Origin of the sequence: Streptomyces sp. NPDC005393 (assembly GCF_040606675.1) — a bacterium.
Lineage (GTDB): Bacteria > Actinomycetota > Actinomycetes > Streptomycetales > Streptomycetaceae > Streptomyces.
The window spans coordinates 55,914-113,584 of the sequence record NZ_JBEXFG010000020.1; the positions used below are offsets into that span (position 1 = coordinate 55,914).

Genomic DNA, 57,671 nt, shown 5'->3' on the forward strand with positions numbered 1-57,671 from the left:
ACGCTCGCCGATATCGCCGACCGGGCCGGGGCCGCCCGGGGGCTGGTTTCGTATTACTTTCCGGGCAAGCGGCAGCTGCTGCAGACGGCGGTGCACCGGCTCATGCATATGGAGCTGGCGCACGGGCTGGAGCGGGAGCCGCGGCCGGAGGGGGAGGGAGCGGGGCAGGAGCTGTTGGCGCGGGCGATCGACACGGTCCTGGGGCTCGCCCGGGACCGGCCGCGGCTGATGCGTACGCATATGGCGGGGATCCTTACGGCCGAAGGGTTCATCCAGTGCCCCGAACAGCAGCGGCTGGCAGGGCTGTTGCGGGACACGGTGGAGCGGTACGGCTCCGAGGACCCGGAGACCGACTACCGGCTGCTGCGCGCGATGCTGATGGGCGCGGTGGTCGCGGTGCTGCTGCCGGGGGCGCCGATGCCGCCCGAGCGGCTGCGGGCGGAGCTGTTCCACCGCTACGGGCTGGACTGGGAGCTCGGTGTCCCGCCGGGCGAGGAGCCGCCCGGCGGGATTCCGTAGAGCGATCAGGGGTGAGCGATCAGCGGTAGTCGGGCTGCGTCTGCACATTGAGCTCGTGCAGCCGGACCGAACGGGCGCTGTCGGTACGCCGGTCGTCGATCCTCAGGACGTCGAAGCCCTTGGCGATGTCGTTCGAGTAGATGTAGCCGTTGTAGTAGTACGCGGACCACGCGCCGCCACCGACCATCGAGTCGGTGGAGATCGGGCCGCGCTCGAAGTAGCCGATCTCCTGCGGGTGGGCGGAGTCGGTGAAGTCCCAGACGGACACGCCGCCCTGGTACCACGCCTGGACCATGATGTCGCGGCCCTTGGCCGGGATCAGCGAGCCGTTGTGGGCGACGCAGTTCTCGGTGTCGGCCTGATAGCGCGGGATCTTGTAGTAGCTCTTGAAGACCAGCTTGCGCTTGTCGCCCTTGCCGACGATGTCGTAGATGCCGTCGGCGCCGCGGTCCGGGCCGACCTGGGCGTTGCAGGTCGCGGCGCCGCCGCCGCCCAGCTCATCGGTGAACACGACCTTGGTGCCGCGCTCGTTGAAGGTCGCCGAGTGCCAGAAGGCGAAGTTGACGTTGTCCTCGACCCGGTCGATGACCCGAGGCTTCGCGGGGTCGGCGATGTCGAGGAGGACGCCGTCCCCCATGCACGCGCCCGCCGCCAGCTTGAGCTTGGGGAAGGTGGTGAGGTCATGGCAGCCGGTGGTCTGGGAGACGCCCGGGTTGGTGGGGGCGCCGGGGTTGCCGCCGTCCGGGAAGAGGACGGGGAAGTCGATGACCGCGGCCTTCTCGGGGGCGTAGCGCGGGACCTTGATCACGGAGATGCCGTCATGCGGGGGCTGGCAGTCCGGGAAGGTCGCGCTGGGCGCGTACGAGGAGACGTAGATGTAGACGTTCCCTCGCTCGGGCACCAGCGTGTGGGTGTGCGAACCGCACGAGGTCTCGACGGCGGCGACGTACGTCGGGTTCCGCTTGTCGCTGATGTCGAAGACCTTCATGCCCTCCCATGAGGACTTCTCGGTCGCGGGCTGGGTGGTGCTGTTGCAGGAGTTGTCGCTGCGCGAGGAGTCGGTGGAGAGGAAGAGCAGGTCCCCGGAGACCGAGACATCGTTCTGCGCGCCGGGGCAGAGCACCTGGCTGACGATCTTCGGGGTCTTCGGCCGGCTGATGTCGTAGATGACAAAGCCGTCGTAGTTGCCCGCGAAGGCGTACTTGCCCTGGAAGGCCAGGTCGGAGTTGGTGCCCTTGAGGTCCTGCTTGGGGATGTTCGTCACGTGGCTGACATTGTCGCTGTGGACGATCTCGTCCACCCCGGGAATGTCGCCGTTCTCGATGGCGGCCTTGGCGTCGGCTGTCTGATCCTTCGTCACGCGCTCGCTGTGCGGGGCGTCACCGGGGTCTGGTGTCGCCGCCGCCGGGCCTGCCGCCAGCAAAGAGGCCACGAGGCCCAAGCCGGCTATGGCCGCACCGAGGTATCTGCGCCGCTGCGGGGATCTGTCCCACGGCTTCACTGCGTCCTCCCTGTGTCCCTTGTCCTCGTTCGGAGTTGAACGTTTGACGGACGTGGGCAGTATGGCGCTATCCATGTACACAACAACAGCGCGGCAACATCATCGTAAAGAGATTTCTGCCGCCCCAGGAGGCATCGGTGTCCAACCGCCGTACCACACGCCACTCCAGACCCCTCACGATCGTGGCGGTCGCCGCCTCCCTGGCATTCGCCCTCGCCGGATGTGACGGGGAGAGCGACGGCCGGGCCGACAGCGGGAAGGGGAAGGACGGGAAGCCCGCGGTGATCGCGCCGGGCAAGCCGGGCGAGGCGGCGAAGCACCTGTCGGCCGACGAGGCGGCGAAGGCGGGGGACGACGACTCCCCCAACTCGGCGGACATCTCCTACGTCCGCATGATGATCGAGCACCATCGGCAGGCCCTGGTGATGACCGATCTCGCCCCCGACCACGCGAAGTCGGGCAAGGTCGAACGGCTCGCGGAGCGCATCGCGTCCGGGCAGAGACCGGAGATCGACGCGATGCGGGGCTGGCTGAAGACGAACGGCGGCTCCACGGCGGGCGGCGGCGCGGGCGGCGGCGCGAAGGGCGGGCACGAGGCCCATGAGGCGATGCCCGGGATGGCCTCCCCGGAGCAGTTGGACGCGCTGCGCGCCGCCAGGGGCGCCGCCTTCGACAAGCTCTTCCTCAAGCTGATGATCGCGCATCACCAGGGCGCGGTCTCCATGGCCACGGATGTGCTCGCCCAGGGCAACAACGTCCGGGTCGAGGAGATGGCGGACGACGTGATCGCGCAGCAGAGCGGCGAGATCCGGCGGATGCGACAGCTGCCGTAGAGCGGGGGTCGCGGGGCGGTCGCGAGCGCGTGGAGCGACGGACGCGTGCCTCGCCCGTGCCGGTCGTCCCGCGCGTATTGCCGGACACGGCGCCCCGCCGGGTGGGATGCTGGAGACATCCTGCGAAAGGAGCTCCTCCGTGCTTCGTGTCGCGGTCGTCGGGTCCGGGCCGAGCGGGGTCTATGCCGCCCAAGCGCTCGTCCAGCAGCAGGCTGTCCCCGAGGTGTCGGTGCATGTGCTGGACCGGCTGCCGTGTCCGTACGGGCTGGTGCGGTACGGCGTCGCACCCGACCACGAGAAGATCAAGTCGCTGCAGAACACCCTGCGCACGGTCCTGGAGCACCCCCAGGTCAGCTTTCTCGGCAATGTGCACGTGGGACCCCCGCCGCTGGTGCCCGAGCGGCTGCTGGGGCTCTATCACGCGGTGGTCTACTGCGTGGGGGCGGCGACCGACCGTCGGCTCGGCGTCCCCGGCGAGGACCTGCCGGGCAGCTTCTCGGCCACCGAGTTCGTCTCCTGGTACAGCGCCCACCCGGACGCGCCCGGCGATGCCTTCGCGCTCGGCGCGCGCTCGGCCGTTGTCATCGGGGTCGGCAATGTGGCGGTGGACGTCGCGCGCATCCTGGCCCGCGGGGCGGAGGAGCTACGGCCCACCGATGTGCCGCACGCGGCCCTCGGGGCGCTCGCCGACAGCCGGGTCTCGGACGTCCATATGGTCGGCAGGCGCGGTCCGTCCCAGGCGAAGTTCACCACCAAGGAGCTGCGCGAGCTCGGCGCGCTGACGGGCGCCGATGTCCTCGTGGACCCCGAGGAGCTGGCGCTGGACCCGGGATTCGCCGATCCGTCCGGGCTGCCGGCGGTCAACCGGCGCAATGTCGAGGTGCTGCGCGACTGGGCGAGCCGGGAGCCCGTTGGCCGGCCGCGCCGGATCCATCTGCGCTTCTTCCTGCGGCCGACGGCGCTGCTGGGCGAGCACGCGGTGCGCGCCGTGCGCTTCGAGCGGACCGCGCCGGACGGGAGCGGCGGGGTCGCGGGCACGGGTGTCTTCCAGGACATCGAGACCGAGTTGGTCCTGCGGTCGGTGGGCTACCGGGGCGTACCGCTGCCCGGACTGCCGTTCGACGCGGAGCGCGGCACGGTGCCCAATGCGGCGGGGCGGGTGCTGCGCGGCGGAGCGCCCTCACCCGGGGAGTACGTGGCGGGGTGGATCAAGCGCGGGCCCACCGGGGTGATCGGCACCAACCGGCCCTGCGCGAAGGAGACCATCGCCTCGCTGCTGTCCGACGCGGACGCCCTCGCCGCCCGCCCGGTGGCGAAGGATCCGCTGCGGGCGCTGCGCGAGGCGGGTCTGGAGCCGGTGGAGTGGACCGGCTGGCTGCGGATCGAGGAGGCGGAAGCGGCGCTCGGGGCGGCGCTGGGACGGACGAAGGTGAAGATCCCGGACTGGACGGAGCTGCTGGCGGCGGCACGCGACCAGGACTGAACGGGGCAGGGCCGGCAGGCTCGCGGTCCTGACAGCCGGGCAACCCACGCCGACGCGGCGAGGACCGGCGCGCATCCGAGGGGACCGGATCGGTCCAAGGGGCTTGACACACGGCGGCAACAGCCCTGCAATCAACAGATTGTTTAAGCCTTCTACGGTCGCGTCACCCCGTGTCCGTCGCCATGCGAGGAGCCGCCATGACGTCCGTACGCCATCCCGTGGACGAAATACCGCCGCCCGGCAGGCTCGCCGCCTTCGGCCTTCAGCATGTGCTCGCCATGTACGCGGGCGCGGTGGCCGTGCCGCTGATCGTCGGCGGGGCGATGAAGCTGCCGCCCGCCGATCTGGCGTATCTGATCAACGCCGATCTGCTGCTGTGCGGGATCGCGACCGTCCTTCAGTGCGTGGGGCTGTGGCGGTTCGGCGTACGGCTGCCGATCATGCAGGGCTGCACCTTCGCGGCGGTCACCCCGATGGTGCTGATCGGCACGGAGGGCGGCGGACTGCCCGCGATCTACGGTTCGGTGATCGTCGCCGGGGTGGCGATGATTCTGCTGGCGCCGGTCTTCGGGCGGCTGCTGCGGTTCTTCCCGCCGCTGGTGACCGGCACGGTGATCCTCGTCATCGGCCTGTCGCTGCTGCCCGTCGCGGGCAACTGGGCGGCGGGCGGGCTGGGCGCGGCGGACTTCGGGGCGCCGAAGAACCTGGGTCTGGCCGCCGGGGTGCTGATCACCGTGCTGGCCGTGCAGCGTTTCGCCCCCGGCTTCCTCGGCCGGGTCGCGGTCCTGGTCGGCATCGTGGCCGGGACGGTGGCGGCCGTACCCTTGGGCTTCACCGACTTCTCGGGGGTGGGCGACGCCGACTGGGCCGGCATCTCCACGCCGTTCCACTTCGGCGCCCCGACGTTCCACGCGGCGGCCGTGGCTTCGATGTTGATCGTCGCCTTGGTCACCATGACCGAGACCACTGGCGACTTCATCGCGGTGGGCGAACTGACGGACCGTAAGGTCGATGGCCGGCGGCTGGCGGACGGCCTGCGCGCGGACGGCGTCGCGACCGTGCTCGGCGGCGTCTTCAACACCTTCCCGTACACCGCCTTCGCCCAGAACGTGGGCCTGGTGGGGATGACCCGGGTGCGCAGCCGGTGGGTGGTGGCGACCGCGGGCGGCATGCTGATGCTGCTCGGTCTCGCGCCGAAGCTGGGCGCGCTGGTCGCGGCGGTCCCGGCGCCGGTGCTGGGCGGGGCCGGTCTGGTGATGTTCGGGACGGTCGCGGCGAGCGGACTGCGGACGCTGGCGGGCGTGGACTTCCGGGACAACCACAACCTCACGGTGGTCGCGGTGTCGGTCGCCGTCGGGCTGCTGCCGGTGGGCGTGCCGGGCGTCTACAAGGAGTTCCCGCACTGGTTCCAGACGGTGATGGACAGCGGGATCAGCGCCGGGTGTGTCACCGCGATCGCGCTCAATCTGCTCTTCAACCACCTTCCGGTCGGCCGGACATCAGCCCCGGTCGCCGCCGAGGCGCCCCTCCTGGAGGGCAGCGGCGCCCAGGACGCTGTCGAGCAGACCGGGGAACAGCGCGCCTAGGTCCTCACGGCGCAGCGCGCTCATCTTGGCGGTGCCCCGGTAGACCTGGTGGATCACGCCGCATTCGCGCAGCACCCGGAAGTGGTGGGTGGTGGTGGACTTGCTGACGGGCAGGTCGAAGACCGAACAGGAGAGCTCCCCCGACTCCTCCGCCAGCGTCCGCACCACCCGCATCCGCATGGGGTCGGACAGCGCGTGCAGCACATCCTCCAGGCGGATCGCCTCGCGCCGCGGATGCTCCAGCGAGCGGCCGGTCGCCTGAGCCGGGGCCTGGCCCTGGGGCGCGGTCGGCGTGGTCTGCGTCTGCACGGCTGCTCCTCGTCGCCTTGTTCCGAGACCCCTATCGTACGAAAATCATCGTAGTTTGACACTCTCCGTACTACGGACGCCATGAGCGCCCGGAAGGAGCGGGGGCCGCGCGGCGCGCGCGACCACACCGCCCCCGCCGGCCGCTCAGATCGCGCGGTGGTACTGGTCCGGCGCGGCCACCTGGCCGCCCAGTTCCCGGGCGGCGTGGCGGGCGAAGTACGGGTTGCGCAGCAGCTCGCGGCCCAGCAGCACGGCATCCGCCTCGCCATTGGAGACGATCTTCTCTGCCTGCTCCGGCTCGGTGATCAGCCCCACCGCGGCGACCGGCAACCCGGTCTCCCGGCGCACCCGCGCGGCGAACGGCACCTGGTAGCCCGGCTGGACCGGGATGCGCACCTTGGCCGCGTTGCCGCCGCTGGAGACGTCGAGAAGGTCCACGCCATGGTCCTTCAGCAGCGCGGCGAGGCGGACGGTGTCGTCCGGCGTCCAGCCGTTCTCCTCCAGCCAGTCGGTGGCGGAAATGCGGAAGAACAGCGGCAGTTCGTCCGGCCAGACCGCGCGGACCGCGTCGACGACCTCCAGTGCGAAGCGCGCGCGGTTCTCGAAGGAGCCGCCGTAGCCGTCGGTGCGGTGGTTGCTGTGCGGCGAGAGGAACTGGCCGATCAGATAGCCGTGGGCGCCGTGGATCTCGGCGACCTCGAAGCCGGCCGCCAGCGCGCGCCGCGCGGCATCCGCGAACTGGCCGACGATCTCTTCGATCTGCTCCTTCGACAGTTCGTCCGGCAGCGGGTGGCCCTCGTCGAAGGGGACCGGGCTCGGCCCCAGCGGCTGCCAGCCCCGCTGCTCCGTGCCGAGCGGCGCGCCGCCCCGCCACGGGGCGTCGGTGGACGCCTTACGGCCCGCATGGGCGATCTGGATGCCCGGTACGGTGCCCTGCCGCTTGAGGAAGCCGACGATCCGACGGAACGCCTCGACCTGCGCGTCGTTCCATATGCCGAGGTCTCCGGGGCTGATCCGGCCCTCGGGCGAGATGGCGGTCGCCTCGACCAGGATCAGGCCCGTGCCACCGGTGGCGCGGGCGGCGTAGTGGGCGAAGTGCCAGTCGTTCGGGACCCCGGCGCGCTCGCCCGGCTCCGCGCTGTACTGGCACATGGGGGCCATCCAGAGGCGGTTGGGAATGGTCAGCGACCGCAGTGTGCAGGGTTCGAAGAGGGCACTCATGAACGTCTCCATTTCACCTCGGGCAGCCCGGCTCGACTGCGCGTAGTACGGTACCCATCGTAGTACGACGATCGTCAAATTACGATGGCCCCTCGTACAACACGGTGGCCAACACAGCGGAGCGTCGATCGCTTCCCCGGGCCGTTGTCAGTGGCAGGGTGCAGACTCTGTGACGACGGACACATCCCGTTCCGCTGTCCTCCGTTCTCGCCCAAGGAGTGAGCCGTCATGGACGATGTCCTGCTCGCCGTCGGCACCCGCAAGGGTCTTTTCCTCGGCCGCCGGAGCGGCGGCGGGGGCTGGGACTTCACCGGCCCGCACTTCCCCATGCAGGCGGTGTACTCCATCGGCATCGACACCCGCCGCGCCCGCCCCAGACTGCTGGTCGGCGCCGACAGCTCGCACTGGGGCCCGTCCGTCTTCCGCTCCGACGACCTCGGGCACAGCTGGCTCGAGCCCGCCCGGCCCGCGGTGAGGTTCCCCGAGGGCACCGACACCTCGCTGGAGCGGGTGTGGCAGCTGCAACCGGCCGGTCCCGCCGAGCCCGAGGTGGTCTATGCGGGCACCCAGCCGGGCGCGCTGTTCCGCTCCGAGGACGGCGGGGAGACCTTCGCGTTCGTACGGAGCCTGTGGGAGCATCCGCAACGGCCGCAGTGGGGCGCGGGGTTCGGCGGCCAGGCGGTGCACACGGTCCTCACCGATCCGCGGGACCCGCGGGCGGTCATGGTGGCCGTGTCGTCCGGCGGGGTGTACCGGTCCGGGGACGGCGGGGCGAGCTGGGCGCCGTCCAACAGCGGGCTCAAGGCGGACTTCCTGCCCGATCCGTATCCGGAGTTCGGGCAGTGCGTCCACAAGGTCGCCCGGGACCCGGCCGCCCCCGAGCGGCTGTATCTGCAGAACCACGGCGGCGTCTACCGCAGCGACGACGGCGGGGCGCACTGGTCGGAGATCGGCAAGGGGCTCCCCGCCGACTTCGGCTTCGCGGTCGCCACCCATCCGCGGCGCGGCGGCGTGGCGTATGTCTTCCCGGTCATCGACGGCTCGGACCGCTATCCGCCGGACTACCGCTGCCGGGTGTTCCGGACCGAGGACGCGGGTTCCTCGTGGGACGAGCAGTCCGCCGGGCTGCCGGACGAGCACCACTACGGGGTGGTGCTGCGGGACGCGCTGCGCACGGACGACGCGGACCCGGCGGGGGTGTACTTCGGCAATCGCAACGGGGAGGTGTACGCGAGCGCGGACGAGGGCGAGAGCTGGCGGCAGATCGCCCGCCACCTCCCCGATGTGCTGTGCGTCCGGGCCGCCGTGATCGGCTGAGCGTGATCGGCTGAGACGGCACGCGGCCACGCGCTGAGCCACTAGAGTGACGCGGTGTGGCAGCACGACCGTTGAAAGACATTGTGGAACCGGGCTGGGCCAAGGCGCTGGAGCCCGTCGAAGAACGCATCGCGGCGATGGGCGACTTCCTGCGGGCCGAGATCGCGGCCGGCCGCACCTATCTGCCCGCCGGACCGCATGTGCTGCGCGCCTTCCAGCAGCCCTTCGACGAGGTCAAGGTGCTGATCGTCGGTCAGGACCCCTATCCGACGCCCGGACACGCCGTGGGGCTCAGCTTCTCCGTGGCCCCGGAGGTCCGGCCGCTGCCCGGCAGCCTGGAGAACATCTACCGGGAGCTGCACACCGACCTCGGGCTGCCGCGCCCGTCCAACGGCGATCTGACGCCCTGGACCCAGCAGGGCGTCCTGCTGCTCAACAAGGCGCTCACCACGGCGCCGCGCCGCCCCGCCGCCCACCGCGGCAAGGGCTGGGAGGAGGTCACCGAACAGGCCATCCGGGCGCTGGCCGGGCGCGGCCGTCCCCTGGTGTCCATCCTGTGGGGCCGCGACGCCCGTGACGTACGGCCGCTGCTGGGCGCCCTTCCGGCGGTCGAGTCCGCGCACCCCTCCCCCATGTCGGCCGACCGGGGGTTCTTCGGTTCGCGTCCGTTCAGCCGCGCCAACGACCTCCTTGTACAGCAGGGAGCGCAACCCGTGGACTGGCGTCTTCCCTGACCGCTTCGTTCCAGGTGGGCGAAGGGTAGTCTGCCCGCCATGACGACACAGCCGAACACCCCTGCGGGCTGGTACGCCGACCCGCAGGGCACGCCGAACCAGCTGCGCTGGTGGGACGGTGCCCAGTGGACCGAGCACACGCACCCCGGCCAGCCGGGGCAGGCCCCACCGCCGCAGGCCGCGCCGTCCAACCCCAATCCGGCCAAGGTCCAGCGCCAGGTGCAGCAGCAGGCGCGTGTGGCCCCGGCGGCGGGCGGTGGCGGCACGCTGTTCAGCGAGCCGGTGCTGGTGGTGAACCAGAAGGCCAAGCTGATCGAGCTGACCAATGAGTACAGCGTCTTCGACCAGCACGGCCGCACCATCGGTTCGGTGGTCCAGGTCGGCCAGAGCACGCTCAAGAAGGTCGCGCGGTTCGTCTCCAGCCTCGACCAGTTCATGACGCACAAGCTCGAGATCCGCGACGCCCACGGACAGCCGCATCTGGTGCTCACCCGCCCGGCGAAGTTCATCAAGTCCAAGGTGCTCGTGACGCGCCCGGACGGCCAGCCGGTCGGCGAGATCATCCAGCGGAACGCCATCGGCAAGATCAACTTCGGAATACACGTCAACGGCCAGCAGATCGGCGCCATCAAGGCGGAGAACTGGCGCGCCTGGAACTTCGCCATCGTCGACCACACGGACACCGAGATCGCCCGGATCACCAAGACCTGGGAGGGCCTCGCGAAGACCATGTTCACGACGGCGGACAACTACGTCCTGCAGATCCACCGCCAGCTGCCCGATCCGCTGCTGAGCCTGGTGGTGGCCACCGCCCTGACCGTGGACACGGCGCTCAAGCAGGACGCGCGCGGATTCGGCTGAGCCGGTGGGCGATGCGATGACCGGCGCGACGCATGTGCTCGGGATCGACTCGGGCGGGTCCGGCGTACGGGTGGCTGTGGCGCGCGCGCAGACGTGTCGCGGCTCCGCGGAGAAGCCGCTGACCTGGTCCTCACCCACCCCCGCGGTCGTCGGCGACCGGGGCATCGACGCGCACGGCCTGCTGGCCCGCGTGGAGCCCGCCGCCCGCGAGCTGCTGCGCGAGGCCGGAGTACGGCGGCTGGGCGCCGTGTGCGTCGGCGCGGCGGGCATGGCCACACTCGGCGACGATCTGCGCGCCACACTGCCGGGCGCGCTCGCGGACGCCTTCGGCGTACGGCGACTCGCCCTGGCGGCCGACGGAGTGACCGCCTACGCCGGGGCCCTCGGACAGCGGCCCGGTGCGGTCGTGGCCGCGGGCACGGGCCTGATCGCACTGGGCGCGGTGCCGGACGGTGCGGACGGCTCCGGCGGCGGTTCCGGCCTCGGCGGCGGTTCCGGCTCCGGCGGCGGTTCCGGCTCCGGCGGCGGTTCCGGCTCCGGCGGCGGGAGCGGCTGGCGGCGCGCCGACGGCTGGGGTCATCTGCTGGGCGACTGCGGCGGCGGCGCGTGGATCGGCCGGGCGGGCCTCGAGGCGGCGATGCGCGCGTACGACGGACGCGAGGGCGGCTCACGGCCGCTGCTGGCCCGTCTGGAGGCAGTCTTCGGCCCGCCCGGTGAGCTGCCGGGGAAGCTGTATCCGCGCCCCGACCGGCCCGCCGTACTGGCCTCCTTCGCGCCCGAGGTCGCCCGGTGCGCCGTCGCGGATCCGGTCGCGAACCCGGTCGCGGATCCCGTCGCCGAGGCGATCCTGCGGGACGCGGCCCGGCATATCGCCGAGGCCGCGGAGGCGGTCTGTCCGCGTCTGGAGCCGAGCGAGGTGGCGCTCACCGGTGGCCTGTTCCGTATGGGCGAGCCCCTGCTCGCGCCCCTACGCGCGGAGTTGGCGGCGCGGCTGCCGGGGATCCCGGTCGCCGAGGCCGCCGGGGATCCGCTGGAGGGCGCGCTGTGCGTCGCCGCGGCGCTCGCGGCGGGCGAGCTGCGGCTGCCGCGGGACCCGGGGCTGCTGAGCGTCGTCGCCCAGGCGCCTCTGCGTGGTGCTTCGGACAGCTGGGGCGCATCCGATAATCGGTGACGCTACTCCGTATTTCGGACAGAGTATCGGTTCTTCGAACAACCCCGACCTCTTTCCGTGCATCAATGAACAGCAGGGCTCGGCAAAATGGGACAGATAACACCCAGTCGCACCCTCCCGAACAGCCGAGCCCATGAAGCGACTAACATGCGGCGCCATGAGCTCCCCCACTGGGCCCGCGTCCGGCCTGCCTGTACGAATGCCGCGTCCCCGCCAGTCCGGACAGCCCGGACAGTCCGGACAGCCCGGACGGCACCGCCGACCGGAGCCCGCGGCCGCACCCCTCGGCGCGCCTCCGCTGGTGCTGGCCGTCCCGGGCACCCCGGACGCCGCCACCCGGAGCCTGGCCGAGGAGGTCGTGAGCATCGCGCGCTCCGAGCTGCCCGGTCTCGACGCCCAGATCGGCTATGTGGACGTGGACGGGGCCGGCGGGGAGTTCCCGCAGCTCGAGGCCGTGCTCGCGCGCGCCGCCCAGGAGCGCTCCGAGCGCCTGCGGAAGGCGACCGAGGCCGCCAAGACCGCCGCGGCGGCCACTGCGGAGGCGGTCGCCGCGGCCGAGGCCGCCGGCGAGGTGGTCGAGGACATCCCGCCCCCACCGACCGTCGCCACCGACGCCCCCGCGGCCGTCGTGGTCCCGCTGCTCGCGGGCCCGGACAGCGCGCTGCTGCGCCGGATACGCCAGGCCATCATGAGCAGCGGCTCCGCCGCCGAACTCACCGATGTCCTCGGCCCGCACCCGCTGCTCGCCGAGGCCCTGCACGTACGTCTGTCGGAGGCGGGTCTGGCCCGCGCCGACCGCGCCCGCCTCTTCACGGTCGCGACCGCCGCGGACGGCATCATCCTGGCCACGGTCGGCGGCGAAGAGGCCGCCCAGGCCGGCGGCATCACGGGCATGCTGCTCTCCGCGCGTCTGGCCGTGCCGGTGATGGCCGCCGCGCTGGACGAGGACGGGGCCGTCGTCCGCGTCGCCGAGCAGCTGCGCTCGGCCGGCTCCGCCCGGCTCGCGCTCGCGCCGTACCTCATCGGCCCCGAGGTCTCCGCCGAGCTGACCGCGGCCGCCGCCCAGGAGGCGGGCTGCGCGGCGGCCGACGCGCTCGGCGCGTACCCGGCCGTGGGCAAGCTGGCGCTGGCGAAGTACGCGGCGGCGCTGGGCATCAGGCTGCAGGCGTCCTCGGCGACGCGCTGACCTGGCTGCTCGCGGGTGGGGCGGCGACCCGGGCCGGATCGCCGCCCCACCCGCGCAGGCGCTCAGCCGAAGATCACGCAGGATGCCGCCGGCGCCTCGATCGAGCCGCCCCGGGTGGGCACCCCGGTCGAGGGGTCGAGGTCGAACCAGGTGACATCGCCCGAGCGCTCATTGGACGCGTAGAGGCGGCGGCCCGAGGGGCCGAGGGTCAGATCGCGCGGCCAGTGGCCGCCGCACGGGGTGGTGGTGACGAGCTCCATGCGATCGCCTGGCGTGTCGAGGGCGAGCGTCGCGATGCTGTCGTGACCGCGGTTGGCGGTCCACACGAAGCGGCCGTCGGCCGAGACCACCACCTCGGAGGGGAAGGTCTCCACGTCCGTGCCGCGCGGCAGGACCGGTGTCTCGCCGAGCGGTTCGAGGGCGCCGGACGCCGCGTCCCAACGGCACACCGTGAGCGTCGGATCCAGCTCGTTGATGACGTACGCACGGTCGCCGCGCGGATGGAACGCGAGATGGCGCGGGCCCGTGCCCGCACGCAGCCGGACCTCGCGGTGCGGACGGGGCCCGGCGGGCTCGTACACCCATACCGCGTCGGCGCCCAGATCGACGGCGAGGACCCAGCTGCCCGACGGATCGGGCGCCACGGCGTGTGCGTGCGGCCCCTCCTGCCGCTCGGAATGCGGCCCGCTGCCCTCGTGCCGTAGTACGGCCGTCGGCTCCCCGAGGCGGCCGTCGTCCAGGACCGGGAGCGCGGTGACGCTGCCGGAGCCGTAGTTGGCGGTGAGCAGCTGCCCGTCGACGAGCGCGAGATGGGTGGGGTCCGCACCGTGTACGGGCACGGGTTCGCCGAGCAGCACGGGCGGGCTGTCCGGGTCGGCGACGCGGAAGGCGGCGGCCGCGCCGTCGTCGGTCTCGCTGACCGCGTAGAGGATGTCGCCGCCGGGCGCGAGCGTGAGATACGAGGGGTTGGCGACCGCATCCGTGGAGTGCCGGACCCGCAGCGCGCCCGTCCGGGCGTCGACGTCCGCGACGGTGATTCCGGCCCCGCCCTCCGAGGTGAACGACCCGATGTACGCCCGTTGTCCCGTGCCTGTCGTACTCACCGCACTGCCCTTCCGCTGAAATACGGTTGCGCGCCGACGGTAACAGGGCGGTCTAGACCAACACGCCGTGGTGACACCCGGCGAAGGGGTCCGATCCGACGTCCGGCGCAGCGCGGACCGTCGCGCCCCGCCCCCGCGACCCGTAGCCGACCCGGCCGCATGACGGCGCGTCAGGCCCGCGCGGCGGACGCCCGCAGCGGGGCGACGAGTCCGCTCAGCGCCGTCTCCAGACCGTGCAGATGCGCGAGCGCGCGTTCCGCGCCCGGGTGGGGGTGGGGCTGGGCCGCGCAGTGGACGGGCTCGGGCTTCGCCGCGGCGCCGGGGGCCACCAGGCGGCCCCACCGCCGCCTCGACCCGCCGGCACGCGGCGGTCAGGCGGGCGTCGTGCGTACCATGACCTGCCGCGCGCGGGCCCGCCGGGCGCGCAGGGGCCTGAGCGGATGCAGCAGCGGGGCGACCGACATCCGCAGCCGGGCCAGCGCCCACTCCAGCTCGGCGACGTGCGGCGCCGGGTCGGCCGCACAGTTGCCGTACGCACTCCAGGGCGCGCCGCACCGGCGCCCCACCGCCGCCTCGACCCGCCGGCACGCGGCGGTCAGGCGGGCGTCGTGCGTACCAAGACCTGCCGCGCGCGGGCCCGCCGGGCGCGCAGGGGCCTGAGCGGATGCAGCAGCGGGGCGACCGACATCCGCAGCCGGGCCAGCGCCCACTCCAGCTCGGCGACGTGCGGCGCCGGGTCGGCCGCGTCGTCGCCCGCGAGCCGCCGCGCCGACCCGGCCGCGCAGTGCCGTACGCACTCCAGGGCGCGCCGCACCCAGGCGTCGGTCGCGGCGTGCGTGGTGACGGGCAGCACCATCGAGGCGTTCTCGACCACGGGCGCGGGGATCTGCTGACCCGGGTCGTCGCCCGGGACAACGAGCATCTGGAGGATGTCGTCCAGCGGCTCATCCGGATGCCGGGCGTCGTCCGTCCCCGTACCGAGGTGGCGCTGCGCGAGCGCGTCCGGCACCGGATGCTGCCCCTGGTGGACGCGGTGGGGCGGGCGGCCCCGGCCGGCCGCGCCCAGGAGCCCCGGCGCCGGCCCTGATCACGGCCTTGGCATGCTGGTGCCCATGAGCTCCAGCCGCACACCGCACCCCCCGTCGCCGCGCCTCCCCGCCGTGATCTTCGATCTGGACGGCACACTCGTGGACAGCGAGCCGAACTACTGCGAGGCGGGGCGGCGGACCCTCGAGCGGTACGGTGTCACGGGCTACACCTGGCAGGAGCACTCCCGGTTCATCGGGATCGGCACCCGCGAGACCCTGGAGACCCTGCGCGACCAGTACGGCATCGACGCGCCCGTGGACGAACTGCTCGCCGTCAAGAACCGGCACTATCTGGAGCTGGTCGCCGCCGCCACCGAGGTCTTCCCCGCGATGCGCGCGTTCGTCGAGCGGCTGCGCTCCGCCGGCCATCCGCTCGCCGTCGCCTCCGGCTCCTCCCGTGCCGCCATCGAGGCCACGCTCACCACCACGGGTCTGGACGCGCTGCTGCCCGTCTACGTCTCCGCGGAGGACGTCGGCCGCGGCAAGCCGGAGCCGGATGTCTTCCTGGCGGCCGCCCGGCTGCTGGGCACCGATCCGGCCGACTGTGTGGTGGTCGAGGACGCCGCGCCCGGGGTGGAGGCGGCGCGGCGGGCCGGGATGCGCTGTATCGCCGTCCCGTACACCATGGACGCCGACCGGGACGGTGCGGTCTACGCCGCCGCCGGGCTGGTCTTCGCGGGCGGTCAGCGCGAGTTCGACGCCCGGCGGGCCTACGACTGGGCGACAGCCGGTAGTTGACACCCCGACACGTCCTCCCCCGTCCCCCAGTGAGACGATGCGCATGCCCGGACATGTCATCACAGGAGACGGAGGGCGTATGAAACACGGTGGGGGAAGAACGATCCGTCGCTGGGGGGCGACCGTCATCGCGTCGACGGCGGCACTGTCGATCGCCGTACCGACGGCCACCGCACAGGCCGCGGCCGGCCCGTCGGGTATCCGCGCCAAGAGCGCGTATCTGCTGGACAGCGGCGCCAACCGGCAGCTGTGGACCAAGGCCGCCGACACCAAGCGGCCGATGGCCAGCATCACGAAGATCATGACCGCGGTCGTGGTGCTCGACACCCGTGGGGTGAACCTCGACAAGAAGGTCACCGTCAAGCAAGCGTACCTGGACTACATACGGACCAGCGGCGGCAGCGCGGCGGATCTGAAAAAGGGCGACAAGCTCACGGTCAAGCAGCTGCTGTACGGGATGCTGCTGCCGTCCGGCTGTGACGCGGCGATGGCGCTCGCCGACACCTTCGGTACCGGGAACACCACCGCCAAGCGCACCACGTCGTTCATCTCCAAGATGAACAAGAAGGCGGACGCGCTGGGGATGACCAAGACCCAGTACGACTCCTTCGACGGCATCACGGATCACCACAGCAACTACACGACGGCCCGTGACCTGGCGAAGCTGGCGCGCCACGCGCTCGGCAACACCACCTTCCGCACGGTCGTCAAGTCCGTCGACACCGAGCAGAAGGCCCCGGCCGCCAACGGGCGGACCAGGACCTACTTCTGGTCGAACACGAACAAGCTGCTGGGCTCGTACAGCGGCGCGATCGGCATCAAGACCGGCACCGGCAGCGCGGCCGGCAAGTGCGTCGTCTTCGCGGCCAAGCGGAACGGCCGTACCGTCGTGGGCGTCATCCTCAACGACGTCAACCGGTACCCGGACGCCAAGAAGATGCTCGACTGGGCGTACCACACCCGCACCCAGGTGACCTGGCGTCAGCTCCCCGAGGGCGCCCGGCAGGACTGATCCCGCCGCACGCAACGGTGCCCCGGCCGGACGAGTCCGGCCGGGGCACCGTTGTTCGTAGGGCGTCAGCCGCACTTACGGCCGGTGTTGATGCAGTTCACCGCCTTCTTCATCAGCGACGAGGACATCACGTTGATGAAGTCACCGTGGTCGGTCACCGGCTTGTGCAGCTGCTCGGGGAAGCTGTCGACGGCGAAGACCGAGCCCGGCGCGATCTTGTAGGTGATCCGCTGGGTCAGCTGGGGAACGGCGCGGAATCCCGTGGGGCACGCGCCCTTGGCGTCCGCGAAGGCCACATGGGTGCGGTGGTTCGCACTGTCGGCGTTCTTGCCGTCCCAGCAGCTCTGGAACTTGAACGTACGGACCACATTGCTGCCCTTCGGGCAGAGCGGGTACTTGTCCTTCAGCTGACGGTTCTCAAAGCCGGTGCAGCTCCAGGAGGCGTTGGCGTTGGCCGTTCCGTTGGTGAACGCCTTGGCGTCGCCGGTGATGATGCGCAGGAACTTCGGCATCGCCACGACCTTGGAGACCGGGCTGCCGCCGAAGGTGATCTGCGCCGAGGCGGGCTGGAGGATGGTTCCGATGTTGCCTTCCGTGCCTCCGCCGGGGAGGTTCACATCGCGCTCGTTCTTTCCGTCGCGCAGTCGCACGACCGGCCAGTAGTGGGTGGAGCGGTCACCGTTGGTGCAGGTGGTCCCGGCGGCGGCGAGACCGTCATTGGTGGAGAAGGCGTCGGTGTCGCGATTGCCGACGTAGTCGTGCATATGGTGGGCGCCGTTGCTCACACCGGGAGCGACGATCACATTGTCGGAGTTGAAGTGCTTGTTCTCGTTGCGGCCGCAGCGCGACGAGAAGGTGCCGCGAGAGGCGTTGGCCTGCTTGCGGGGGTTGGCGACGTTGGGCTGCACCTTACGGATGTCCACGAAGTCCGACTTCTGGGGCCCGGCCTGCGCCTGACCGCCCGCGGCCGGCGTGGCGGTGCCCGCGGCCGGCGTGGCGGCACCCGCGGACGGGGTGGCGGCACCCGGGGTGGAGGTGTTCGCCGGCGCGGCAGCGGGGGCCGCGTCGGTCCGCTTGACGGTGCAGGGCGCCATCGCGTCCAGCCCCTGCGCCTGCTTCGACGCCCCGCCCATTTCCGTGGCGATGCTGTCCAGCGTGGCGCGACGCTTGGACGTCAGCGGTTCCAGTACCCGCGTCCGCACCCAGTTCTGGTCGGCTTGCGCCCCACGTGCGGCAAGCCGCTTATAGGCGTCGGCGACCTGACTGTCCATCTGCGCCAGCTGCTTGTCCACGGCGGGCCGCGCCTGCTGCGGCACGCTCGACAGTTCCGTCGCGACATCGGGGCAGGTGACGGTCATCGCCCCCTGCGCCGACGTCTGCTGTCCGGCGGACTGGCGGGCAGCGGAGGCATCGTTGTCGGTCATCAGGAGAGCCCCGCCACCCACGGCCAGTGCGGTCACTCCGACCACGGCCAACCCGATGACCCTGGACCGCTTGTGTCTCTTCTTGTTACTCACCATTCGCCCCTCAAGTGGCAGTCGACATACGCCGGGAACGTCACGCCCTCGGCCTCCATCGCACCGCGCCCCCCTCACGCGCCGCGGGCGGAGGCACAGCACGACAGTGAGGGATACGGAAACCGGAGCGATTCTTCTCAGCGGCGGCCGAACCGTTCCACGGAGTGGCGGTCGGCTCGATACGGCGGGGCCGTGCACTCGCTCAACGTGTGGCGGATCCACCCCCAGAAGGCCGGGTGTCCCGTCAGCATGTGCCCCGCCGGGATGATCTCGACCTCGCAGTCGGCCGTGGTCTCCTCCGCCCACCGGTGCAGCCCGGCCGGATCGGCCAGTGGGTCGGTCTCACCCGCCAGCGCGCGGATCCGACAGCTCAGCACCGGGTGACGGCCGCGCCGGTAGAGCTCGGCGAGTCTGGCGTCGGCCCGCAGCGCGGGCAGAAAGGGATCGATCAGATCCGGATTGTCCAGAAGGGTGAGCGGCACTCCGTCGAGCTCCCGCAGCTGCTCGATCAGCCGGTCCTTCGGCAGCCCATGCAGCGGCACCGCCGGGTGCGGGACGCCGGGGCCGTTGCGGCCGGAGACCACGAGGGCGGTCGGCTCGCCCAGAGAGGGGCGCAGTGCGTGGGCCAGTTCGTAGGCGAGCAGGGCGCCGAAGCTGTGGCCGTAGAGCACATACGGGCCGTCCGCCTCGGCCCTGATGCGGGAGGCGAGGTCCGCGACGAGGGTGGCAAGCCGGTCGGGCGGCGGCTCTTCCCAGCGTGTGCCGCGGCCTGGCAGTTCCACGAGGTGCACCCGGGCGTTTGCCGCGATACGGCGCCGCCACGGGGCGAAGCCGGCGGCGCTGCCGCCGGCGTGCGGCAGGCAGAAGAGCTGGGGCCGCCCGGGCCGGCTCCTCTCGTGCGCGAGGTGGCCGTCCGTTGTTCCGAGGCCGTCTGTTCCACGGTCGTCCATGGTGCCCCTCCAGGGCTGAGTGTGCTGTTCAGCGGCCGGGCGGATGGGCCGGGTGCGCACTTTGGCCGGCGATCACATGCCGGGCGACGGGCGAGAGGAGAGCGATCAGGTCGTCCAGGTCCGCGGACGCCAGGGGTGCCACGGGCGTGATGTGGCGCACCACCATCAGGCCGATCAGCTGGGCGCCGAGCATGACGGTGTGCGGGCAGGGTCCGGTGGCGTCCGGGGACACCCGGCGCAGGACTTCGGCGAGGTGCCGACCGGCATCCCGGTGCGTCACCGAGCTGCGGATCAGGGCGAGGATCGCGCTGCGCCGCTCCTCGGACTCCCACCACACCAGCTCCCGGCGGAGCAGTTGCTCTCCGGTGAGGATCCGGCCATCGGGCGCCGCGTGGCCGTCCCCTGCGGACACCAGGAGCCGGCCGGCCTCACGCAGGGCCGCGGTGAGCACACCGTCACGGGAGCCGAAGTAGTAGTGGATCAGGCTGGTGTTGACCCCCGCGCGGTCGGCGATGCCACGTACGGTGCTGCCCCCGTAGCCGTATTCCGAGAGCTCCTCGCAAGCGGCCCGGAGGATGATGGCGCGGTTGGCGGTGCCAGGAGGGCGGGGTCGCCGGTACCGCTTCCCGGCCTCGTCTCCGTACGGCGCCGGGGCCTCCTGCGGCGGACCAGCGGCGAGCACCGCGTCGAGCTGGGACTCCAGGCTGAACTCATCGGCCTGGCAGGCCGCCTCGCCGCTTGCGGCGACCAGCCGGTGCAGCGCTCCGGACTCGCACAGCACCGCCAGCCCGAGCAGATGGGCGGCCGTCACGGCGCGGCCCAGCTGGTCACGGTCCAGCGGATCGTGGCCCGGGCCGGCGGTCGGATCGAGGTCGCGCAGCAGGCCGGTGACGAAGGAGACCAGGCGGGAGCCGGTCGGGCCGTCGGTCATGGCGGAGGCCACCAGAGCCCGCCGGCCGAGCGCGTCGGCGTTCCACAGAGCCCTCAGCCGCTGGGCGAGTTGGGCGGCGTCCGAGCGGGTGCCGCCGCGGAGGCCGTCGGACAGCGGGCCGTCCGGCGTTTTCAGCGGCCCGGGCGCCTCGCCGGCCGTGGCGACGCAGCGGCGGGGCTGGAGAGCGGTGCGCAGCAGACGGCTCCGCGAGCCGAAGTAGTGGTGGAGCAGCCGGATGTCCACCTGGGCGCGTCTGGCCACGCCGCGCAACGAGGTGCCGTTGTAGCCATGTGCCGCGAGCTCTTCGCGTGCGGCGTCCAGGATGCGGTCTCTGGTCGGAAGACCGTTCATGAGCCACCCCAGGAGAGACATAATTCATCCGGCAATGAATACAGTAGGAGATCCTCGTACCCGCGACACCCCGGAACCGGGACATGGCCGGATTTGGCCCGCGGGACCCGGCCAGGGCTCGCGCCGCCCGGCCCGGCTGCCGTGCCGGACCGGGCAGCCGCCACGGAGGCGGCAGGAGCCGGGGGTCAGGCGTGGCCCGCGGGAGCGCCCTGCAGCGAAACCACCAGCCGGGTAATGGCGTCGAGATTCTTGAAGTGCGCGCCGACGATTTTCTCCGGCGGAATGGAGACCCCGTAGCGATCGAGAATGAAGGAGATCAATTCCGTGGTGGTGAGCGAGGTGAGTATCCCCCATTCGAGAAGCGGGGTGCCGGGCTGGAGACCGCCTTCCCCCTCGGGGAGGAAGCGCTCCTCGACATAGCCCGTCAGCTCGGTGATGACCTCGTCGTACCCTTGTAGGTTGGTGCTCTTCGGCATGCGTGCGACCTCCGGGATCTGAGCCGTAAGAAATGGATTACCGCGCGGAACACGGCTCCGCGCCCCTCACACTAGCCAGCACATTCGATTGTCTCTTCGGCTCCTTTGATGAATTCGGACCTGTCCTTTCGGATGAGTCGCGGAATAACTCCCGCGGCCGGCAGCGGCGTCGTCACGGCCCGAGCTTCGCCAGGGCGGACCGCCCCGTGCCGCCCTCCGGCGCAGCCGGGTCCTGGCGGGTCTCGTCGTGCGGAGCGGCGGTGCGGGTGATCCCCAGCATGTGCAGCAGCGGCCCGGCCATGGCCGTGGTGACCAGCGCCATGATCACCATCATGGTGAACATCTCGGTGTCGATAACGCCCAGTTGGCGCCCGATGTCGAGGATGACGATCTCGGTGAGGCCGCGGGTGTTCATCAGCGTCCCGAACGCCCCCGCCTCCCGCCAGGACATCCCCGACATACGGGCGGGCAGCACGGTCCCCGCGTACTTGCCCAGGACGGCGACCACCAGGATCAACCCGAGGTACGTCAGGCCTGCCGGGCCGAGCACCCCCACGTTCACCGAAAGGCCGGTGACGATGAAGAAGACCGGCAGCAGCACTGTCACGATCCCCGTCAGTGGTGCAGCCACCCTTCGGTGCAGTTCGCCCCGGGTCTCGCGCGGCATCATCAGTCCGAAGGCGAAGGCCCCGAAGATGGCGTGGATGCCGATCCAGGAGGTCACCCAGGCGGACAGGAAGACACCGGAGGCGATCAGCACGAGCGGATTGGCGCCGGACGCCCCCTGGCGCGACCGGCCGACCAAGAAGCGCAGCAGGGGCCGTACGGCGAACGCCACCAGCCCGTACGCCGCGCTGAGGCCGACGACGGTGAAGAAGTCCCCCGGGCTGCCCGATTCGGAGATCGCCACCACCAGCACGAGGACACACCAGGCCAGTACGTCTCCCACGGCGGCACAGGCCATCGCCGTGGATCCCACGCGGGTCCCGGTGAGCCCGCTGTCCTTGATGATGCGGGCCAGCACCGGGAAGGCCGTGATGGCGAAGGCCGTACTCAGGAAGAGAACGAAAGCGGTCGTGCTCCGCCCGGCGTCGGCGTAGCGCCCGGCGAGCAGGACCGCGGCCCCGGCGCCGAGCACCAACGGCACGGCCATGGACAGCCCGGCCATCACGCCGATGGACCGGCCACGGCCGCGCAGCCGGCCCAGATCCATCTCCCAGCCCGCCAGGAACATGAAGAGGAGCAGCCCGACCTGGGCCACGGCGGAGAGCATCGGCCGAGCGTCGTGGGGAAAGATCCGCTCGGGCAGATCCCCGGGCAGCAGGCCGAGAACGCTCGGCCCGAGCATGATGCCGATGGCGATCTCCGCCACTACCGGCGGCTGGCGCAGCCGTCTGCTCAGCCCGATGAGCAGACGGCCCGCGAGCAGCACGATGGCCACATCGGCCATGGCTATCGCCTCGGTCGGGAGCCCCTCCGCTGCCATCTGTCCTCCAGACGTGTCGGTGTCCGTACGGCGCGTCCGGCCAACGCACGGGAATGAGGATTCTTCCGAGGGGCCGGGGCCACCGCCATTGGTCTTGGGAGGGAAACCGGCGGCGCCCATCGGTGCCGCTGAGGGGCCCGGAAGGAGGAGACACGGTAGAAGGGACGAATTATCAGCCGCGCGCCGCGCCGCGCCGGTCCGCCGTGGCAGGGTGGTTGAGGCGTCTTGTGGAGCCGTGCGCGGGCGGGGGGACAGAGTGCTGGTGCGCTCCGCGCGCGGATCGATCCGACGCGGGCAGCACCTCCTGGCGCGTCGTGGGCCGCGTGGTGGCCCGTCGGCACCGGCCGCCCCTCCGTCGGTCCTCGGCACCCGTGACGAACCATCAACCACCATGTATCGGGGAGTCTCATGGATTTCGGCTGGACAGCTGATCAGGAAGGACGCCATCGGGAGACCCTGGAGGCCGTCCGCCGTGCCTTCCCCACCGGGCGGGTTCCGCAGGAGCCCTTCAGCCGGATGGACTGGATGACGCTGGGGCGCCTGGGGCTGCTCGGGGCGTGCCTGCCCGACAAGTACGGCGGGCTCGGGCTGGGAGCGCTGGACACCGCGCGGCTGTACGAGGCGCTGGGCGAGGGCTGCAGCGATACCGGACTGGTCTTCGCGGCCAGCGCCCACCTCTTCGCCTGCGCCGTGCCGGTGGCGGAGTTCGGCTCCGATGACCTCAAGTTCCGGTGGCTGCCGGGAATCTGCTCCGGAGAGCTCATCGCGGGCAACGCCATGACCGAGGCCGACGCGGGCTCCGACGTGTCGAAACTCCTGTTGACCGCCACCCCGGTGGACGGCGGCTACCTGGTGAACGGGGAGAAGAGCTTCGTCAGCAACGGCCCCGCCGCCGACCTCTTCGTCACCTATGCGACGACCGACCCGGAGGCGGGCCATCTCGGGCAGACGGCCTTGGTGGTACCCGCGGCCACGGCGGGCGTCCGGGTGGGAGAGCCGTTCGACAAGATGGGCCTGCGCTCCACCCCCGCCGGAGCCGTGACCTTCACCGATTGCTTCGTACCCGCCGATCATGTGCTGGGCGTTCCGGGGATGGGGGCGACGATCTTCCAGCACTCGATGGGGTGGGAGCGGGCCTGTCTCTTCGCAGGCTATGTCGGGATGACGGCCCGGCTGGTCGAGCGGACCGCCGAACACGCACGGACGCGCCGTCAGTTCGGCCGTCGGCTGGCCGACTTCCAGGCGGTTTCGCACCGGATCGTCGACATGGCGATGCGGCTGGAGACCGCCCGGCTGCTGCTCTACCGCGCCTGCTGGGAGATGGACCAGGGGCGGCCCGCCCGGTTGCCCGTGGCGCTGTCCAAACTCGCCGCGTCCGAGGGTGCGGTGGCCAGTGCCCTGGACGCGGTACGGATCTTCGGCGGGCGCGGCTTCCTGGTGGACGCCGGCGTGGAGGCCGAGCTGCGCAATGCCGTGCCGAGCGTCCTGTTCTCCGGCACATCCGAGATCCAGAAGGAACTGGTCGCGAAGGAGCTGGGGCTGTGAGGCTGCATCAGCTGGTGGCCGACGCGGCCCGACGCACCCCGAAGGCCCTGGCAGTCCATGCCGTTGACGGGCGCCTGACCTACGGCGAACTCGATGCGCTCGCCGATCGCTACAGCGCGGCGCTGGCCGCGCTGGGCGTGCGGCCGGGCGACCGGGTGCTGCTGTGGGCGGAGAAGAGTACACAGGCTGTGGCGCTGATGCAGGGGTGCCTGCGGCGCGGGGCGGTCTATGTGCCGGTGACGGAGTCCAACCCAGCCGCCCGGGCCGCCCGGATCGCCCGGGGCTGCGGCGCCGCCCTGACCGTCACGGACGCGGACAGGGCGCGGCGCGGCGCGGGTTGGGAGTCGGCCGCGGGAGCACTGGCGACGTTCGAGGAGCTCCTGGCCGGGGCAGCGGGGGTGGCGCCGCCGCCGGTGGACGGATCCCCGGACGACCTGGCGTACATCCTCTACACCTCGGGCTCGACCGGGGAGCCCAAGGGCGTGTGCCTGAGCCACCGGAACGCGCTCGCGTTCGTGACCTGGGCCGGTGAACTGCTGGGTCTCGGGCCGCGGGACAGACTCTCCAACCACGCTCCCTTCAACTTCGATCTCTCGGTCTTCGACCTCTACGCCGCGTTCCACGCGGGGGCCGCGGTCTATCTGATCTCTCAGGAGATGGCGTACGCACCGGAGCAGCTGGTGCGCTTTCTGCGCCGGCACGAGCTGACCGTCTGGTACTCGGTGCCGTCGGCGCTCGCGTTGATGATGACCAAGGGAGGGCTCTTCGACGATGTGCCGCCGCCCGCGCTGCGGATCTGTCTGTTCGCCGGTGAGCCGTTCCCGCTCCCGCTGGTCCAGCAGTTGCGTACGCGGTGGCCCGGCGTGCGGATGTTCAACTGGTACGGCCCCACGGAGACCAATGTGTGCACCTCGTACGAGGTGACAGCGGCCGTTGCGCGGCGCACCACGGCCCTGCCGATCGGAACAGTCTGTTCCGGCGACTCGATGACGCTGGTGCCGCAGGACCGGGAAGGTGAGTACGAGCTGCTGATCTCCGGCCCGACGGTCATGCTCGGCTACTGGGGCCAGGAACCCCACACCGACGCGTATCCGACCGGCGACATCGTGCGGATCGGAGCGGACGGGAACCTGGAGTTCACCGGCCGGCGCGACCACCTGGTGAAGGTGCGCGGCCAACGGGTGGAGCTGGGCGAGGTGGAGAGCGTTCTCGGTGCCCATCCCGGGGTGGCGGACGCCGCCGTCGTGGTCGTCGGGTCCGGCTTGGAGGCGGCGCTCCACGCGGTGATCACGAAGAAGGACCCGGAGTCGTCCGTCTCGCTGCTCGGGCTCAAGGAGTGGTCGGCGCAGCGGCTGCCCTCATACATGATCCTGGACGCCCTGCATGTGGTGGATGAGTTGCCGCTCACCGGAAACGGAAAGAAGGACCGCAAGCGTATGGCCCGGGACATCGCCCCGGAACAATGATCCACCGAGAATTCGTCAGAAATGCGGGAACACCCGCGGGTTGCATGTGGGAGCCCCCCCGGGAAAAGGGAGGGCTCCCCCATTTACCCGACAGGTGACACGGGAAGCCTCGCGGCCAACCCTGCCGTCCGGACCATTCCGATCTCGTACGCGTAGATCACGGCATGCACACGATTTCGCAGGTCCAGTTTATCGAGCATACGCTGCACATGGGATTTCACTGTACTCTCACTTACGTAGAGCACATCGGCGATTTCGGCATTGCTGCAGCCACGCGCGATGAGCCGGAGCACATCCACCTCACGGCGCGTCAGCCTCCCCAATCCCTCGCGCCCCGACTCCTGCTCGTCGCCGTCGGCCGGGGTCGGCCAGTCGGCAAGCCTCCGGCCACGGCAGGGGAAGAGCAGGGAGTATCCGGCCGCGACCAGCCGGACCGCGGACACGATCTCGGCCGGGGACGAACGGTTGTGCAGCAGGCCACGGGCGCCGGCCCGCAGCAGCCGCTGCACCTGCTCGTCGAATTCGCCGACGAGCACCAGGGCGGGGGAACTGGGAGCCTCTGCCCCCAGGAACCGGATCACCTCGGCCGCGTCCAACGAATCCGTCTCGGAATCTATGACGACTACATCCGGTCGCAGACTGTTTACGATGCCGGCGATCTGCGCGATATCCGCGGCATCTCCGGCGACCTCAAGATCGGGCTTACCTTCAAAGAGCATGCGGTAACCGGCCCGGATAACCGTCCTATCACTCACGATCAAAATGTGCATGCAGTAAAGTACCCCCCGTATGGTCCCTCATCGCTTAGTCAAGGTAACATGGGGGAAGGGCAGATGGGAACCTTCAAGCCAGGCCGGAACCTTCGCGCTGTCGCCTGGAATTCTACTGGATCGTAATATTGAATCGGGTATTCCGCGCGCCCCCGGGCCGATTGCGGCCGGTACAGCGACGCCCTCCGACCTGGGCCCTCACACCTGCTCGCCGACGAGGACGGCGCCCGTAAACCTCGTAAACCCCGTAAACGGTCTCACACCGCTTTGCGCTCCTGTGCGCCCAGGTCGCCAAGCATGTACCGGCGGATATTGGGCCCGACGGCCGCGAGCACGACCTCCTCCGGGGCGTCCGCCAGCGGCTGGATGTGCAGCATGTACCGGGCCACCGCGAGGCCGAAGAGCTGGCTCGACACCAGCGACGCCCGCAGCGGCAGTTCCTGGGGGTCGACAGCCGACCCCAGACGGCGTACCACCCGGCGGGCGATCTGCGTGGTGAAGAACTCGCGGAGCAGCAGCGCCTGCCATGGATGGGCGACCGCACCGCGCAGCAGCCCGAGCAAGGCGGGGCCGGTCACCGGGCCCTCGCACACGCCGAGGAAGGCACGCACCAGATTCTCGGGAGCGGCCTCGATGCCGTCGGCGAAGATGTCGTCCATCATGGCCGCGGGCTCGATGGGCGGCTTCACGACCTCCAGGAAGAGGTCTTCCTTGTTACCGAAGTAGTGGTGGACGAGCGCCGGGTCGACGCCGGCGCTCGCCGCGATCTGCCGGATGGACGAGCCGTCGTAACCGCGAGCGGCGAACGTCGCGCGAGCGGCCTCCAGGATCGCCCCGCGGGTGTCCGGTTTGCCGGGCCGGCGACCGCTACGTCTCCGCACGAGCACTCCTCTTTCCGGGGGGACGGCTAATCGGTGCGCCGCCGCAGTGTTCCGGCGGCCAGCACCAGGGACAGCACCACGCATCCCATCACAACGCCGTAGCCGCGCCACAGGTCCCCCGTCGGGTCGGCGGACGCTCCGACCTCCTGCAACGCCTCCACTCCGTGCGCCAGCGGCATCGCCGTGCTGACGCCGTCCAGCCAGCCGGCCATGTCGGCACGCGGCACGAAGAGGCCGGACAGCAGGATCTGGGGCAGCACCACGATCGGCAGGAACTGCACGGCCTGGAACTCGGTCCGGGCGAAGGCGCTGCACAGGAGCCCCAGGCCGACGCCGAGCAGGGCGTTCCCCACCGCGATCAGCACCACCAGTGCGCCATTGCCCGCCGTGTCGAGGTCGAGCAGCCAGTACGCCACCGTCGTCGCCACGGTCGCCTGCACGGTGGCGGCCAGACCGAAGGCAAGGCCGTAGGCGAAGAGCAGGTCCAACTTGCCCAGGGGGGTGGTGAAGAGCCGCTCCAGCGTGCCCGACGTGCGTTCCCGGAGCATGGCGATGCTGGTGACCAGGAACATCAGCAGGAAGGGGAAGACCCCGAGCATGATCAGCAGGATCCGGTCGAGGAGCATCCCGTTCTCCTCGAACATGAAGTAGATCAGCGTGAGCAGCAGCAGCGGCGCGCCGATCAGGAGTCCGATGGAGCGCCGGTCGTGCCGGAGCTGCCCCAGGACCCGGGCCGTGGTGCTCAGCATCAGTCGCACCGACATCACGCCACCTCCACCTTTTCCTGGACCAGGGTGAGGAACGCCCGGTCCAGATCGTCCGTCCCGGCCCTGCTCTTGATCACGTCAGGGGTGTCGTCCGCGACGACGTACCCCTCTCTGATGAGGATCAGCCGGTCGCACCGGTTGGCCTCGTCCATGACGTGGCTGGAGACCACCAGCGTGGTGCCGTCGGCCGCCAACTGCCGGAAGTGCGCCCACAGTTCCTCGCGGAGCACCGGGTCCAGACCGACCGTCGGCTCGTCCAGGATGAGCAGTTCGGGGCGGCTGACGAGGGCGCAGGCGAGCGACGCCCGGTTGTGCTGGCCGCCGGAGAGCGTGCGGACGATCTGGCCGGCCTGCTCCTGGAGGCCCACCTCTTTGATCGTCTCCTCGGCCTCCGCCTTGCCGAGGCCGTAGAAGCTGGCGAAGTAGCGCACATTCTCCCTGACCGTCATGTCCGCGTAGACGCTGGGGGACTGGGTGAAGTAGCCGATCTTCCGGCGCAGCACCGGGGCGCCCGCCTCTTCGCCGAGCACCGTGACCCGTCCCGATTTCACCCGCTGCACACCCACGATCGAACGCATCAGTGTGGTCTTGCCGCTGCCGCTCGGCCCGAGCAGTCCGGTGATCCCCCCGTGCGGGATACGGGTGCAGAGGCGGTGCAGCACCTCTTTCCCGCCGCGGGCCACCACGAGGTCCTGGACCTCAATCGCGGTCTTCATGTGATCTCTCCTCGCAGGAAAACTCACCCCATGTTGAATTCAACAGTAGGTGAGAAAGTTCCCCGTGTGAACCCGACGCGCCGCAACCGTCCGACGCGCCGCCAGGCCCCGCCGCCCGTGGGCCGTCACCGCCGGCGGCGCAGGAGCAGGGAGACGTTCTGGCCGCCGAACGCGAACGAGTTGCTGAGCGCCGCGGCCGCATCCTCGGGAAGCACCCCCGGCCCGCCCCGGACCACGGCGCGCAGGACGTCGTCGTCGATCGAGGTATCGGGCTCATCGAGGTTGGCGGTGGGCGGAACGATGCCGTGATGGAGCGTCAGCGCGGTGACCGCCGCCTCCACCGCGCCCCCCGCGCCCAGCAGATGCCCGGTCAGGGACTTGGTCGCGGCCACCGAGGCACCGCCGAGGCCCGGTCCCAGCACCTCACGCAGCGCCATCGCCTCCGCCGCGTCGCCCAGCGGTGTGCCGGTGGCGTGCGCGTTGACGTGTGTGACCTCGACGGGTGCCGCTCCGGCGTCGGCGAGCGCCCGGCGCATCGCACGGCCCGCACCCGCGCCCGAGGGGTCGGGGTTGGCGATGTGGTACGCGTCCGCGGAACGGCCCGCCCCGGCCAGCTCGGCGTAGACGCGGGCGCCGCGGTCGGCCGCATGGGCGGCCGACTCCAGCACCATGACCCCGGCGCCCTCGCCCAGGACGAAGCCGTCGCGCCCCGCGTCGAAAGGCCGGGAGGCGCCCTTCGGGTCGTCGTTGCGCCGGGAGAGCGCGCGCATGGCCGCGAACCCCGCCACGATGACCGGGTGGATCATCGCGTCGGCGCCGCCGGCGAGCACCACGTCCGCCTGCCCGGACCGGATCAGCTCGCGGCCGCGGGCCAGCGCGTCCGCGCCCGATGCGCAGGCACTGGCGGGGGCGTGCAGCTCGGCGGCGGCGCCGAACTCCAGGGAGACCCAGGCCGCTGGGCCGTTCGCCATGTACATCGGGAGGGTGAGCGGGGAGACCCGCTTCCATCCGCGCTCCCGCAGCACGTCGTACTGATCGAGCAGACTCCCCACCCCCCCGCCTCCGGAGGAGACCGCCACCCCGAACCGCTCGGGCGGCGTCTCCGGCGCCCCCGCGTCCGCCCACGCCTCGCGAGCGGCCAGCAAGGCAAGCTGCTGCACCCTGCCCAGACGGCGGATCTCATGCCTCGCCAGTCGCTCGGCCGGCGAAGCGGCCACCGGGGCGGCGATCCGCACCGGCAGTTCGTCCGCCCACGCCGCCCCGATGGCGCGCACCCCGCAGACGCCCGCGAGAAGCGCTTTCCAGGTCGCCGGGGCATCGCCGCCGACCGGGGTGCACATCCCCAGTCCGGTGACGACCACCTCACGGCCGTCGGAGGCGGATCGGGCAGGGCCGGCGGGGCGGCCGGGGGTCATGCGGTGACTCCCGCCCCCTGGATGTAGGCGACCAGATCGCCCACGGTGCGCAATCCCCTCATGTCCTCGTCCGGCACCTCGACGTCGAATCGGTCCTGGGCCGTCATGCCGATCTCGTACATGGACAGGGAGTCGACGTCCAGGTCGTCGACGAAGGACTTCTCCGCGGTGGTCCTCGCGGGTGCGATCCCGCAGACGTCATGCAGAATCTCCGCGACCCCGGCCAGAATCTCCTGCTCGGTACGTGCCATAGCGTATGACCTCCTCGATAGCTTGAAGTGACGATCCGTCAGTTCTGGAGCAGCCCGGCGGACCTGAGCTCGGCGGCCACCGGCTCCGGTATGCCGTGGCGGGCGATGTCCTCCTCGGTGACGGACACCGGGATGCTGTGCGGGTGGTGGAAGACATTGCCGGGGTCGTACCGGCGCTTGACCTCCATGAGCCGCGGCAGGTTCTCCTCGTAATAGGCCCACAGCCAGTTCTCCAGGGCCAGGTCGATGGTGTTGACGTACGCGGCGCCCGTGGTGTGCTCCGCCATCGCATGGCGCAGCGCCTTGATCCAGGCGAGGTTCTTCCCGTCGTCCTCGGGCAGGTCCCAGTCGGTGCGGTACTCGAAGGCCATCAGCCCGGTCCGGTGCACGAACGCGGTCTCGGTGCGCGCCCGGTGGCCGATGGCCCCTCCCATGCCGTAGACGGCCACCTCGCCGCGGTGGCTCGGCGGATCGGTGAGGAACTTCTGAAGGGTGGCGATGGCCTCGTCGTTCAGCGGCTCGACGATGATGGCCGAACTGCCCTGGGCACGTACCTGATCGGCCGCTGCCGCCTCGCCCTGGAGAGCCTCCACCGTGTCGATCGCCTGGATGAACGGCACCGATTCGATGACCTGGGTCTCCGGCTCCGCCGCGGCCACGAGCGGCCGCACCAGCTCCTCGAATTCCGCGGCCGGGCCGTCGAACACACCGAAGGCCACCAGCAGGTCCTGCTGGCGCGGGAAGATCGAGAGGAAGGTGTTGATACGGTCCTCCGCCGAGGCCAGCCAGCTCTGCCAGGCCTTCACCGCCGGGCCGAACCGCTCCCAGCTCCAGCCGATGGTGAAGATCGTGACATCGGAGACCGGCGAGGTGCGGAGCGTGTACGAGGTGGCGATGCCGTAGCTGCCGCCTCCGCCGCCCCGGCAGGCCCAGAAGAGATCGGGGTGCTCGTCCTCGTCGACCTTGCGCACCCGGCCGTCGGCGTCGACCAGCTCCAGGCCCGCGAGGTGGTCGACCAGCGCGCCGCGCGACCGGGAGAGGACGCCCATGCCGCCGCCCAGCACATGGCCGCCGATGCCGATCCGCGGGCAGGTGCCGGCCGGTACGGTCACGCCGGCCTTCCACAGCTCACGGTAGACATCACCGAGGCGGGCCCCGCCGCCGACGGTCACCAGCGAGCCGTCCTCACTGAGGGTGATGGAATCCAGGCCGCCCAGGTCGATGATCACCCCGTCCTCGATGCTGCTCAGCCCGGCCATGGAGTGACCGCCTGAGCGGACCCGGAACGGGACGCCGCGCTCGCGTACGCTCTGCAGGGCATCCGCCACCGCTTCGGTGCTGTGACAGACCATCACTTCGCGGGGGCGGGAGGCGTAGCACGCGTTCCAGGTGCGGCTCGCGTCCTCGAAACCGGCGTCCCCGGAAGTGAGGACGGTACCGGTGAAACGGGCAGGGGTTCCCATGCGTGCTCCTTGGTTCTTCCATGCGGGTGGCGGACGGGACAGGGCGGTACGGGGCGGTGATGGGCGGTACGGCGCGGATCAGCCTCCCCGCAGCACGGTCTTGATCCCGGTGCGGATCAGCGGGGCGATGTCCCGGGGCGCCCCGCGCACCGTCCACAGAGCGAGCCTGAGCAGGGTGACCGGGGTGATCTGCAGAAAGCGGGCCGCGGGATCGTTGAGCTTGAAGGCCGCGGGCACGAACTCCGCCTCGCGGACCGACCGGAAGATCCGCTCGCTCGCGGTACGGGGATCGAGCTCGCCGGCGGCGACCGCCGCACAGGTGGCGCCGGTCGCCGCGAAGAGCCGGTGGTAGCCCTCGTGGCCGGCGAAGACATGCCCGCGGTACGGCACCGTCTCCAGAGCCCGCAGCGCCGCGTCACTGCCCGTGGAGCGGAGCTCCGAGTAGGCGGTGAGCAGCGGGAACCCGCCGAAGCGGAAGCCGACCTCAAGGACGAAGAGAACGGACTTCACCAGCGCCGGGTCGCGCAGCGAGGCGTGCACCATGGCGGCCAGTTCGTCGTTCGCGTCGAGGTGGCAGCGGGTGAAGTCGTCCACGGGTGCGAAGCGTTCGAGGGAGAAGTCTCCGTCGGCCACGGCGTCCAGCAGCCGCCGGGCGAGGACGTTCACGGTCTCCAGAGCGATGCCCAGTCCCCTCGATATGAAGGGATCGACATAGCCGGCGGCGTCCCCGATGAGGCACCAGCGGTTCCCCACGGTGCGGCTCACCGCGTACTGGTTGCGCTCGGTGGACAGCCACGGATGCTCGGCGACCGCGTCCTCGAACTGGGCGGCCAGCGTGGGGAAGCGAGCGACGAAGGCCCGGAACCGGGCCTCGGCCGTGTGCCCGGCACGGTCCCCGGCCGGGAAGCGGCCGGTGTCCAGTGTCAGACCGACACTGACCATGTCAGGTGCGCGGTCCCGGTAGTTGCCGAAGGGCAGCACCGACAGATACGCGCCGTCCGTGAGATGGTGCATGCTGCCTCGGGCCCACGGCATCGGCGCCTTGTACGCCGCGGCCCGGTCGGCCACCACCTCGGCGAACGGCCGCACCCGCGTCATGTGGGTGGTGAGCGTGCGGGTCGCGGTCGTGAAGCGGGCCGGTTCCTCGCGGAGTCCCAGCCCGGCCACCAGCGGCGAACCGGGTCCGGTCGCGTCCACCAGGTACCGCGCCCGGAGCCGGCTCCCGTCCGAGAGGGAGACCAGCACGCCGTCCGCGTCCGGCACCGCCGCGGTGACCTTGATGCCCCGGCGTACGTCGGCACCCCTGTTCTGGGCGACCCGCAGCAGGTGGGCGTCGATGTCCGGCCGGTAGAAGTGCGGCTCGGGCGGCGCGCCCTTGGGCGGGCAGATCTGGATGAGCTCGGACGGATCCTGGGGCCGGCCCTCCCGGTGGTAGACGAAGCTGTGGCAGTGCTCCGCGCCGACGGTCTCGGTGATGTGTTCGTGGATGTCCTTGACGGTGGACAGACGGGCCAGTTCCGGCACCTGGTAACGCTCGGCCAGGATGCGGAAGAGCCCGGCCGCGTGCACCCCCATCTCACCCTGTGGGAAGGGGGGCGGCCCGGCCTCGTCGACCACGGTCACCTGCACCTGGTTGGCGGCCAGAACAGCCGCCAGGGTCGCCGCGGCGATGGATCCGCCCAGGATGGCGACGTCGCGGGGTGCCTGCTCCTGAGGGTGTTCGGGATCGCGCGTGTTCATGGCTGCTGCTCCGTCCGGGACTGTGCGCGGGGCTGGTCGGGCGAGGGGAGGAAGCCGGTGCGGACCATCCAGTCGAAGTACGTGTCGAGGAGGGCGTCGTCGAGCGGCGGGCAGGTGATGCCGCTGCCGTCCAGGGCGCGCAGCAGGTTGTCCACCCGGTACGTCATGGAGTCCTGGCCGACCCGGACGATCTCGCTGATGGTGTCGATGAGCGGGTGGAGCGCGTTCTCCTCAAGGCCGACCCGGGCGCGGAAGTCCGCCACCCACGCGGGCCCCGGCCGCTGCCCGACCGGCCACCCGCGCCGCTGGAGGTAACCGACCAGCTCCTCGAAAGGCATGCGCTCAGGGTTGAGGAGATGGAAGTTGCGTCCGAAGTCACTCGTCGTGGAGGCGTGTACCAGGGCCCGGCTGACGTAGTCGGCGGGGGTCATCTCGACGAGCATGTCGAGCTCGGGCGCCGAGCCGAACTGGATACAGCCCTTGATGACCGCGCAGGTGAAGCTGTTGGTGACACAGGCGCCGAAGCGCGAGTCGCCCATGATCTGGCCGAGCCGGTAGACATTGACCGGTACCCCGCGCTCACGTGCGGCGCGTACGAGATTCTCCGCCATCCACTTGGACTGCAGATAGCCGTTGGGCAGGCGGCCGGCCCGGTCCAGGGCGTCGTCCTCGGTGAAGGTGCTGGTGAGGTCGTCGGGCACCCCCCAGACGGCGAACGTGGAGACGTGGTTGACCGGGGTGAGCGGGCCGCGGCAGGCGAGCCGCAGGATCTCCTGCGTGCCGCCCACGTTGGCGGCCCTGAGCTGCCGGAAGCTCTGGACGAAATTGACGTTGGCGCCGTTGTGGTAAATCGCGTCGACGCGGTGGGCGAGCGCGTCGAACACGTCCTCCGGCAGGCCGAGCAGCGGAAGGGAGAGATCGCCGGGGACCGGCACGATCCGCTCTTCGTCCCCCTCCCGCCAGGGCAGATAGCGCTCGGTGTTGGCGCGCAGCCGGGCCAGCGCGGCATCCTGGTCGTCGGCGCGCACCAGGCAGTGGACCGTCGCCTTGGTGGAGCGGAGCAGTTCGTCCAGGAGGTACGCGCCGACGAAGCCGGTGGCGCCGGTGAGCAGGACATCGGCCGGGTCGCGCCAGGACTCCCCCAGGCCGCCCGCGGGCCGGACGTCCGGGTCCAGCACGGCCTCGGCCTTGAGCACGGCCGGGTCGGTCCAGTCGGTGGCCACGGCTGCCGTTCCCCGCCCCGCCGCTCCGGGCAGACCGTGCTCCTGCTCGGTGTGTGCGGTGATGAGTGCCGCCCATTCGGCGACCGTGGGCCGCTCGAAGAGCTCGCGCGGAGAGAGCCCGACCCGCAGTTCGTTCTTGCAGGCCGTGACCACCTGTACGACCATCAGCGAGTCCACCCCGAGTTCGAGCAGATCGGCGTCGGGGCCGATCTCCTCCGCGGGGGTCCACAGCGTGGTGGCGAGCAGCTCCCGCAGGTGGGCGGCGACGAGAGCGGGCCGCGCGTCCGCAGCCGCCTCGGTCAGCCGCGCGAGCAGCGCCGGGGTCTCGTCGGTGGCCCGGGTCCCCTCGGTGGCGCCGGTCTCCTCGCCGGTACCCGAGGGGGTGGCGGGCACGGCCGGCTCCCGCTCGTCGAACCAGTAGCGGTCGCGCTGGAAGGCGTACGTAGGAAGGGCCACGGGCCTGGAAGGTGACCCGGCGTGCACCGCCTGCCAGTCCACCGGGGCACCGAGCACATACAGGCCGCCCAGCGCCGTACGGATCTGCTCGACGTCGTCGGTGGTCCGGCGCAGGGAGGCGAGCCATGTGCGGTCCTGTCCGGGGAGGGCGGTGGACCCGAGGCCGAGCAGTGTCCGGCCGGGGCCGATCTCCAGGAAGGTGGTGAAGCCGAGCCGGTCCAGGGTGTGCAGTCCGTCGGCGAACCGGACGGGCCTGCGAGCGTGCCGGCACCAGTAGTCGGGGTCGGCGAGGGTGTCGGGGCCGACGGGCTCTCCGGTGAGGTTGGAGATGAGGGGAATGCGCGGCGCGGTGAACCGTATCCGCGAGGCCGCCGCGCGCAGTTGCGCCAGCGACGGCTCGACCAGGGGCGAGTGGAAGGCGTGCGAGACGCGCAGTCGGCGGGCCCGGATCCCGCGCCCGTCGAGCCGTGCGGCGATGCGGTCGATGGCATCGGCGGCGCCGGACAGCACGGTCTCGCGCTCGCCGTTGACGGCGGCGAGCGAGACGGGGCCGCCGTCCGCGGCGGCTTCGGCCTCTGCCTCTTCCGCGGCGAGCGGCACAGCGATCATGGCGCCTGGCGCGCAGAGCCGCTGCATGAGCCCGGCGCGGGCGGTGACCAGCGCGAGGGCGTCCTCGAGGCTGAACACCCCCGCCACACAGGCGGCCACGTACTCGCCGACACTGTGCCCGAGGACGGCACCGGGCCTGATCCCCCAGGAGCGCCACAGGCGGGTGAGGGCGTACTCGACGGCGAAGAGGGCGGGCTGGGTACAGGCGGTCCGGTCCAGGAGCGCGGTGTCGTCGGGGCTGCCGTGGAGTACGTCGAGCAGCGGGCGGTCGAGATGGTCGCGGAGGAGGGCGTCGCACTCGTCGAGGCCGGCGCGGAACACCGGTTCGGTGGCGTACAGCCTGCGGCCCATGCCGGGGTACTGGCTGCCCTGGCCGGTGAAGAGGAACGCCACCTTCGCGCGCCTGCGGGGCGAGGCCCGACCGGTGATGATCCCCGGCGTGGCCCGTCCGGCGGCGAACCGGCCCAGCCGTTCGCCCAGCTCACCGGCGGAGCCGGCCACCAGCGACATCCGGTACGGCAGTTGTGCCCGCCCCAGGGCGGCGGCCCGGCACACTTCCCCCAGCGAGGCGGCACCGCCTGCGCTGCCGCCGCTCGTACGGCCGTCCACGCCCTGTTCGCCTGCCCCGGCGGCGTACTCCCGCGGCAGGCCGAGGCGGGCGGCGTACCGGGCGGCCAGATCGCTCAGGGCGGCCTGGGACGTCGCGGACAGGACCAGCAGATCGTGCGACCGCTCCGGCGTCGTCCGCGGCGGCTCCGCGGCCGGCCGCGCAGGGGCCTCGCCCAGCACCACGTGCACATTGGTGCCGCTGACCCCGAAGGAGCTCACCCCCGCGTAGCGGCCGGCGGCCGCCGCGGGCCAGGCCGTCGGAGCGGTGGGGACGGTGAGGTGCAGATTTTCCCAGTCCACGTTCGGATTGGGCTCGGTGAAGTGCAGGCTCGGCGGAATCTGTCCGTGCTGGAGCGCGAGCGCGAGCTTCATCAGCCCGGTCACCCCGGCGGCGGCCTCCAGGTGGCCGACGTTCGTCTTGACCGACCCGACGTAGACGCGCCGGTCCGCCGGACGGCCGGGACCCAGCACCGCCTCCAGGGCGCGGAGTTCAATGGGGTCGCCGAGCATCGTGCCCGTACCGTGCGCCTCGACGTACCCGATCTCGCCGGGGGCCACTCCGGCGTCCGCCAGGGCCGCCCTGATCACCTCCTGCTGTGCCGGACCGCTGGGCACCGAGATGCCGCTGGAGCGTCCGTCGTGGTTGACCGCGCTCCCGTGGATGACGGCCACCACCGGATCGCCGTCCGCCAGTGCGTCCGCCAGCCGCTTCAGCACGACGACCCCGCACCCCTCGCCGCGCGCGTAGCCGTTGGCCGAGGCGTCGAACGCCTTGGAGCGCCCGTCGGGCGAGAGTGCCCCCGCCTTGCTCACCAGTACGAACCCATAGGGCGTCAGCATCAGGCTGACCCCGCCGGCCAGCGCGAGATCACACTCCCCGCGACGCAGGCTCTGGCAGGCGAGGTGAGCCGCCAGCAGCGACGAGGAGCAGGCCGTATCGACGACATGCGCGGGGCCGCGCAGCCCGAAGTGATAGGCGACGCGGCCGGCGAGGAACGCGGGCTCCGCCATCAGCTGGTAGGCGTCCACATCCGTCACATCGGTGAGCTGCTGGCGCATGCGCGCGTAGTCGCTGGTGCTGGCACCGAGGAAGACGCCGGTCGCGGTGGTCTCCAGGCGGTCGGGGGCGATACCGGCACGCTCCAGCGCTTCCCAGGTCACTTCCAGCGTGAGGCGCTGCTGCGGGTCCATCGCCACCGCCTCGGCCGGCGAGATGCCGAAGAGCGAGGCATCGAATCCATCGGCCCGGTCGATGAACCCGCCCTCGACGCAGTACGCCTTGCCCGGAGCATCCGGGTCGGGGTCGTACACGGCATCCGCGTCGCCCCGGTCGGCCGGGAAGCGGGAGATGGTGTCCGTACCGTCGCGGAGCACCTGCCAGAACGCCTCCGGGGAACCGGAACCGCCGGGGAGGCGGCACCCCATCCCGATGATCGCGATCGGCCCGTCCGTCCGCTGGTACCGCTCCAGCCGGGTCCTGAGCTGCGCGATCATATCGAGGGCGTGGGTCAGCCTGGCCCGGTCGTCCATGTCCGTTCCGGTCATTGCTCCGCCTCTCCGCGGTACTCGGTATCCGTACGGGTCCGTTGAGCACGCCCGAGGCCCAGGGCCCGGACCCCGGCCATCTCGCGCTCGAAGCGGGCCACGAGGTCGTCGTCCCGGTCGGCGGCGGGCTCCCCGTCCGGGGCGGGGGGTTCGGCCTGACCGCCGAGGCCGAGCACGTCCGCCGCCAGATATCCGGCGAGTGCCTCGGCGTTCGGGTACTCGAATACGAGCGTGTTCGGCAGTGAGCAGTCGAAGCGCCGCTGCAGCCGGACCTTCATCTCCAGGGCCGTGATCGAGTTCATGCCGAGGTCGAAGAAGCCCTGGGCGGAGTCGAGTTCATCACCCGAATCGGCGCCGAGCACCACGGCTGTCTCGGTCAGAACGTGGCCCACGAGGACACCCTGGCGCTCCTCCGGTGCCAGTGCCGCCAGCTCCTGGAGGAGGGCGGCCGCCGCGGTGGCACCCGCCGTGTCGTCGCCGGGCTCCAGATCGTGGAACAGCGGCCAGCCCGTCTGCTGATAGAGGGGCAGCATGAGCCCCCAGTCCACCTGGCAGACGCCCGCCTCGACGGGCCCGGACGCGACGAGATGGTCCAGCGCCGCCACCGCCGTCTCGGGCCGCAGCGGCTCCAGACCGGCCCTGACCAGCATCGCCCTGCTCTCCTTGGTGAGCCGGCCGACCTCGTCCCACGGCGCCCAGCGCACGCACAGACCGGCGTGGCCTCGGGCACGGCGCCGCTGGACGAGGGCCGCCAGCAGCGCGTCGGCCGGGGCTTGGCGGGCCGCACCCAGCGAACCCCAGGACGAGGCGATGCCGCTGAAGGCGACGAAGAGCTCAAGCCCGCCCTCGGCGCCCCGGGCGTCCAGCAGTTGGTCCAGGTGCCAGGCGCCGAGCGCGCGGTCCCGGACGGCATCGGTGATCTCGGGCAGACCGACGCCCGCGGTGTCGCACAGTTCCCAGTCGACGGCGAGCCAGACCACTCCGCGCAACGGCAGGCCACCCGCGCACGCGGTCTCCAGCGCGGTGGCCAGGCCGGCGGGATCTGCCGGGTCGCACGGCACGGTCAGCAGCTCCGCGCCGCCGGCAGCACGCAGCCGGTCCAGCTCGTCGTCGACGTCCGGGCCGGGCACCGCTTCGGGCCGGGACGTGAGGACGACACGTCCGGCGCCGCGCCCGGTCAGCCAGCGGGCGATGTGCAGGCCGAGGGGGCTCGCACCGTCGGCGACCAGGTACGCGCCACCGGGCTCGGGCGGCCCCGCGGGCAGTACCGGCCCGGCCGTACGGTCCCGTGCCACGCGTTGCACCAGGCGCCGCCCGGAGCGCAACGCGATGTGGTCCTCGCCGTCGGGCGCCGTGAGTTCGTCGATGAGCGCGGCGGCTTCGGCGTCGGGGCCGACCGGACGCGGGTCCAGGTCGAGCAGACCGCCCCAGGCGGCGGGGTGTTCGAGGGCGGCGACTCCGGCCAGGGCCCACAGCGGTGCGTGGGTCTCGGCCACCGGCACGTCCGCACCGGAGATACCGGCCGCACAGGCACCGCGCGTGACGTACCAGACGGGCCGTGCGGTCCCGGCCGCGCCCAGCACGCGGGCGAGGCCGAGGACGGCGTCGTAGGCGCATCCGGCAGCCGGGTCGGTGAGGGCGGCGGCGCCCGCGCCGACGGGGAGGTCCAGTGCCCACAGATGGACGGCGCCACGGCAGCCCGGGGTACGGAGACTGTCCCGTACCAGCTTGGCGAGCCCACCGGGTCCCGCGGCGTCGCCGGGGGCTATGCGTACGGTCCTCTCCCCCCGGGCGGCGAGCTGTGCGGACAGCGCGTCGGCCACGCCGCCCCGGTCCGCGAGCACCAGCCACCACGCGCCGTCCACCGGCTCGGGCACCGGGAGTGCGGCGGCGCGGGGGCAGGGCTGCCACCGGTGGGTGTAGAGCAGGGCACGCGTCCCCGCCGCGGCCGGCGTGGCACGCGGCGGTTCCAGGGCCACGCCGAAGAGCAGGGCGACCGGTGTTCCGTCCGCGTCGCGTACCGAGATGTCACCGCGCACGCCGGGGCCGGAGCGGTCGGTGAGACGGGCACGCACCGTCAGCCGCGGTCCCTCCGGGTCACGGAGCAGCACCAGCCGCGTCACGGACCGCGGCAGCGGCGGCGGGTCCTGCGGCGTCACCCCCGCTGCCAGCGCCAGCGTGCGCAGCGCCGCCTCGAGCAGCCCGGGCGGCAGGATCCATCCCGTACCGGCCGGGTCGCACGCGAACTCGGCCGTGAAGGTGGCGTCGGCGCGCCCGGCCGCCGTCAGCCGCAGCCCGTCCAGGCCGACGCCGGCCGCGGCCAGGACCTCGGCCGGCTCCGCCGGGTCCAGCTCTTCGGCAGTGCCGGTGAACGCGGGCGGCGCGGCCGCTGCCGTGCCCGCCACGTCCGCGCCGGCCGTCACGCGGCCCCGGGCCCGTACCGCCGCTGCCGTCCCGGTCTCCGGGGAGGCCGGGAAGGTGTGCACCGTGAAGAGCGCCGTGTCCGCCGCTCCCTCCGTGGCCGCGTCGGTCAGGGTGAGCTGCGCGACCGTCATGGCGGGTTCGCCCCCGGCTCCGTCCGCCGCGCCGTCGAGCAGCAGCGGATCGGGCAGCTCCGCCGCCTCCAGACACAGCGGCCCGGCGCCGAAGCGCTCCCGGCCGGCCGCCAGCGCCATCTCCAGCCAGGCCGCGCCCGGCACCAGCCTGGCTCCCCACAGTCCGCCCGTGGGCAAGGTGCCGAGCAGTCCACCGTCCAGATCTGCCTCGAACAGCCGCGTGCCCGCGCTCCCCGCGGCCCGGGTCCGACGGGCCAGCAGCGGATGCGCGGCCCCGTCCTTCCCGGCCCCGGCCGCGCGTGGGGCCACCCCGTGCGGCGTCCCGCCCTGCGGGCCGGCCAGCCAGTAGCGCTTGCGCTGCCAGGGATAGGCCGGTGTGTCGGCGAGCAGCCCGCCCGCCGGATACATCCGCTGCCAGTCCACGGCATAGCCGTGCGTGTGCAGTGTGCCGAGCGAGTCGAGCATGACGATGAAGTCGTCACTGTCCCGGCGCAGGGAGGGCACGAGGACGCCGTCCACGCCGAGGTCGCGCAGGTCCTGTTCGATGAAGGTCAGCAGCAGCGGATGAGGGGAGACCTCCACGAAGGTGTCGAATCCGTCGCCCGCCAGGGCCCGGACCGCGCTGGAGAACCGCACCCGGTCGCGCAGGTTCCGGCCCCAGTACGCGGCCCCGAACGCGCCACCGTCCAGGAGGCCCCCGGTCACGGAGGAGTAGCAGGGCACGTCCCCGGCCGCCGGCCTGATCCACGAGAGGCGGTCGGCCAGTTCGCGGTCGAGGGGCTCGACGAGCGGGCAGTGGCCGGCACCCGCGGCGTCGATCCGGCGGCTGAACACCCGGCGCCGGTTGAGCCCCGCCATCACCTCCTCCAGCGCGGTCTCGTCACCGGACAGCACCGTGCTGCGGGCGCTGTTGCTCAGCGCCACCCACAGCCGGTCCTCGTATCCGGCGAGCGCCGCCTCGGCCTCGTCCGCCGGCAGGCCCACCACACCCATGGCGCCGGTGCCGACCAGGCGTTCCTGGACGGCGGCGCGCTCGTGGATCAGCCGCGCCGCGTCCTCGATGCCGAGAACGCCGGCCGCCTGGGCCGCCGCCACCTCGCCCATGCTGTGGCCGACCATCGCGGCGGGCCGCACTCCGAGCGACTGCCAGCGGCGGGCGAGGGCGGTCTGGACCGCGAAGATCAGCTCCTGCTGCCGCGGCCCCGACGGGGTGTCGGCGCCCCGTTCGAGGTGGTCCAGGACCGACCAGCCGATGTGCGGGCGCAGATGGCCGTCGCACCAAGCCATGGCTTCGTGGAACGCCGGGTCCTGTCTCAGCAGGACCCGGGCCATGCCGCGCCACTGGGAGCCGTGGCCGGAGAAGACGAACGCCAGTTTCCGCTCGGCGCCACCGTCCGCCCGGCCGGTGGAGACACCGAGGCCCAGGTCGCCGTCCTCGAACGCGGCGAGCCGCTCGGCGAGTTCGGTGCGGGTGCGGCCCACGACGGTGAGGCGGTGCGTCTGGTGGGCGCGGCGGGTACTCGCGGTGTAGCACAGGTCGCGCAGCGGGACGCCGGATGCCGTGGCGATCTCGTCGCCGCACGGCTGCGGCTGTACGCCGCCGGTGACGACGGTGAGCAGCTCACGGTAGTTGGCGGCCTGGGCGGTCAGGGCCGCCTCGTCGCAGGCCGAGAGCGGCAGGAGATACGGCCGGCCGTCTTCGGGGCTCCGCCCCGCGCGCTGCGGTGCGGACTGCCGTGGCGCCCGGCCGAGCACCACGTGGGCGTTGGTGCCGCTGAACCCGAAGGCGCTGACGCCGGCGACGCGCCGGGTCTGTGGCCACGGCACCGCCCGGGTCGGCACGTCGAAGGGCAGCTCGCTCCACGGGATGGCGGGGCTCGGCTCGCTGAAGTGGAGATGCGGCGGGATCTCCCCGCGGTGCAGGACCAGGACCGTCTTGATCAGCCCCGCGATCCCGGAGGCCGCTTCCAGGTGTCCCATGTTGGTCTTCACCGAGCCGACGGTGATCCGCTGCCGGCCCGGGAGTCCGCTCAGTGCCGCGCCGAGGGCCTGGAGCTCGATCGGGTCACCGAGCGGAGTGCCGGTGCCGTGGGCCTCGACGTACCCGATCTCGGCGGGCGACACCCGGGCGTCGGCGAGCGCGTCGCGGACAAGAGCCTCCTGGGCGGGACCGTTGGGGACGGTGAGGCCGCTGCTCGGCCCGTCCTGGTTGACCGACGAACCGAGGATCGTCGCCAGTACGCGGTCGCCGTCGGCAAGGGCTTTGGAGAGCGGTTTGAGGACGACCACCCCGCAGCCCTCGCCGCGGTTGTAGCCGTCGGCCGATGCGTCGAAGGTCTTGCAGCGCCCGTCCCCGGCCAGGGCACCCGCGGCCTGGCTGGCACGGTGGATGGTGCTGCGCACGATGACATTGACCCCGCCGACGATCGCGATGTCGCTCTCGCCGCCGCGCAGGCTGCGGACGGCGAGGTGCACCGCGACCAGCGACGACGAGCAGGCGGTGTCCACAGCCAGGCTGGGGCCGTGGACGCCCAGGAAGTAGGAGAGGCGTCCGGAGGTGGAGCAGAAGGAGTTGCCTGTGCCGTAGAAGGCGTCGACGTTCTGCGGGGCGTTGGCGATGAGCTCGGCGTAGTCGTGGGAGTTCATGCCGACGAATACGCCGGTACGGGTGCCGGCGAGCCGGTCGGGGGTCTGGCCGGCATGTTCCAGGGCCTCCCAGGCCACTTCCAGGAAGAGCCGCTGCTGCGGGTCCATGACCTTCGCCTCACGCGGCGGGATCCGGAAGAACCGGGGGTCGAAGTGATCGACGTCTTTCAGCCACGCGCCCTTCCACCGGCTGTGGTCGTCGAAGCGCCCCTCGGGGGACAGGCTGATGGCGTCGATCGCGCTGAGCAGCATGTTCCAGTAGCCGTCGGGCCCGTTGCCCCCGCCGGGGAAGCGGCACCCGACGCCGACGACCGCGATCGGCTCGGGCCCGGCCGCGGCCGGCCGGGGTGGATCCGTCACCACGGCCCGCTCCGGGGCGGCGGGCTCCTCGGCCGGCCGGTCGGCACGCCGGTCCCACAGATAGCCGGTCAGGCGCTCCACCGTGGGGTGGTCGAACGCGACGGTCGTGGGCAGCGCGCCCACCTGGGGCTGCAGCAGATTGCGGAGTTCGAGCGAGGTGACGGAATCCATGCCCATGTCGGCGAAACCCTGGCGGCGGCGGATCGAGCCGGGCTCGTGCCCCAGCACCTGGGCCGCCGACAGGGCGACCAGCTCCTCGAGCTCGCGGCGGTCCCGCGGAGCGTCGGGAGTCCGCGCGGCAGGGGGTTCGTGCCGCTCTTCCACCGGCGGCCGCTCCGGCACCGGCGGCCGCTCCGGCACCGGCGGCCGCTCTTCCACCGAACCCGGTGTCTCCGGCGGCGGCTGTGCCACTGACGACCGCTCATCCGTCCGCGGCGGCTCCTGCGTGAGCCAGTAGCGCCCGCGCTGCCAGGGGTAGGAGGGGAGCTTGGCCAGACGGCCGCCCGGGGGCGGGACCGCCCCCCAGCTGACCGGAGCCCCGGCGGCGTAAAGAGCTCCCAGAGAGGTCAGGAGTGTCTCCGCCGCGGCGACCGACCGCCGCAGGGACGGCACCACCAGCCCGTCTTCGACCCCGGTGTCATCGAAGGCGTGCGTGATGGGCAGAGCGAGGACCGGGTGGGGGCCGATCTCCAGGAAGGTCGTGTGCCCCTGGCCCAGCAGAACGTCCACGGCGTCCGCGAAGCGGACCGGTTCGCGGATGTTGCGTACCCAGTGCGCGACGTCGAAGGGCCGCTCGTCCCCCCTTCCCCCGGGGGTGGTGGTGACCACCGGGACGGTGGGCGGACCGGGCCGCAGGCCGTCCAGGAGGTCCGCGAGCCGGTCCTGGTAGGGGGCCATGTACGGGCTGTGGAAGGGGTAGTCGCCGGGCAGCAGCCGGCAGCCGGTCCCCCGGCCCGCGAGGTCGGCCACCAGACGTTCGGCGGCCTCCGCGGCACCGGAGACGACGGTCGTACGGGAGCTGTTGGCGGCGGCCGGCCAGAGCAGCCCGGCATAGGGTTCCAGAGCGTGCCGCGTATCCGGCTCGGACAGTTCGACCACGGCCATCCGGCCCCGGCCGGCCGATTCGGCCAGCAGCTCGCCGCGGTGGACGGCGACCCGTGCCGCGTCCTCCAGGGTGAGCGCCCCGGCCACATGTGCCGCGGCGATCTCGCCCATGCTGTGACCGACCACTGCTGCCGGTTCGATGCCCCAGGAACGCCAGAGCGCGGCGAGCGCGACCTGCACGGCGAAGATCACGGGCTGGGCGAACTCGGTGCGGGCGAGCCGGGATCCGCCCGCGGGGGCCGCGATCTCGTCCTTCGGTGACCAGCCGGCCAGCTCGTGGACGAGGGCGTCACAGGCGTTGAAGGTGTCACGGAAAGCACCGCGGTCACCTCCCTCCCCGAGCAGGTCACGGGCCATGCCGGGCCACTGGGAGCCCTGGCCCGAGAAGGCGAGGACGATGCCCGGTTCCCCCTCGGCCTCCCCGCTGCCGCTGCTCAGGCCGGGTGACGGCCTGCCTGCGAGGAACGCGTCGAGCCGCGCGGCGAGTTCGTCCGCACTGCTGCCGGTGACGGCGAGGCGGTGCTCGCTGTGGTGAGCCCTGCGCGCCCCCGCGGTATGGGCGAGGTCCCGCAGGGCGGGCACCTCCGCGGCACCGGCCAGACGGTCGCGGTAGGCACGGGCCAGGTCGGTGAGAGCGGCGTCGGCACGCGCGGAGAGCGGGAGCAGGACCGGGCCCTGCGGCTCCGCCGCGCGGGCGTCGTCACGCGCGGGGGCGGACTCGATGATCACGTGCGCGTTGGTGCCGCTGAGTCCGAAGGCGCTGACCCCTGCCAGCCGCGGCATGCCGTCCTCGGCCCCCGGCAGCGGAGTGAGCGCGGTGGCCACATCCACCGGCCAGTCCCACCGGATACGTGGGTTGCGTTCGCGTATATGGATGGTGGCGGGGATCCGGCCGTGCCGGAGGACCAAGGCGGCCTTGAGCAGTCCGGCGACGCCCGCCGCGGAGTCCATGTGGCCGAAGTTGCTCTTGAGTGAGCCGACGAAGAGCGGGCGGCTGTCCGGGCGGTCCTGGCCGAGTACGTTCCTCAGCGCGCTCACCTCGATGGGATCCCCGAGAGGTGTACCGGTGCCGTGGGCCTCCACATAGCCGATGTCGGCGGGCGCCACGCCCGCCGCGGCCAGCGCATCCCGCAGCAGCCGCTGCTGCGCCTCGCCGCTGGGTACGGTGAGTCCGGCACTGGCCCCGTCGTGATTGACCGCGGTGCCGCGGATGACGGCGAGAATGTCGTCGCCGTCCGCCAGGGCGTCGGACAGCCGCTTGAGGACGACCAAGGCGCAGCCTTCGCCACGGACGATTCCGTCCGCCGAGGCGTCGAACGGCTTGCAGCGCCCGTCCCGGGACATGGCACGGACCTTGCACAGGAAGATGCTGAGTTCCGGGGAGAGGATCAGGTTGACACCGCCCGCCAGGGCGAGGTCGGACTCGCCGCTCCGCAGGCTCTGGCACGCCAGGTGAATGGCGACGAGCGACGACGAACAGGCGGTGTTCACGGACATGCTGGGGCCCTGGAGCCCCAGCAAGTGCGACAGCCGGCCGGGGCCGAAACTGAATTCGCGCCCGCTGGCGTACCAGGCGCCGATACCGGAGAGCCCGGCCTGGTGGGCGTGGAGCAGTGTGTAGTCCATCCCGATGACGCCGGTGTAGACGGCGGTGCGGGTGCCGGCCAGGGCAGTGGGTACCTGACCGGCGTCCTCCAGTGCCTCCCAGGCGACCTCCAGGAGCAGCCGCTGCTGGGGGTCCATTTCGTGGGCCTCGCGGGGAGCGATGCCGAAGAACGCCGGATCGAACCGGTCGACGCCGTCCAGGAAGGAGCCCCACCGGCTGTACATGGCACCGCGTTTGTGGGGATCGGCGTCGTAGTAGCGGTCCACGTCCCACCGCTCCGAGGGGACTTCCTCGATGGCGTCCGTCTCCTCGCACAGGAGGCGCCAGAATTCGGGAAGTCCATGGGCTCCGCGGGGAAACCGGCACCCCGCCCCCACCATGGCGATCGCTTCGTGCATCTGGCCGTTCCCTCCCACTGCTCCGGCTCTCGATCCGTTCCGTACGGCGGTCAGAACAAGGGCGCGGCGCTCGGGGCGCGGAGTGAGCCCAGATGCTTGTGCCACAGGTGGTCGGGGTTCTCCTCGACCTGGCGGGTGATCTCGCGCATGGCGGCGAGTGCTTTGGGCTCGGCGTCGTCGTAGACGTCGCCTTGGAGCATCTTGAGGACGTCCATGCGGTACCGCGGGTCCTGCACGAAGGCCGTGAACAGGATGTTCAGCCGGTAGTAGATGGAGATGAACTCGTACCAGTTGCCGACCGCCCGGCGCAGCTTGGACTCGTAGTTGTGGAACGAGGGCTTGCTGAAGTCGCCCTTCTCGGCGGCGGCGATGACGTCGCCGGAGAGCAGGCGGGCGCCGTTGAGGGCGACGCTGACGCCGCTGGAGAAGATCGGGTCGACGAAGCGGGCCGCGTCACCGACCAGGGCCCAGCCGTCGCCGCAGATCTGCTTCATGGCGTAGCTGTAGTCACCCTCGGACTTGAACGGGCGTACCTGCTGGGAGTTCTTCAGCGCGTCGCGCAGATCGGGGCGGCTGCCCACGCACTCCCAGAAGAAGCCCTCGAGGTCCGAACTGGAGGCCCTGAACTGCTTCTTCTGGGTAACGACACCCACGCTGGTGATGGTGTCGGTGATCGGGATCTGCCACACCCAGGTGTCGGTGACCGGGAGGAAGTGGATGAAGATGTAGTCCGCCTGCTCCTTGTTGACCGCCAGGGCGGAGCGGTCCAGGTTGTCGAACCAGGAGTGGATGGCGTACTGATTGAAGACCGGGTCGCTGACCTTGAGCCCCATTTGGCGGCCGAGGAACGTGTTGCGGCCGCTGGCGTCGATGACCATGCGCACCCTGACCGAGGACTCACCGCGGCCAAGCGGGAAGATGATCCGCGGGTTGGGCTCCGAGAAGTCCACCGTGCGGATGCGGATGCCCTCGTAGACCTTGGCGCCCAGCGTGTTGGCGTGCTGAAGCAGCATCAGGTCGAACTGTCCGCGATCCACATGGTAGGTGTAGTCCTGATTCACGCCGAGCTGCTCACGCTCATGGAACTCGATCTCGGCAGCCCGGAATCCGTGGGACATCCCCTTGAATCCCATGGTGGGGATGTTCTGTTCCGTGGCGGAGGTCCAGGCGGCGCCGTACTTCCTGGGGAATCCCGCCTCCTCCATCTGCGGCAGGAACCCGATGTCGGCGAGGACCGGCGTGGTGGCGGGTATCAGTGATTCACCGACGTGCTCGCGAGGGAAGAGATCGCCCTCGAATACTACGCAGTTCAGACCTGCTTTGGACAGGTAGGAAGCAGCCGTGGAGCCGGCCGGACCCCCGCCGATGATGCCGATATCGTAGTCAACCTCAGACACTGCTATCCCCTTCAGTTCTCGTTTATCCGAAACAGCGGGAAATAGGAATCAAGATCCCCCTCGGCGTAATCGCGCGCCAGCTCCGGGATCTCATCGAACTGGTACACACGCTGCTCTCCCAGTTCGAGCATCCACCCCGAGCTCTCCTGGAATTCGAGAATCTCCTCGATGTCGTGGAAGCAGCAGGCGTGGGTGTGTACATGGATATGGCGCTTGATGCACTCGTTCGCCCGTACGTTCTCCAGCCGCATGCCGTGCTTCCAGCCGACGGTGGCCAGCACTCCCTGCCGGCCCAGGGCCCGCAGGGTCGCCCGGTGCACGGGCTTGCCGATGTTGTCGATGACGACGGCGGCTCCGCGACGCCCGCTGAGCTCGTTGACGATCTTGAGGAAGGTGCGCTCGGACTGGCGGTAGCGCCGCCAGTGGTCCGGGTCGGCCGCCATGCGTTCCTCGTCGTGGTCGAGGTCGGGGAAGAGGCGGCGATCCACCGGGATCATGCCCTTCGCCTCGATCTCGGCGAGCCGCTGCGGATTCCCGGAGGCCATCGCGACCCGGAAGCCCTCGCGCTGCGCCAGCTCGAGTTCGGCCACGGCAACCCCACCGCCCCAGCCGAACGCCAGCGGCGGAGGGTCCAGCTCCGTCGGGCTCACGCGCACCTGGGAACGCCAGCAGGCATAGGCGACCTTCCAGTTGTCCCACGCCGTCCAGTACCGCCCGTAGGACGCGGCCCACTGCTGCAGGGAGTAGCGGGTGTCCTTCGGCAGTGGCAGCAGCAGATGCTCGCCGATCTTCGTCCGGCGGGCCAGGACGCCGATGGTGCCCGGGGCGTCGTAGGCGTGGACCAACTTGACGTAGCCGTGGTCGTCGGTGCGGGCGAATGCCTGCATCAGACACAGGTCGCCCTCCTTGACGCGGGTGACCGCCTTTCCCGGGCGCACCACCCGCACCACGCCGAAGTTCCCGATGACCATGCGGTCTTCACCGCGCTGCCGGCACACATCCACCGGGGTCCGTTCCAGCGCATGGCTCATGTTCGCTTCCCAGGAACCGTAGAGCGGTTCCACGAGAACTTCGCTTTCCGTGATATCCGGAAAACTGAAATCTTCCCGCACCAGTTCTCCGGGAACGGGATCTCCGGATTCCGCGGAGGCGGGCCCAGCATGCAATACCCATGCGTCGGTGCTGATCACCTGTGCAGACCCCCCGGTGAGTTCGGAATCTTTCGCACCGGGGCGTTCACGAACCCCCGGAACGCATGGAAATCTACGTTCGAAGGGATCTGCCCGTCTTCCGCCGCCCTGATGAATTCACCGGGCCGCACCAAAGGACGAGTGTTCATCCTTTGGTGGGAGCGGGCGCCGCGCCGACCGCGTGCACCCCTCCGTCGGCGTGCACGATCTCGCCCGTGACGGCCGGCATCCAGTCGGACAGCAGAGCGCAGACCACCCGGGCGACCGGCTCGCAGTCGGTGAGGTCCCAGCCCAGCGGGGCACGGTGCGGCCACGGCTCGCTCACCGCCTCCGCCCCGGGGATGGCCCGCGCCGCCGCGGTGTGCAGCGGGCCGGCCGCGACCAGGTTGACCCGTGTCCCACGGCTCCCCAGATCACGCGCCAGATAGCGGCAGCAGCTCTCCAGCGCGGACTTGGCGACCCCCATCCAGTCGTACGCGGGCCAGGCGACGGTCGCGTCGAAGTCCAGGCCGACCATCGAGCCGCCGCCCGACCTGGCCAGCAGGTCCCCCAGACCCCGCCCCAGGGCGACGAACGAGTACGCCGAGACGTGCACCGCCCTCGCGACGTCAGGCCACGGCGCGGCCAGAAAGCCTCCGCCGAGGGTGTGCCGCGGCGCGAAGGCCGCCGCGTGCAGCACTCCGTCCACCTGCCCCCAGCGGGCGTCGAGGCTCTTGGCGACGGCGGCGATGTGATCCTCACGGGTCACATCGAGCTCCAGCACGTCCGGCGGGTGCGGCAGCCGCCGGGCCACCCGTTCGGTCAGCCGCAGCCCGCGCCCGAAGCCGGTCAGTACGAGCTCCGCGCCCTGCTCCTGGGCCAGCCGCGCCACGCGCCACGCGATCGAGGCCTCGGTCAGCACACCGGTGATGAGAAGACGCTTGTTCTGCAGCAGCATGGCTCCGCTCCCCTGACTGTTCAGGCCCCTGAGCTCTCCCGGATCTCCAGAATTCATGTACCGGAGCCGGGTGAATACGGCCGCGCGTCCTCATTCTTTCGGAGGGGCTCCAGGCGCCCCGGGCCGCATAATTCCCCACCAGGGATGAGGATTTCGCGCATGACGGGCGGATAGCGTACGGGAACCGAGGTTTCTGGAGTGTGCCATGCCGAAGATCAAATATCTTTCCCCGGAGTATCTGGCGGAGCTGGAAAAGCGCGGCGACAGAATGCCCGAGAAGCCGGGTCTCGACCTGGAGATCCAGCACACCATCAGGGAGACACCGGAAGGCAGCGACATCGAGTACTACTTCAGGATCCGCGACGGCCGGCTCGTGGAGGCCAGGCGCGGCAGGCTGGAGCAGCCCATGTGCTCACTGCGTATGGCGTACAAGACCAGCGTCAAACTGACCACCGGTGAGATCAAGGCACTCGTCGGCCTGATTACCGGCAAGATCCGGCCGGGCGGCGATGTCGCGCGCCTGCGCTCGATGATCCCGTCCCTGCAGTCCGCGGAGTTCCAGGCGCTCACGGGCGAAGTGCACCAGATGACCGAGTACTGACCCCGCTGCTTGACCGGACCGATCGTCGAGGACGGGGTGCCCGCACGGCGAGGGTGACGAGCGCCCGGCTCCGTAGCCGGGCGCTCGTCACCGTCGCGGTCCCGTCGACCTCCGTCCGGCGCGCGCGTCGGCGGTGTCTCCCGCGCCCGGATGGGGCGGGGCCATCGCACCGCCCTTGTGAGCCGAGTCTCCGGCCGGGTCGGTTCCGGCGGGGCACCGCGCTGCCGCGCCGTCAACTTCCAGGAGCCACTGCGGCGGTCTGCGCAGGGAGCGCGGGGTGCTCACAGAGAATCGCCGGCCTGCGCCCGGTCATGAAGCACGACGGACCCGTGCGGCCTTGCGTGCCTCGGCCATCTGGCGGGCCTCGGTGGACCGGCGGGACTCACCGCCGGATCGGCCCGGCTGACCCCGGCGGGTGCCCCGGCCACGGAAAGGCGCGTTCTCACGCTTGGGGCGCTCCGCGACCGGCGCGCTGACGCTGATGGGGACGCCGGAGGGGGCCTTGGCGCCGGTGATACGGCTCAGTTCGGCCTCGCCGGAGCGGACCTGGGTGATCTCCGGGGTGATACCGGCGGCTGCCATGAGGCGCGCCATCTCGCGGCGCTGGCCCGGCAGGATGAGGGTGACGACGCGGCCGGACTCGCCGGCGCGGGCGGTGCGGCCGCCGCGGTGGAGATAGTCCTTGTGGTCGCTGGGCGGGTCGACGTTGACCACCAGGTCGAGGTTGTCGACGTGAATGCCGCGGGCCGCGACGTTGGTGGCCACCAGCACCGTGACCTCGCCGGTCTTGAACTGCGCCAGGGTGCGGGTGCGCTGGGGCTGGGACTTGCCGCCGTGCAGCGCGGCGGCGCGTATGCCGCTGTTCAGCAGGTGCTTGGTGAGCTGGTTCACGGCGTGCTTGGTGTCCAGGAACATGATCACCCGGTCGTCGCGGGCCGCGATCTCGGTGGTGGTCGCGTACTTGTCGGCGCCTTGTACATGCAGTACGTGGTGTTCCATCGTGGTGACCGCGCCCGCCGAGGGGTCGACCGAGTGGACCACCGGGTCGTGGAGGTAGCGACGGACCAGCAGGTCGACGTTGCGGTCCAGGGTGGCCGAGAACAGCATCCGCTGCCCGTCGGGACGTACCTGGTCGAGCAGTTCGGTGACCTGGGGCATAAAGCCCATGTCGGCCATCTGGTCGGCCTCGTCCAGGACGGTGATGTTCACCCGGTCCAGGCGGCAGTCCTTGCGCTCGATGAGGTCCTTCAGGCGGCCCGGAGTCGCGACGAGCACCTCGGCCCCGGCGCGCAGCGCACTGGCTTGCCTGCCGATCGACATACCGCCGACCACGGTGGCCAGCCGCAGCTTCAGCGACCGGGCGTACGGGGTGAGCGCGTCGGTGACCTGCTGGGCCAGCTCGCGCGTAGGGACGAGAATCAGGGCCAGCGGCTGGCGGGGCTCGGCACGCTGTCCGGCGGTGCGCACCAGCAGCGCCAGGCCGAAAGCGAGCGTCTTGCCCGAACCGGTGCGCCCGCGGCCCAGGACGTCCCGGCCTGCCAGGGAGTTCGGCAGGGTGGCCGCCTGGATCGGGAACGGCTCGTGCACGCCGAGGCTGGTGAGCGTCTTCAGCAGCTCGACCGGCATGTCGAGGTCACCGAACGCCGCAACCGCGGGGAGGGCCGGGGTGGTGGTGACCGGCAGTGCGAACTCCCCCTGCGGGGCGGCGGGACGGCGCCCGCCTCCGCCGGAACGGTTGCCCGGGCGGCCCTGGCTCTGCGGGCGGCGGGCACCCCGGCCGGAACCGACGGAGTCGCCCTTGCGGGGGTTGGAGTAGTGATTGTTCGTGCGAGCTGAGCGGCTCATGGAGAACCTTCCTCGATATGGCACGTATCGAGGAATTCTCGGCAGAAATGAGCCAATGAATTGCAAGAACGAGCCGGATAATACTGAAACAGCCCTGCGGACAGCAACGAGCTGGGGCCCGCACCGGTGCGGGCCCCAGCTGCGTCGTACGCTTCAGCGTCAGGCGGGGACGATGTTCTCCGCCTGCGGGCCCTTCTGGCCCTGGGTGACGTCGAAGGTCACCTTCTGGCCTTCCTGGAGCTCACGGAAGCCCTGGGTGGCGATGTTCGAGTAGTGGGCGAAGACGTCGGGGCCGCCACCGTCCTGCTCAATGAAGCCGAAGCCCTTTTCCGCATTGAACCACTTCACGGTGCCAGTAGCCATGTCAAATCTCCTTCGGGGCAGCGCCCGGGGGGCCGCACTGTGCGAACCTCCGCATCGCCGAGATGGTTGCCCGGTCCGGAGAACAGCACCGGCAAAACAAAAGTGCCCGACGACATATAGCCGTCAAAGGCACTTGAAGTCTACGGGGAACCACAACTGCGACTAGCTGAACAGTAGCACGACGCCCTGCCGCGGCGTGGGAACGAGTGCCCGGCGACGCCGACGGCCCGTACCAGCTGGGTGACGGTACGGCACGGCCGGCACGGCAAGGCCGCTTCCGGCGGCATGGCACCCGCACAAGCTTCCAGGGCATGCCACAGGCAAGGGAGCGTACCGAAAACATGGAAAGCTTCCGTGACACGCGTCAATACGGGAGATTAACGTAGGAGTACGGGATATTTACGCAGGTCGAATTCACACTGAGTCCATATGCGCCAAAAGCCTTCTCGCACTTGACCGCAGGAGGCTTCTCCCTTTTTTCGCACGCGGGCCAAGAAGAATCGGCGCCCAGGACAATCTGAATCAGCCCAGAAAACTCAGCCGGACCTGACGGTCGGGATTATCGACATTCGTTTCCGCCAACCTTCATTAGGGCAGCCTCGCAGTAGTCGGCATTCGCACGGAGGCCAATCCGGTTCGGGGCACCGAATTCTCAAACTGGCCGATACGGAGAGCACGAGTTCCGGCGAACGTGGTCGCCGGAGACTGCCCACGAGGAAGGTGCCCACGCCCGGACTTCCTTCCGCCAGGCCCTCGGGTTCGAGTTCCCGGTATGCCTTCAAGACCGTGTTCGGGTTGATCGCCGGCGACTGCGCCATCGCCCGGCTGGGCGAGGCCGACTCGCAGCGCCTGCTTCCCTGCAGCACAAGCTGCAGGGGGAGAGCGCGTCGGTGACCCGCTGGGCCGGCTCGCGCGTAGGGACGAGAATCAGGGCCGCGGCCGGCGGGGCTCGGCACGCTGTCCGGCGGTGCGCACCAGCAGCGCCAGACCACGCGACGCCCCAGGGTTCCGGGCGAACCAGTCCAGCGCCTCGGCGCCCCAGACCGTAGGGGGCGCCGAGGAGCGCTCGCTCGACCGCGGGGTCGTCGACGACGGGGGCTACGACCGGCGGCGAGGCTTCCCGCGCTTGCCGCCCTTGGGGCCGCCGGAACCACTCCGTGGGCTCTTGCCGGTCGCCTTGCCGGCTGCGGGCTTCCGCCGTGCGCCGCCTGTATCCGGGCGCTCGCGCTTCGGCTGCGCCGGGGTCGGAGTGCGACCCCGTGAGCTGTTGACGGTCCGCCCACGGACGATCCCGATGAAATCCTCCACCAGGTCGGTGGTCGCGTCCTCCGGCCACGACAGCGCGACGCGCGACTCGGGGGCGTCCGTGACCGGCCGGTACGTGAGGTCCTTGCGGTGGTTCAGGCGGGCGAGTGACTGTGGCATGACGAGCAGTCCCACTCCGGCCGCCACCAGCTCAACGGCATCCGCCGTCGTGGCGGGGCGCTCGATCGCGGGCCGTCCCGGCCGACGCTCCCAGTCGAGCACGTCGTCGAGGGGATGCAGCACGATGTCGTCGGCCAGGTCTTCGGCGGATACCTCGTCGACCGCCGCCACGACGTGGTCCTTCGGGACCACGACCACCGTCGTCTCGGTGTAGAGAGGGATCGCACTGAGGATCGTCCGGTCGACCGGCAACCGCACGAAACCCGCGTCGGCGCCGCCGCCCCGCAACACATCGGATGCTTCGGCGGCGGACACCGCGATGAGGGTCAGTGGGACTTCGGGCAGCCGCTCGTTCCAGATCCGCACCCACTTGGTGGGCGTCACCCCCGGGACATACGCGAGCCGGAACGAAGGGGATACTTCCGAGCGTGTCACCCCGCCAGGTTACCGGTCGTGGTCGGAGGTCGCGCACACGCTCGATACCCTTGACACCATGAAGTCGCACCAGACCACCCAGACGATGAAGCCCGCAACCGCGGCGAAGAAGCTGGGTGTGTACCTCGAGGCCGCCCCCGCCGAGTTCCAGGAGGGTGTCGTCTCGCGCACCGAATTGAACGCGCTGCAGGCCGATCCGCCCGAGTGGCTGCAGGAACTGCGCCGCAACGGCCCTCACCCCCGGCCGGTGGTCGCGGCGAAGCTGGGCATCTCCATCGCAGGTCTCGCGCGTGGCGGAGTCACAGAAGCCCTCACCACTGAGCAGATCGACGCCTTGAAGAGGGACCGTCCCGATTGGCTGGATAAGGAACGCGCCACCCAGGCCGAGGTACGGAAAGAAGCGGTGCGCATCAAGGAGAAGAACGCGGAGCGCGGCGGTCAACCCCGCCGACCGCGTTCCTGACCCCTATCCCTTGACGATGCCGGGTCCGTCGGCAGAGGCAGCCCGAACCGCCTTGCCCGTGCCGTCGACGTCCTCTTCAAGGTCGTCGAGGCCGACCTGACCGGCGGCAGCAAGACCGACAGTCGGCAGCAGTGATCGAATTGCTTCGGGACGAAGAAGCCGTGGGTTGCGGGTTCACGTCCCGCCGCCCGACCGCGCCCATGAACATGCGGCTCACCACAGCTGATCACGCACGGACCGAGGGTCATTCGGTGCGGCCGGATTTCGACGCTACAGGCCCGTCACACGCGTCAGCCAAGGAAGCTGAGCCGCACCTGCCGGCTCGGATTGTCCTTGTTCGTCTCCGCCAACCTCCGTTAAGGCAACCCTAACCTGCTCAGTTCCCTCGCCGATCGGCCGGACGGTCCATGAGACGGCACCGACCCAGGGTCTGGCTACCGCGGACCAAACCGCCAGACACCGTCCTTCCACGAATCACTGGAAAGGACGACGATTACCCCATCCACCTCACAACCGAAATGGCCTATTTCGCGCTTCTTGGCGTTAAGGATCACCAATAGGATGGCGCAGATCATCAATCAGGGGGGGAAGTGTGTTGCGTAAGCGATCGGCATTGACCTTTTCGGGTATTACGCTCGCCTTCAGTGGGAAGGCATCACCTGCGGTCGCCGATGATCGAAGTGATCCAGCTACTCCATCCCGGTGAAATTGACCACCTCGATCGGCCCCGGCTGGTACAAGATCTATTCAGACCAGACCGTGACCGTGCATGGCTACAGCTGCTAAAGCAGTTGCAGGAGACCCTGGTCAGGAATTTTACCGCGACGTATGCCTGGGGTGTTGAGGGCTCACCATGCGGGGCTCGCGCCGCTCGCGGAGAAGATGAACGCGGCAAAGGCTGCGCCGGACACTTCCAAGGCCAAGGACAAGCAGGTCACCCCCATGCGGCCGGACCAGCCCCGGCCAACCCTGGTGCACCCAACCCATCGGATGCGGCTCCGCAGCCTCAGCCCGCGGAGGTCACTGTTTCCTCCAGCGGGGCGGAAAGAGAGCAGATCGCGGCGGCCAAAGCGCGCGGAGGTCACCGGCAGGCCGACGCAGGGCAGCATCTCCTCGATCGCCGACACCATCGGCGCGGAGCCGGGTAGGGCCAACGCCCGCGCCGCCAAGGGCCGATCCGAACTGAAGGCCGAGGTCGAGAAGGTCCCCGCCGCCTGAGGAAGCACGGCCTGGCCCGTGGACCAAGTGGGCCAAGGGGAGTGGCGATGGCGGTTCACCCGTGTTCCGCCCTCTGCATCGCAGGCAGAGGGCGAGGACACCGAAGCATGAGGGTGAGAAGGCTCAGCGGAGGGGCTTGACGTGAGGAGAACAGATGCGAGGAGGGGACGTGCAGCCTGAACGTGTGTCGGAACTCGCGGATCTGTTATCGCGCGCGCGCAGTGCCAGGGCGGGCATGGGCAACGCCGTCCTGGTCCGGTCCGTCTCGGGAATGCACTGTTCCGCGCTACTCGGCGAGGTGGCCGAACGCGTGCGGCGCTTGGGCAGCATAGTCCTGAGCCTGTCGTGTTCTCCTTCGGACGCTGACAGTCAGTTCGCAGTCGTCCGCCAGCTCAGGGCCGCCTCGCTCAAGGTCGCCGGCAGGGACGGAAACATCGAGGGCGAGGAACTGCTCAGCGGGATACCCGAAGGCACCGGCCCGTTCGACCATCAGCTCTTCGAAGCCATGTGTGGAGGCTTCATGCAGGGCGCCCGCCGGCATCCGCTGGTCGTCATCGTCGATCACATCCAGTGGATGGACGAAACCTCGCTGCGCTGTTTCGGCTATCTGGTACGCCGCCTGAACAACCTGCCGGTCTTGCTGATCCTGGCCTACCGTACGGACGAAACCCCGGTCGACCGCGCGCTGATCGACGAAATGTCCAAGTGCGACCGATGCCAATCCCTCACCCTCAGCCCGCTCTCCTCGCACAGCGTGCGCGAAGTGGTCGAGACCGCTTATTCCGGGCAGGGGTGCGACGACGAGTTCGTGCAGGCCTGTGCCGATGCCACCCACGGGCGTCCCTCCCGCCTGGAAAAGCTGCTGGCGTCCCTGACCGCCGACTTCGTGCCCCCTCGGGCGTCACAGATCGAGCGGGTGCGGCGATGCGGTGAACGGCTGCAGGCCGAGGCCGCCGCCCACCGACTGCTGCGCCAGCCCGCCAACCTCCAGGAGGTCGCCGAGGTCGCCGCCGTACTCGGCGAAGAAGGCGATTGTGCGGTGATCGCGGACATGCTCAACCTGTACGGGGACACGATCTGGGGACTCACTGCGGGGTTGACCCGGGTGGGGGTTTTTCGCGCGACGGGCACCCCCGAGCGGTACCGCTTCAGCAATGCCGAGCTCAGGAAGCTGATTCACCGGGACATGTCCGCCGATGCGCGGCGCGCGCTGCACATGCGGGCCGCCCGGCGGCTGCACGATCTGGGGGCGCCGCTGCCGCAGGTCGCCGAGCACCTGCTGCAGGCCGACGTGGCCGA

General features: G+C 71.0%; 43 protein-coding genes and 2 pseudogenes (2 of these 45 cut by a window edge). 18 read left to right on the top strand and 27 right to left on the bottom strand.

The annotated features are described in order from the left end of the window. Positions 1-519, top strand: the 3' portion of a protein-coding gene (locus ABZS71_RS18625) for a helix-turn-helix domain-containing protein (protein ID WP_356211338.1). 108 nt of this gene lie to the left of the window's left edge; only the last 519 of its 627 coding nucleotides appear in the window; the start codon falls outside the window, past its left edge; it ends in the stop codon at positions 517-519. Positions 520-538: 19 nt separating this feature from the next. Here ABZS71_RS18625 and ABZS71_RS18630 read toward each other — a convergent pair whose 3' ends face one another. Beyond that, positions 539-2,095: a hypothetical protein gene (locus ABZS71_RS18630; RefSeq protein WP_356211341.1), complete on the bottom strand. Its 1,557-nt coding sequence runs from the start codon at positions 2,093-2,095 to the stop codon at positions 539-541. Positions 2,096-2,157: 62 nt separating this feature from the next. Between ABZS71_RS18630 and ABZS71_RS18635 the strand changes: the two genes are divergently transcribed. The 3 genes from ABZS71_RS18635 (at position 2,158) to ABZS71_RS18645 (ending at position 5,922) form a co-directional block, all read left to right on the top strand. Next, entirely contained in the window at positions 2,158-2,853 is a 696-nt protein-coding gene (locus ABZS71_RS18635) for a DUF305 domain-containing protein (RefSeq protein ID WP_356211344.1), read from the top strand. 139 nt (positions 2,854-2,992) lie between these two features. Beyond that, entirely contained in the window at positions 2,993-4,336 is a 1,344-nt protein-coding gene (locus ABZS71_RS18640; protein WP_356211347.1) for an FAD-dependent oxidoreductase, read from the top strand. 197 nt (positions 4,337-4,533) lie between these two features. After that, a complete protein-coding gene (locus tag ABZS71_RS18645) occupies positions 4,534-5,922 on the top strand; it encodes a nucleobase:cation symporter-2 family protein (RefSeq protein ID WP_356211350.1) in 1,389 nt (462 codons plus the stop codon). Here ABZS71_RS18645 and ABZS71_RS18650 read toward each other — a convergent pair. Further along, complete coding sequence (locus ABZS71_RS18650; RefSeq protein WP_356211353.1) at positions 5,836-6,231, bottom strand: helix-turn-helix transcriptional regulator; 396 nt, start codon at positions 6,229-6,231, stop codon at positions 5,836-5,838. The two genes, ABZS71_RS18645 and ABZS71_RS18650, sit on opposite strands and share 87 nt — an antisense overlap. 144 nt (positions 6,232-6,375) lie before the next feature. Next, positions 6,376-7,452 carry an NADH:flavin oxidoreductase/NADH oxidase gene (locus ABZS71_RS18655; protein ID WP_355848839.1) on the bottom strand — a complete coding sequence of 359 codons (1,077 nt, stop codon included), beginning with the start codon at positions 7,450-7,452 and terminating at the stop codon, positions 6,376-6,378. 228 nt (positions 7,453-7,680) lie between these two features. Here ABZS71_RS18655 and ABZS71_RS18660 point away from each other — a divergent pair, with 228 nt between their 5' ends. The 5 genes from ABZS71_RS18660 (at position 7,681) to ABZS71_RS18680 (ending at position 12,721) form a co-directional block, all read left to right on the top strand. After that, positions 7,681-8,769 carry an exo-alpha-sialidase gene (locus tag ABZS71_RS18660; RefSeq protein ID WP_356211356.1) on the top strand — a complete coding sequence of 363 codons (1,089 nt, stop codon included), beginning with the start codon at positions 7,681-7,683 and terminating at the stop codon, positions 8,767-8,769. Positions 8,770-8,825: 56 nt separating this feature from the next. Then, positions 8,826-9,503, top strand: a complete 678-nt coding sequence (locus ABZS71_RS18665) for a uracil-DNA glycosylase (RefSeq protein WP_356211359.1) — start codon at positions 8,826-8,828, stop codon at positions 9,501-9,503. Between the two features lie 39 nt (positions 9,504-9,542). Beyond that, positions 9,543-10,364, top strand: a complete 822-nt coding sequence (locus ABZS71_RS18670; protein ID WP_356211362.1) for a phospholipid scramblase-related protein — start codon at positions 9,543-9,545, stop codon at positions 10,362-10,364. Between the two features lie 16 nt (positions 10,365-10,380). Further along, positions 10,381-11,535, top strand: coding sequence for a BadF/BadG/BcrA/BcrD ATPase family protein (locus tag ABZS71_RS18675; protein ID WP_356211465.1), 1,155 nt, complete (start codon positions 10,381-10,383; stop codon positions 11,533-11,535). A 157-nt stretch (positions 11,536-11,692) separates the two neighbouring features. Continuing rightward, positions 11,693-12,721 carry a hypothetical protein gene (locus ABZS71_RS18680; RefSeq protein ID WP_356211365.1) on the top strand — a complete coding sequence of 343 codons (1,029 nt, stop codon included), beginning with the start codon at positions 11,693-11,695 and terminating at the stop codon, positions 12,719-12,721. Positions 12,722-12,783: 62 nt separating this feature from the next. On the opposite strand, the gene ABZS71_RS18685 is transcribed toward ABZS71_RS18680, so the two are convergent. From ABZS71_RS18685 to ABZS71_RS18695, 3 genes and pseudogenes are all read right to left on the bottom strand, one after another. Continuing rightward, entirely contained in the window at positions 12,784-13,824 is a 1,041-nt protein-coding gene (locus ABZS71_RS18685) for a lactonase family protein (protein ID WP_356211369.1), read from the bottom strand. Between the two features lie 170 nt (positions 13,825-13,994). Next, complete coding sequence (locus ABZS71_RS18690; protein WP_355848623.1) at positions 13,995-14,153, bottom strand: hypothetical protein; 159 nt, start codon at positions 14,151-14,153, stop codon at positions 13,995-13,997. Positions 14,154-14,291: 138 nt separating this feature from the next. Further along, positions 14,292-14,680: pseudogene (locus ABZS71_RS18695) on the bottom strand (hypothetical protein); the annotation flags it as partial. Here ABZS71_RS18695 and ABZS71_RS18700 point away from each other — a divergent pair. From ABZS71_RS18700 to ABZS71_RS18710, 3 genes and pseudogenes are all read left to right on the top strand, one after another. Further along, a pseudogene (locus ABZS71_RS18700) lies at positions 14,679-14,911 on the top strand (Lrp/AsnC ligand binding domain-containing protein); the annotation flags it as partial. The pseudogenes ABZS71_RS18695 and ABZS71_RS18700 sit on opposite strands and share 2 nt — an antisense overlap. 25 nt (positions 14,912-14,936) lie before the next feature. Next, complete coding sequence (locus ABZS71_RS18705) at positions 14,937-15,650, top strand: HAD family phosphatase (protein WP_356211372.1); 714 nt, start codon at positions 14,937-14,939, stop codon at positions 15,648-15,650. Between the two features lie 79 nt (positions 15,651-15,729). Further along, complete coding sequence (locus ABZS71_RS18710; protein WP_356211375.1) at positions 15,730-16,662, top strand: serine hydrolase; 933 nt, start codon at positions 15,730-15,732, stop codon at positions 16,660-16,662. Positions 16,663-16,727: 65 nt separating this feature from the next. Here ABZS71_RS18710 and ABZS71_RS18715 read toward each other — a convergent pair whose 3' ends face one another. The 5 genes from ABZS71_RS18715 to ABZS71_RS18735 form a co-directional block, all read right to left on the bottom strand. Continuing rightward, positions 16,728-18,086, bottom strand: coding sequence for a DUF1996 domain-containing protein (locus ABZS71_RS18715; RefSeq protein WP_356211378.1), 1,359 nt, complete (start codon positions 18,084-18,086; stop codon positions 16,728-16,730). Positions 18,087-18,316: 230 nt separating this feature from the next. Then, on the bottom strand, positions 18,317-19,129 hold the full coding sequence (locus ABZS71_RS18720) for an alpha/beta fold hydrolase (protein WP_356211381.1): 813 nt from the start codon (positions 19,127-19,129) through the stop codon (positions 18,317-18,319). A 28-nt stretch (positions 19,130-19,157) separates the two neighbouring features. Beyond that, positions 19,158-20,411, bottom strand: coding sequence for a TetR family transcriptional regulator (locus ABZS71_RS18725; protein WP_356211384.1), 1,254 nt, complete (start codon positions 20,409-20,411; stop codon positions 19,158-19,160). Between the two features lie 185 nt (positions 20,412-20,596). After that, positions 20,597-20,887, bottom strand: coding sequence for an acyl carrier protein (locus ABZS71_RS18730; RefSeq protein WP_355848568.1), 291 nt, complete (start codon positions 20,885-20,887; stop codon positions 20,597-20,599). A gap of 172 nt (positions 20,888-21,059) precedes the next feature. Continuing rightward, a complete protein-coding gene (locus ABZS71_RS18735; protein WP_356211387.1) occupies positions 21,060-22,373 on the bottom strand; it encodes a cation:proton antiporter in 1,314 nt (437 codons plus the stop codon). A gap of 408 nt (positions 22,374-22,781) precedes the next feature. Here ABZS71_RS18735 and ABZS71_RS18740 point away from each other — a divergent pair, with 408 nt between their 5' ends. Together ABZS71_RS18740 and ABZS71_RS18745 are read left to right on the top strand one after the other, a co-directional pair. After that, positions 22,782-23,918 carry an acyl-CoA dehydrogenase family protein gene (locus ABZS71_RS18740; protein WP_356211390.1) on the top strand — a complete coding sequence of 379 codons (1,137 nt, stop codon included), beginning with the start codon at positions 22,782-22,784 and terminating at the stop codon, positions 23,916-23,918. After that, a complete protein-coding gene (locus tag ABZS71_RS18745) occupies positions 23,915-25,384 on the top strand; it encodes an amino acid adenylation domain-containing protein (protein ID WP_356211393.1) in 1,470 nt (489 codons plus the stop codon). The genes ABZS71_RS18740 and ABZS71_RS18745 overlap by 4 nt, the downstream gene beginning before the upstream one ends. A gap of 83 nt (positions 25,385-25,467) precedes the next feature. Here ABZS71_RS18745 and ABZS71_RS18750 read toward each other — a convergent pair whose 3' ends face one another. The 13 genes from ABZS71_RS18750 to fabI form a co-directional block, all read right to left on the bottom strand. Further along, positions 25,468-26,154 (bottom strand): response regulator transcription factor, encoded by a 687-nt coding sequence (locus ABZS71_RS18750; RefSeq protein WP_356211396.1) that lies wholly within the window; start codon positions 26,152-26,154, stop codon positions 25,468-25,470. 257 nt (positions 26,155-26,411) lie between these two features. Beyond that, positions 26,412-27,035, bottom strand: a complete 624-nt coding sequence (locus ABZS71_RS18755; protein ID WP_355848553.1) for a TetR family transcriptional regulator — start codon at positions 27,033-27,035, stop codon at positions 26,412-26,414. A gap of 26 nt (positions 27,036-27,061) precedes the next feature. Further along, the gene (locus ABZS71_RS18760) at positions 27,062-27,799 is read right to left on the bottom strand and encodes an ABC transporter permease (RefSeq protein WP_355848550.1); all 738 of its coding nucleotides are present in this window, start codon (positions 27,797-27,799) and stop codon (positions 27,062-27,064) included. After that, positions 27,799-28,518 carry an ABC transporter ATP-binding protein gene (locus ABZS71_RS18765; protein WP_356211399.1) on the bottom strand — a complete coding sequence of 240 codons (720 nt, stop codon included), beginning with the start codon at positions 28,516-28,518 and terminating at the stop codon, positions 27,799-27,801. Before ABZS71_RS18765 ends, ABZS71_RS18760 begins: the two co-directional genes overlap by 1 nt. Before the next feature lie 125 nt (positions 28,519-28,643). Continuing rightward, positions 28,644-29,933: a beta-ketoacyl-[acyl-carrier-protein] synthase family protein gene (locus tag ABZS71_RS18770; protein WP_356211402.1), complete on the bottom strand. Its 1,290-nt coding sequence runs from the start codon at positions 29,931-29,933 to the stop codon at positions 28,644-28,646. Further along, positions 29,930-30,184 (bottom strand): acyl carrier protein, encoded by a 255-nt coding sequence (locus tag ABZS71_RS18775; protein ID WP_355848541.1) that lies wholly within the window; start codon positions 30,182-30,184, stop codon positions 29,930-29,932. The genes ABZS71_RS18770 and ABZS71_RS18775 overlap by 4 nt, the downstream gene beginning before the upstream one ends. A gap of 38 nt (positions 30,185-30,222) precedes the next feature. Further along, entirely contained in the window at positions 30,223-31,647 is a 1,425-nt protein-coding gene (locus tag ABZS71_RS18780) for an FAD-binding oxidoreductase (protein WP_356211405.1), read from the bottom strand. A 78-nt stretch (positions 31,648-31,725) separates the two neighbouring features. Then, positions 31,726-33,387 (bottom strand): FAD-dependent monooxygenase, encoded by a 1,662-nt coding sequence (locus ABZS71_RS18785; protein WP_356211408.1) that lies wholly within the window; start codon positions 33,385-33,387, stop codon positions 31,726-31,728. Then, positions 33,384-37,829 (bottom strand): thioester reductase domain-containing protein, encoded by a 4,446-nt coding sequence (locus tag ABZS71_RS18790; protein ID WP_356211411.1) that lies wholly within the window; start codon positions 37,827-37,829, stop codon positions 33,384-33,386. Before ABZS71_RS18790 ends, ABZS71_RS18785 begins: the two co-directional genes overlap by 4 nt. After that, positions 37,826-46,498, bottom strand: coding sequence for a beta-ketoacyl synthase N-terminal-like domain-containing protein (locus ABZS71_RS18795; RefSeq protein ID WP_356211414.1), 8,673 nt, complete (start codon positions 46,496-46,498; stop codon positions 37,826-37,828). Before ABZS71_RS18795 ends, ABZS71_RS18790 begins: the two co-directional genes overlap by 4 nt. Positions 46,499-46,548: 50 nt before the next feature. Beyond that, positions 46,549-47,895, bottom strand: coding sequence for an NAD(P)/FAD-dependent oxidoreductase (locus ABZS71_RS18800; RefSeq protein ID WP_356211417.1), 1,347 nt, complete (start codon positions 47,893-47,895; stop codon positions 46,549-46,551). Between the two features lie 11 nt (positions 47,896-47,906). After that, entirely contained in the window at positions 47,907-48,926 is a 1,020-nt protein-coding gene (locus tag ABZS71_RS18805; protein WP_356211420.1) for a zinc-binding alcohol dehydrogenase family protein, read from the bottom strand. A 304-nt stretch (positions 48,927-49,230) separates the two neighbouring features. Continuing rightward, positions 49,231-50,022 (bottom strand): enoyl-ACP reductase FabI, encoded by a 792-nt coding sequence (gene fabI / locus ABZS71_RS18810; RefSeq protein ID WP_355848519.1) that lies wholly within the window; start codon positions 50,020-50,022, stop codon positions 49,231-49,233. A 205-nt stretch (positions 50,023-50,227) separates the two neighbouring features. On the opposite strand from fabI, the gene ABZS71_RS18815 reads away from it, so the two are divergent. Then, positions 50,228-50,623: a hypothetical protein gene (locus tag ABZS71_RS18815; protein ID WP_355848516.1), complete on the top strand. Its 396-nt coding sequence runs from the start codon at positions 50,228-50,230 to the stop codon at positions 50,621-50,623. A 309-nt stretch (positions 50,624-50,932) separates the two neighbouring features. On the opposite strand, the gene ABZS71_RS18820 is transcribed toward ABZS71_RS18815, so the two are convergent. The 3 genes from ABZS71_RS18820 to ABZS71_RS18830 form a co-directional block, all read right to left on the bottom strand. Next, on the bottom strand, positions 50,933-52,468 hold the full coding sequence (locus tag ABZS71_RS18820) for a DEAD/DEAH box helicase (protein WP_356211423.1): 1,536 nt from the start codon (positions 52,466-52,468) through the stop codon (positions 50,933-50,935). A 159-nt stretch (positions 52,469-52,627) separates the two neighbouring features. Next, positions 52,628-52,831 carry a cold-shock protein gene (locus ABZS71_RS18825; protein WP_095578638.1) on the bottom strand — a complete coding sequence of 68 codons (204 nt, stop codon included), beginning with the start codon at positions 52,829-52,831 and terminating at the stop codon, positions 52,628-52,630. 1,098 nt (positions 52,832-53,929) lie between these two features. Next, entirely contained in the window at positions 53,930-54,691 is a 762-nt protein-coding gene (locus ABZS71_RS18830; protein WP_355848509.1) for a LysR substrate-binding domain-containing protein, read from the bottom strand. A 58-nt stretch (positions 54,692-54,749) separates the two neighbouring features. Between ABZS71_RS18830 and ABZS71_RS18835 the strand changes: the two genes are divergently transcribed. From ABZS71_RS18835 to ABZS71_RS18845, 3 genes are all read left to right on the top strand, one after another. Then, on the top strand, positions 54,750-55,154 hold the full coding sequence (locus ABZS71_RS18835) for a DUF5997 family protein (RefSeq protein ID WP_356211426.1): 405 nt from the start codon (positions 54,750-54,752) through the stop codon (positions 55,152-55,154). Positions 55,155-55,994: 840 nt separating this feature from the next. Continuing rightward, the gene (locus ABZS71_RS18840) at positions 55,995-56,372 is read left to right on the top strand and encodes a hypothetical protein (protein ID WP_356211428.1); all 378 of its coding nucleotides are present in this window, start codon (positions 55,995-55,997) and stop codon (positions 56,370-56,372) included. A 169-nt stretch (positions 56,373-56,541) separates the two neighbouring features. Further along, positions 56,542-57,671, top strand: partial view of an AAA family ATPase gene (locus tag ABZS71_RS18845; protein ID WP_356211431.1) — the 5' portion only. It continues 1,669 nt past the right edge of the window; the window shows 1,130 of its 2,799 coding nt (coding positions 1-1,130); its start codon is at positions 56,542-56,544; its stop codon lies beyond the right edge, outside the window.

Coding starts and splice junctions, on each gene's coding strand:
- ABZS71_RS18750 (WP_356211396.1), bottom strand. CDS start 26,154: ATGCACATTTTGATCGTGAGTGATAGGACGGTTATCCGGGCCGGTTAC.
- ABZS71_RS18835 (WP_356211426.1), top strand. CDS start 54,750: ATGAAGTCGCACCAGACCACCCAGACGATGAAGCCCGCAACCGCGGCG.
- ABZS71_RS18715 (WP_356211378.1), bottom strand. CDS start 18,086: ATGACCGACAACGATGCCTCCGCTGCCCGCCAGTCCGCCGGACAGCAG.
- ABZS71_RS18805 (WP_356211420.1), bottom strand. CDS start 48,926: ATGAGCCATGCGCTGGAACGGACCCCGGTGGATGTGTGCCGGCAGCGC.
- ABZS71_RS18780 (WP_356211405.1), bottom strand. CDS start 31,647: ATGGGAACCCCTGCCCGTTTCACCGGTACCGTCCTCACTTCCGGGGAC.
- ABZS71_RS18760 (WP_355848550.1), bottom strand. CDS start 27,799: ATGTCGGTGCGACTGATGCTGAGCACCACGGCCCGGGTCCTGGGGCAG.
- ABZS71_RS18655 (WP_355848839.1), bottom strand. CDS start 7,452: ATGAGTGCCCTCTTCGAACCCTGCACACTGCGGTCGCTGACCATTCCC.
- ABZS71_RS18785 (WP_356211408.1), bottom strand. CDS start 33,387: ATGAACACGCGCGATCCCGAACACCCTCAGGAGCAGGCACCCCGCGAC.
- ABZS71_RS18710 (WP_356211375.1), top strand. CDS start 15,730: ATGAAACACGGTGGGGGAAGAACGATCCGTCGCTGGGGGGCGACCGTC.
- ABZS71_RS18705 (WP_356211372.1), top strand. CDS start 14,937: ATGAGCTCCAGCCGCACACCGCACCCCCCGTCGCCGCGCCTCCCCGCC.
- ABZS71_RS18775 (WP_355848541.1), bottom strand. CDS start 30,184: ATGGCACGTACCGAGCAGGAGATTCTGGCCGGGGTCGCGGAGATTCTG.
- ABZS71_RS18645 (WP_356211350.1), top strand. CDS start 4,534: ATGACGTCCGTACGCCATCCCGTGGACGAAATACCGCCGCCCGGCAGG.
- ABZS71_RS18720 (WP_356211381.1), bottom strand. CDS start 19,129: ATGGACGACCGTGGAACAGACGGCCTCGGAACAACGGACGGCCACCTC.
- ABZS71_RS18795 (WP_356211414.1), bottom strand. CDS start 46,498: ATGCACGAAGCGATCGCCATGGTGGGGGCGGGGTGCCGGTTTCCCCGC.
- ABZS71_RS18630 (WP_356211341.1), bottom strand. CDS start 2,095: ATGGATAGCGCCATACTGCCCACGTCCGTCAAACGTTCAACTCCGAAC.
- ABZS71_RS18660 (WP_356211356.1), top strand. CDS start 7,681: ATGGACGATGTCCTGCTCGCCGTCGGCACCCGCAAGGGTCTTTTCCTC.
- ABZS71_RS18815 (WP_355848516.1), top strand. CDS start 50,228: ATGCCGAAGATCAAATATCTTTCCCCGGAGTATCTGGCGGAGCTGGAA.
- ABZS71_RS18735 (WP_356211387.1), bottom strand. CDS start 22,373: ATGGCAGCGGAGGGGCTCCCGACCGAGGCGATAGCCATGGCCGATGTG.
- ABZS71_RS18675 (WP_356211465.1), top strand. CDS start 10,381: ATGACCGGCGCGACGCATGTGCTCGGGATCGACTCGGGCGGGTCCGGC.
- ABZS71_RS18725 (WP_356211384.1), bottom strand. CDS start 20,411: ATGAACGGTCTTCCGACCAGAGACCGCATCCTGGACGCCGCACGCGAA.
- ABZS71_RS18790 (WP_356211411.1), bottom strand. CDS start 37,829: ATGACCGGAACGGACATGGACGACCGGGCCAGGCTGACCCACGCCCTC.
- ABZS71_RS18825 (WP_095578638.1), bottom strand. CDS start 52,831: ATGGCTACTGGCACCGTGAAGTGGTTCAATGCGGAAAAGGGCTTCGGC.
- ABZS71_RS18730 (WP_355848568.1), bottom strand. CDS start 20,887: ATGCCGAAGAGCACCAACCTACAAGGGTACGACGAGGTCATCACCGAG.
- fabI (WP_355848519.1), bottom strand. CDS start 50,022: ATGCTGCTGCAGAACAAGCGTCTTCTCATCACCGGTGTGCTGACCGAG.
- ABZS71_RS18740 (WP_356211390.1), top strand. CDS start 22,782: ATGGATTTCGGCTGGACAGCTGATCAGGAAGGACGCCATCGGGAGACC.
- ABZS71_RS18765 (WP_356211399.1), bottom strand. CDS start 28,518: ATGAAGACCGCGATTGAGGTCCAGGACCTCGTGGTGGCCCGCGGCGGG.
- ABZS71_RS18770 (WP_356211402.1), bottom strand. CDS start 29,933: ATGACCCCCGGCCGCCCCGCCGGCCCTGCCCGATCCGCCTCCGACGGC.
- ABZS71_RS18680 (WP_356211365.1), top strand. CDS start 11,693: ATGAGCTCCCCCACTGGGCCCGCGTCCGGCCTGCCTGTACGAATGCCG.
- ABZS71_RS18820 (WP_356211423.1), bottom strand. CDS start 52,468: ATGAGCCGCTCAGCTCGCACGAACAATCACTACTCCAACCCCCGCAAG.
- ABZS71_RS18670 (WP_356211362.1), top strand. CDS start 9,543: ATGACGACACAGCCGAACACCCCTGCGGGCTGGTACGCCGACCCGCAG.